This window comes from Pontibacter sp. FD36 (assembly GCF_015686655.1).
GTDB lineage: Bacteria > Bacteroidota > Bacteroidia > Cytophagales > Hymenobacteraceae > Pontibacter.
Map to the genome: position 1 here is coordinate 57,672 of NZ_JADPMP010000001.1, position 57,671 is coordinate 115,342.

Genomic DNA, 57,671 nt, shown 5'->3' on the forward strand with positions numbered 1-57,671 from the left:
GGATCGTCGATGGTCTCTACCTGTATGTCCTTCATTTTGTGGAATACTGCTGCTTTCATAGTTTATTTAGTAAATGTGTTACAAGTGTTGTGTAGCCGTTTGTACTTTACAGTACTCAAGTTTAACGGTTAGCTGTTGCAGTGGGTTTTTTCAGGTATGAGTCTGCTACCTATCTGATGCGTGTGCCGTATAGTCTTGCAAGTTGTATCTTGGGCCAAAAAAATGGAGATGTCTGATCGCTATACCTTCTCGTTTCTGCGTGAGCAGGATATTCCGGTACTGTACGACACGTTTGTGGCGGCCTTTGCCGATTATATTGTGCCGATCAAAATAACACGCAAGGAGTTTGTCATGAAGTTTAAGCGGGAAGGTATAGAAGCAACTTTCTGCGTAGGGGCTTTTTACGATGGGCAGCTGGTGGGCTTTATACTAACGGGACTGGGAGAGTGGCAGGGCAAACCAACCGCCTATAATGCGGGCACTGGCGTTATACCTGCGCACCGGGGGCGTCAGTTAACAAAACAGCTGTATGACTTTCTATTGCCCAAGCTGCGCGAAAGTGGCATAGAACAGTGCCTGCTGGAAGTGATTGACGGGAATGCGGCTGCTTTTAAGGTATACCAATCCATCGGTTTTGATGTAACCCGTGCTCTGGACTGTTTTCGAAGCCCTGTAGGTGAGCTGTTGCTGTCAAGCGAAGAACCAATGCCTGCTGTTGAGATAAAACAGGCATCGAAGCCAAAATGGAGAGCCTATACTGCACTGTATGAAAGCAGGCCGAGCTGGCAAAATACCATGGAGGCTTTCCGCAGAAGTCCTGATGAAAAACTGGTGATAGAAGCTTATTCAGAAGAACTGCTGGTAGGTTATGTGGCTTTCTTCCCCCGCACAGGTGCTATTGCCCAGCTGGCCGTGCAAAAGGGCTGCCGCGATCAAGGAATAGCGAAGGCTCTTGTGAGAGAAACAGTGAAGCGGACTATTGCGCCAGCGCTTTTGTTTCTATACGTAGACAAAACCTGCTCCTCCCTGACTGCTTTTTTGGAGCGGATTCATCTCAAGCGCTTCCTTACACAGCACGAGATGCTGCTGCCTCTGTAATAAGTATGGCTATCCCCTTTAATCTGGCTAATTTGCATCTGATTTTTCACTGATAGGGGTTTCAAAGCTCTTTCAAAACAAAACGATATGAGTACTGCTTGGTTTTACCTGATTCTGGCAGGTATCTGCGAAATTGGATGGGCCTTCGGGCTAAAGTATAGCGAGGGTTTTACAAAGCCTGTGGTGAGCGTTGTGACGGTCATCGTCATGATCCTTAGCTTTGTGCTGTTGGCGCAGGCCATGAAGACGCTGCCGCTCGGTACGGCTTACGCCATCTGGACAGGTATAGGAGCGGCAGGCACAGCCATTCTGGGGATGTTTTTCCTGAACGAGCCCAAAGACCTGATGCGGATACTTTGCCTGTTGATGATCGTGGCGGGTGTAGTCGGGCTAAAATACTTTGCCGAGAGCAACTAACGGCTCATGCGGTACACGTCGGCCTGCTCCTTGGTGAACAGGTATAGCGTATTGTCGCTGATCAGGGTAGAGAGATAGTTTTTGTCGGCTGGGAGTGGGAGCACACGCTCCTGCAGTTTGTAGAGGTCAAAGAAATGCAGGGTGTTGTCTTTCACGAAGTATAACTCGTTCCCCTTGAAGGCGATGTAGGAAACACCCGTAAAAGGCAGTTTCTTTTTGTAATTGCCCAGGTTATCGAACACATACACACCGCCGTTGTAGTCGAGCAGGTATACCATGTTTTGGTACTCGCGGATAAAGCGCACATCGAAACGTGCCTTGTCCAGAATCAGATCAAGCGGAGTTTCAATGATAGGCTTCTGGTAGCGCAGGTCCAGTTTGCTGAGCGTGAAGTCTGACTCATTGAACAACCAGAAGCTATCGTCGGAGGTGAGGGTGGCTGCCTGCACATTGCCCATATAGCCCAAGTCTGTCAGGCGGGTGTTGGCAATAGGACGCATAAAGCGGTCGAGCAGCATCAGTTCCTGTCTGTCTTCATAAAACAGAAAGACCTTCATCGGATTCCAGGCTTCGACGGCTGTGATGCGGCCCCGGCTAGGAGGTGAGAAAGTATTGAAAGGCTTACCGGTTGAGTCAAGCATAAACAGGCTACGACCCGTGTCCATCAGGTATACGCTGCCGTTCCGGTCAATTGACACCGTGGCAGGAGAGGAAATAGGAAAACTATGGCTAAAGCTGAGCGTAACCGACAAGTCAGGTTGCTGCGCTGTGGCAGGTACAGCCAGGACTAGCAGCAGCAGGTATAAGGCTGCGCTCAGGTATAGCCTATTTTTCAAAATACTCCAGTTTAAGGTCCTTGCCGTCATATACGCCGTAAGAGCAAAAATTGACCCATTCTCCGAGGTTCACATACCTGCTGTCGCCGTTGATGGGCATATCGAGTGGCAGGTGGCGATGCCCAAACACGTAAAAATCGTGATGCTGCTTATTTTCGACTTCTTTGCAGTACTGCACCAGCCATTCTTCTTCACCAAAAAACTTTTCATCACCCTTGGTATTGCTGATGCGGCTCCTACGCGACCACATGTTAGCGATGCCTATACCTGCGTTAGGGTGCAGGCGGGCAAACATCCACTGACAGGCTTTGTTATTGAACACCTTCTTGAGCACTTTGTAAGTATGATCGCCTGGCCCAAGACCGTCACCATGCCCGATGTAGAATTTATGTCCACCTAAATTAGTTGAAATAGGCTCCCGGATGATGGGAATGTTGAGCTCTTCCGGAAAGTAGTCGAACATCCACATGTCATGGTTCCCCGTGAAAAAAAGCACCGGTATACCTGCATCGGTCAGTTCGGCTAGTTTGCCTTGTAGCCTGATGAAGCCTTTCGGTATGGCATGCCGATACTCGAACCAAAAGTCGAATATATCGCCTAACAACAGGATAGCCGCCGCGTCATGCTTGACGGAATCGAGCCAGCGTACGATCTTTTTCTCACGCGCACGACTCTGCTCGGCATTGGGCACACCCAGGTGAAAATCAGAGGCGAAGTATACTTTCTGGCCGGGAGCCAGTTCGTCAATGCGGAAGGTCATCTATCAGGAAAAGTACGAGCTGTTTTGGGCCGTGGGCGCCCATTACCAATGTTTTTTCGATATCGGCGGTGCGGCTCGGGCCACTTACCAGCGATACCATGGAGGGAAAGTTTTCCTTATACTTATCGCGCACCCGCTGCAAACCATCTTTGATGTCAGGCACCAGTTGGCTGGCCTTAGCCACGACCATGTGCGTTTCAGGGTATATGCTCAGGCGTCTTCCACCGGCATTACCTGAACTCACCAGAATGCTGCCTGTGCGAGTAATCAATGCCTCGCAGGTGGTCAGGCTGGCCTGGGCTTTTTGTATAAAATCCTCTTCGGAAGAAGTAAAATCTATACCTGCCTGGTAAAGGATGTTCTGTAGATTAGGCTCCCATACGTGCAGGTACTCAATCTGCTGTTCTCTTTTCAAATTGAAAAGCTGATCGAAGAAGTCCTCCTCGTCTTCGCAATACACAAAAAGGCCACTATTAGCGATGAAAGCCTGCGCAAAGGCAATTGAATGGTCTTCTGCCAGTGGCTGGTGCAGCGGTGAGCTGAAGTCTGGGGTAGGAGGCAGAAAAGGCGCCGACTTAGCCAGCGCCTCTCTTACTCTTCTCAATACAATTTCTTTCGATTTTGCTTCGTACATGCCTGTGTTATCAAGCTGTTCTGGAATTGATGTTGTCGTTCGGATCAGCAGAAGCATCGTTTTGGATCGGGGTTCCAGGCACACTTCCCTGTCCGTTCTGTTCAGGGTGCTCTGTCTGTCCTACTTCGATCGGATGCTGCTCCTGGTTCACTTCGCTCTTCGTTTTGCTGCGGTCCGTACCGGCAGTGTGTGCCTGGTAGGTAGTCAGCGCATCAAAAGGACGCTTACCAACCAAACGTTCCAAGTCGCTCTGGAACAGGATCTCTTTCTGCAATAGCTCCTGTGCTACTATTTCCAGTTCTCTTGCCTTATCCGTCAGCAGTTGCTTGGTGCGGATATAAGCTGACTCGATGATGTTGCGCACTTCGTTGTCAATTGTTTCGGCAGTTGCCTCAGAGTATGGTTTGTTGAAAGCCATATCTGTCTGCTTCGAATCGTAGAACGACACGTTGCCTATCTTCGAGTTCATGCCATACATCGTCACGATGCTGTAGGCCATCTTGGTGATACGCTCCAGGTCACTCAGGGCGCCTGTCGAGATCTTGCCAAATACCAGCTCTTCAGCGGCACGTCCACCCAGGGCCATGCACATCTCGTCGATCAACTGTTCAGTGGTATACAGGAACTGCTCTTTTGGCAAGTACTGTGCATATCCCAATGCGGCTACACCACGTGGAACAATACTCACTTTCACCAACGGATCGGCGTGCTCCAGGAACCAGCCTGCAATTGCGTGACCGGCTTCGTGGTAAGCAACAATCTTCTTCTCTTCAGGAGAGATGATTTTGTTCTTCTTCTCCAAACCACCGATCACGCGGTCGATGGCATCGTTGAAGTCTGCCTGGTCAACTGCTTTTTTGTTGCGACGGGCGGCAATCAAAGCAGCCTCGTTACACACGTTGGCAATTTCGGCACCGGCAAAACCAGGTGTCTGGGCTGCCAGCTTACGGGCATCTACATCAGCAGACAGGGTAAGCGGCTTCAAGTGTACATCAAAGATCTCGGTACGGCCGTTGATATCCGGCTTGTCAATGCTGATCTGACGGTCAAAACGTCCCGGACGAAGCAGGGCCGAGTCCAGAGTGTCTGGGCGGTTGGTCGCTGCCAGGATAATTACACCTGAGTCAGTCGCAAAACCATCCATCTCAACCAGCAGGGAGTTCAGCGTATTCTCACGTTCGTCGTTGCCACCTGGTGTAGCGCCACGGCTACGGTGACGGCCAATGGCGTCAATCTCGTCAATGAAGATGATACATGGTGCTTTGGCTTTGGCCTGCTTGAACAGGTCACGCACACGGGCTGCACCCACACCTACGAACATTTCCACAAAGTCAGAACCTGACAGCGAGAAGAACGGCACGTCGGCTTCACCAGCCACCGCCTTCGCAAGCAATGTTTTACCTGTACCAGGAGGGCCTACCAATAGGGCACCTTTCGGGATCTTACCACCCAGGATCGTGAATTTGCTTGGATTCTTAAGGAACTCCACGATCTCTTGAATCTCTTCTTTCGCCTCTTCCAGGCCTGCCACGTCCTTAAACGTGATCTTTACCTTGTTTTCAGCGTCAAACAGCGCGGCTTTGGACTTGCCGATGTTGAAGATCTGACCACCTGCGCCACCCGCTGTTACACGGCGCATCAGGAACCAGAAACCGAACAGCAACAGGATCAGGAAGCCCCATTGGAAGAAGAAGTCGGCAAAGCCGGTACGTGTCTCAATGGTATAAGGCACACGGTTCTCGCGCGGGATGTTAGCCTGCAGCTTTTCGTAATCTTCCTTGAAAGACTCTGCTGTGATGATAGTGAAGTGGTAATGCGGACCCTGGTCCATGCTGCCCAAAGTGCCACGACTGGACAGCTCACGGCTGTACTTTTCGTTCTGCAGGGCATCTTCCTTCAGGTATACCTCTACGACTTTGCCGTTCACGATGGTCAGTTTATTCACATCGTTGCTCAGCAGCATCTCCTCAAAGTTCTGCTGGGTGGTTTCTACAGAGGCGTTGCTCTTGTTGAGCCAGGTGAGTCCGAAAATAAGCAGGATTAGTACCGCCAGCATCCACAGCTGCATTGTAGGCCGTGGAGGGGTTGGAGGTATCATCGGCTTCTTCTTCTTATTGTTATTTCCTTTATTATTCTTTTCAGCCATGAATATGTTGTTTCAGGATACATGAAATACAGAGAGCTGCCCGGTTTTGTTTTAGGGAGCCCCTGCTAAGCTTAGGCATCTTCAATACGGCGGATGCCTGCGTCGCCCCACAGCTCTTCTAAAGCGTAAAACTCACGTTTGTCTTTCAGAAATACATGCACTACCACGTCCACGTAATCAAGCAGGACCCACTCTTTGTTGGTGCGTCCCTCACTTTGCCACGGGTTCTGGCGTGTTGCTTTGTATATTTCTTCTTCGATAGACGATGCAATAGCGTCCAGCTGTGTGTCTGATGAAGCAGATGCGATTACAAAGTAATCAGATACGGCATTTTTGAGTGACTTCAGGTTAAGAACGACGATATCGCTCGCTTTCTTTTCCTGCATGCCTTTTACTACAAGCTCTGCCAATATGTCTGAATTGGCCTCAGCCTTGGTTTCTTTCATTTGTACTACTTAAATTTGATTTACAAAAGTACTAAATTCTGTTTAATCTATGTTGCCTAATACGCTGTTTATGGGCCAGCAGCTGTTTTTTCTGCCGGTTTGTAAATCCACCAACTCAGAGGCCCAGCAGCTACTCCTCAAAAATGAAGCCACAGAGGGTTGTGTGGTGCTTACTGACGAGCAGACGCATGGTCGCGGTCAGCGGGGCAATACCTGGGAGGCAGCTCCCGGTAAAAATATCACACTTTCTGTAATTCTGTCACCTGTTTTTCTGGCTGTCAGGCACCAGTTTTACCTCAATATGGCGGTATCGCTGGCAGTGCTTGACCTGTTGCGCGAACAGGGACTGGGGCATGCCCGTGTCAAGTGGCCCAACGACCTTTATTTTGAGGACAGGAAGCTTGGCGGGATTCTGATTGAAAATACAGTTACTAGTCAATCCATACAACACAGTATTGTCGGGATTGGTTTAAACGTAAATCAGCTTCATTTCGGAATCGGCACGGCCACTTCGCTGGCAGCCGAGGTAGGTACGCAACTTGATGTGAAAAGATTGGTGAACAGGCTGCTCGAGCTGCTCGAAAAACGATACCTGGAGCTTCGTAGTGGCAGAACAGACAAGTTGAAGTATGAGTACTTGCAGGCTTTGTACCGCTACCAGGAAGAGCATGGCTATGTGGTTGGAGCTGAGCAGGTGCAGGGGAGGATCATGGGTGTGGATGAAGATGGTCGTCTGGCCTTGCAGATTGAAGGCGAACTGCGTTACTTCGGTTTCAAAGAAGTCTCTTTCATTATTTGATGCTGAGTTTTTTGGCGGCTGCGATCTGCTGCGGATCAGGAGTAGTGGGCGAGAGGGGCATCTTGAGCGAAACGTTCATGGTGCTGGCGCCATAGCCTGAACTTAGTTTTGGCGCTTGTATGTGATGGTCAGCTAGTTTGACCGGGAAGTCGGTCAGCAGTTGCCAAGTGTTTCCGCTCTGAACGAGTGTGCCTGTGATGGTTCTTTTCTTTGCAACACCATGGATGGTCAGAGTGCCTGTAGCAGTTACTTTCGCTTCCCCCTTGGCTGAAATGGGGCCTTTGTCTATAATTCTTCCTACAAATGTAGCCTTCTGGTAGCGACTGCTCTGCATGTACTTGTCATTGAAGCGCTCCTGCATGAGGGAGTTGAGAAACCTGAAAGAGGTGATGGGAACGTCAAATCTGAATTTGCCTGTCTCAAGATCAATCAGGCCATTGGCGGACTCAGATGTGCCCTTGATCAGGCTAAGTGGTGCACCAGCCTCAAACACGATAGTGCCGATGCCTTTATAGGTCCCTGTCTGGGCTTGTGTCTGTGGGATCATCCCATACAGGATGCATACAAATAGGAGTAGCTTTTTCATACATGTCTTGTCCTCTCTTCGGTTAAGCTTTCCTTATATTTATTTAACTAATCTGAGCAGAGATGGTTGAGCTCATTCACTAAAAATAGTGGTCCATTTCTTAATGTTTTTTCTGTTCAATCTTCCATATATCTCACCGACTTTATTTTTTAAATCAGTGCCATTAGGTGTAGTCGTTCAACCAGATCCAAGGCGCACGTAGCGTCTTCACAAACTATTTTTGTTAAAAATATAGGGCTAGTTAATACCATACTGGGTATGGGGATTAGTCCAAAATATTGTTTGTTTTTAATGTAACGGGGTGGTGGTTGCTGAGTTGCACATTTTATAGCTATATCCATATTGTTCAATCGATTTCCTTTTATCGTTATAAATTCAATTTGGGTTTGTAGGGTTGGTTTTTAGACGTCACTTATCAAGTGATGCCTTATTGAAGGTGGTTGATTAATATAGTATAATTGTAATATCGTCATCGGGGTTTGTAATGGAGCAGGAAGATGTTTATTGTTCAATTCAGGTTATCATAACATAAGGCACTTGGAAGCTAATTGGCAGGATGTGATGCAACCCTTAGCCCTGATGTAGAGTCATGGTTGTGCAAAGAGTATGGTAAGGCATGGTTCTTGATATTGAATGTGCAGAGCCAAAACAGAAAAAAACGGAGGTATAGCTTTTTCTATAGTATGCTGTATTTTTAATTAGATTTTTTCTATTTACTATATTTTGGTATATCTTTGACATCCTGCCAGCTAGTGGCCAGGACCTTTAGAAAAGCGAGGTGTGATATATGAGAACTTTTACAAAAATGATAATAATGGCTGTTTTTGCGGTAACGCATTTAGCAGCATACAGTGTAATGGCCGACGGACGCTTGAAGGAGGCTGGTGTATTGCCCGTGAATACCGGGGGTGCCTCAGCCTGGAAAGCCATACCTGAGAAGAAAGCCGAGGCGAATGTGCGTGCTGAGAATGCCAGGACTGCTTCGTGGGTTAAGAACTATACTGCAAACAAGAATAGGGGTTTATACCTGACTGAAACGGCTTATGCTGGTTCTTCACAGTTTGTGATCAGCTCTTACATGGCTTTTATGCCAGCGCCAGAGCGTCAGACTCCTTCAATCAATGCCTACCCGAACCCTTCGCGTGGCATCACCCGTGTGTCGCTGTCGCAGGTAGGTATGGCTGAAAACTACAAACTGAAGATTTCGAATACGATCGGTAAAGTGATGGAAACGCACGAGCTGCCGGTAACGCACTCCAATGTGTTCATTCTCGATATGACAGGATACCCGGCCGGAGTGTATTTTTACAGCCTGCTCGTGAACGATAAGACGGTGGAAACGAAGCGTTTGATCCTCCAGAAATAAAAGGGAGCTATACCCGTTATAATAGCAAAAGCCAGTTGAGAGACTGGCTTTTTTTTATTGCTGACTTGCCAAAGGTGCGCAGGCACCAATTTATTTAGTATTTTCGACGCTGAATATTTTAGAATTGCTATGACGGATTATCGCAAGATAAACAACCTCGTAGGCTGGCTCGTGTTTTTGATCGCGACGGCCGTTTATGTATTGACGCTGGAACCTACCGCCAGTTTCTGGGATGCGGGCGAATTCATCGCCTGTTCTTACAAGCTCTTAGTGCCGCACCCTCCGGGGGCACCTTTCTACCTGCTGGTAGGCCGCATCTTCTCCATGTTTGCCAGCGACCCAACCCAAGTGGCCTGGTGGGTTAACCTGCTATCCGCTCTGAGTAGCTCATTCACAGTTCTGTTCCTGTTCTGGTCCATCACCATCCTGTCACGCCGGTTGCTGGTGAAGCAGGAGGGAGTAGCGCCTACCAAAGGCCAGACGGTGCTGATCATGGGTGCTGGCGCCGTTGGTGCACTCGCCTATACTTTCACCGATTCAGCCTGGTTCTCAGCAGTTGAGGCAGAGGTATACGCCATGTCGTCATTCTTCACGGCCATTGTGTTCTGGGCTATGTTGCGTTGGGAATCCAAGGTAGGTGAGTCGCTGTCAGACAAGTGGCTGATCCTGATTGCCTACCTGATAGGTCTCTCGATTGGTGCCCACTTGCTAAACCTGGTAGCTATACCTGCGTTGGCCTTCATCTATTATTTCCGTCTGTACAGACCAACCTGGAAGGGTGGCGTGATCGCTTTCCTGATCAGTGCTGTGATTGTGATCGCAATTTTGTGGGGTATCATACCTGGTTTGCCGTCACTTGCCGGCAATGTCGAGGTGTTCTTCGTAAATTCACTGGGCCTGCCTTTCGGTTCAGGCATCATTTTCTTTGTGATCCTGCTAGTAGCAGCCATCATCTATGGTATACGCTACTCTATTAAGCATAATATTCGGGTGCTGAACACAGCCATTCTGTGCTTCACTTTCATCCTGATCGGCTACTCTTCTTACATGATGATTCCGATCCGCTCTTCTTATAACCCAACCATTGACGAAAACGACCCGCAGGATATCCTGAGCTTTGTGTCATACCTGAAGCGTGAGCAGTACGGTGACCGTCCACTGCTTTACGGGCCGCAGTACAATGCGCAGCCGGTTTCACAGGAAGAGGGAGCACCACGTTACGTGAAGGGTAAGGATAAATATGTGGTAACCGGCCGCAAACTGGAGACTGTATATGACAGCAAAGACAAGACACTCCTGCCGCGTATCTACAGTGACAATCCGCAGCACCTGCAGGAGTATAAGAAGTGGGTAGACCTCCGGGAGGGGCAGGCGCCAACATTTGGTCAGAACCTGAGCTTCCTGCTACGCTACCAGTTGGGCCACATGTACTGGCGCTATTTCCTATGGAACTTCGTAGGGCGTGAAAGTGATGTGCAGCAGGCCGGTGTACTATGGTTCGGCAAACCAACTGATGGCGTGCCTGACCGGGTAGCCAATAGCAAGGCGCGTAACACCTTCTATTTGCTGCCACTTGTTTTCGGTATCATCGGTTTGATATTCCAGATACGCAAGAATGAGCGCGATGCCTTTATCGTAGGCTTGCTCTTCTTCTTTACAGGTATAGCCATTGCCCTATACCTGAATCAGCCGCCAATAGAGCCGCGTGAGCGTGACTATACCTTTGCTGGTTCGTTCTACGCCTTCTCGATCTGGATCGGTTTGGGTGTGCTGGGTATAGCCGAGCTGCTAAACCGCGGCCTGCGCAATGTGACGACCAGTGGAGCCATTGCCACCGTCATCGGCCTGGCAGTGCCAGGTATACTGGCCGCTGAAGGCTGGGACGACCATGACCGCTCCAACCGCTACCACTCTGTGGACTCTGCTAAAAACCTGCTGGATTCAGTGGCGCCTAACGGCATCCTGTTTACTAACGGTGACAACGATACCTTCCCGCTGTGGTATGCACAGGAAGTGGAAGGTTACCGTACCGATGTGCGGGTAGCCGTACTGAGCTACCTGAACACCGACTGGTACATCGACCAGATGAAGCGCCAGGCTTACGAGTCGGATCCGTGGCCGCTGTCGCTTGAGAACGAAAACTACCGCCAGGGTACGAATGACTACCTACCTTATGTAGAGCGGCAGCAGGTAGCGGCAGGTATAGACCTGAAGCAGTTTGTGAGCCTGATCCGCCAGAACCACCCGGCACTGCAGGTGCAGGCAGGTAGCGGCAGTACGCTTCTGAGCTTCCCTACCAAAAACTTCTTCCTGAATGTTGATACCGATAAGGTTGCACAGGCAGGTTTTGTGGCAGACGATTACCAGGATCAGATCTCGGACCGGATGCAGTGGACCATCAACAAGTCACTGCTTGAGAAGAAGCACATGATCATACTGGATCTGCTGGCCACAAACGAGTGGAACCGCCCTGTGTACTTCTCCACTACGGTGAACAGCGCTGACTTTATGGGACTTTCCGAATACTTCCAGTTGGAGGGTCTCGCTTATCGTGTGGTGCCTGTGAAAGTGAGCAGCGAGGATATGCCGGGCTTCCTGAACAAGGAGTTGATGTACAAGAATATGATGAACTTCAAATTCCGCAACTTCAACGATCCGAGCATCTTCTATGACGAGAACTACTTCCGCTTCGCAGCCAATGCCCGCGATAAGTTCGGTAAGCTGGCCGCGGAGTATCTGATGAGCGGTGACAATGCCCGTGCCAAAGAGATTGTGGACTACTGCTTTGAGCAGCTGCCGCCAAGCACGATCCCTTACGACTACTATACGCCGCAGTTTGTCTCTATCATGGCCGATCTGGGCGAAGAGGAGCGTGCAAGAAGTCTGTGGGAGGACATGGCCAAAAATTCACGTGAGTCAGTGGATTACTATCTGGAAAAAGGTGCTCTGTTCGACATGGAGATACAAACGAACCTGTTTATCATGCAGCAGCTTATAGGCGAGGCGCAGGCCATCGGCGAAGAGCAGAAGGCAAAAGAACTGCAGGATGTGTTTGTGCAATATTTGCAACGCATGCGCCGTTAAACAAAATAGAGAGTTAAACAGTACAAAAGCCGAACCCGTTTCTGTGTTCGGCTTTTGCTATTTTCGGGTGCCTGCTTTATCTTCAAGCTAATGAAACAGATAAGTCTTCTTACCTGCCTGTCAGTCCTGCTGCTCCTCTCTTCTTGCGGCAGCTCCGACATTGCCTATGCGCCAATGTACCGTGATACCGCACCTGTTGCTCCCAGAGCTGAGCAGCCCGAGGTGGTACTGCAGCACGGCTACTACAGCACTCCCGATAGTTTGCACCTGATCCTTCGGTTTGATGAGCTTCGGCAGCTGCTCGACCTGACACAGGCAGCTGACCGCGTGGACTTCACCATCCGCTCAGGCAGTACCGAACGGGACATGCTCCTGCTGCGCGACACCGTGCAGGTGCTGCCGCAGTACAAGGTGTTGTCGAACGGAACACTGGAGGTGCCGGTTACCATACCTGCCCGTTATGTGGCGGCAGGCAATACGATGCAGGTGCGGCTCTGGATGAAGCTGGCCGGGCAGGAGCGCCTCGGTATATCTCACCGACTGGCACTGCGACCCGACATGCTGCGAAAAGACTTTATGCTGCTGCACGTGCGCACAAACGCTCCGGTATTGCGAGGTTTTGCTACTGCTTCGGACAGCCTATACCTGTGGCAGCACAGCGATACCAGCGGTACGGCCACGTTCACGGTACAACAAACAAACTACACGCTGCAGCCTGCCCTGCCTCCGATGTCGACGCGGGCAGAGAGCTTACCTGAAGTGCCTCAGGTGACGGGAGGTGCGAAGCCATTGGCTGTGTTGGATACCTTTCAATTAGAACAGGAAGGGCTATACCTGTTGCGCACTGCGTCAGGTGCTACACAGGGGCTAGTGGTGCAGGGAGGTACTTACCCGCTGGTCACCCGGGTGCAGGACATGATCACCCCGCTGATTTACCTGACCACATCAACTGAGCGGGAAGCGCTTTACAGCGCCCAGGATCAGAAAGCCGCCGTGGATGGCTTCTGGTTGAAAATAGCCAAAGACAAGAAACTGGCCCGTGAACTGATCCGGGCCTACTATACCCGCGTCGAGACAGCCAACAAGCTCTATACCTCCTTTAAGCCTGGTTGGGCAACTGACCGTGGTATGATCTACATCATTTATGGCAAGCCTCATAACGTGAGCACCAGCCCCGATGCAGAAACCTGGATCTACCGTGAATCAGAGGCGACACCATACGTCAAGTTCGTATTTACGAAAAAAGAGAATAACTTTACCGAAAATCACTTTGAGCTGGTACGGAATCGTGAATACGAGGAGAACTGGTACAGCACTGTAGCAAGATGGAGAGCAGGAATAATAAATTTGTAGGTGGCAACCGCTATAGCGGCCCCAGAACTCCGAAGGAGGATAAAATGGAAATGATCTTTGGTCTCAGACCTATCATCGAGGCCATGCTGGCTGGAAAGGTGCTGGAGAAGATCTTTGTACAGAAGGGCGCCCGCAATGCCAATGTGGATGAACTGCTTGACCTGGCCAAGAAGCAAGACATACCTGTCGCCAGCGTACCGATTGAGAAGCTAAACAACCTGACCCGCAAAAATCACCAGGGAGCAGTTGCCTTAATCTCTGCGATCACCTACATGCCGCTGGATGAGATCGTGACCTCGCTTTTCGAGAAAGGAAAGAGCCCGCTGCTGCTTATACTTGACCGTATCACAGACGTGCGTAACTTCGGGTCTATTGCCCGTAACGCGGAATGTATGGGAGTAGATGCGATCGTTATACCTAGCAGGGGAGGCGCCCAGATCAATGCCGATGCGATCAAAACCTCGGCCGGAGCCCTGCACCTGGTGCCTGTCTGCCGTGAGCAGAATCTGAAGAATACGATCGATTATCTGAAAAACTACGGGGTGCAGATTGTAGCCTGCACAGAAAAGACCGAGCATAACCTGAACGATAATACAGTTGACTTTGTAGGCCCGACCGCCATTATCATGGGCAGCGAGGAAGACGGTATATCGCCGGAATACCTCAAGCGTGCTGATGCCAAGCTGCGCATTCCATTACTAGGGCAGATCGGATCGCTGAACGTATCTGTGGCAACAGGCATTATTCTGTACGAAGCCATGAGCCAGCGCCTGCGCGATACAGGCTACTCTAACCTGAATACCTTTGAGCCGAGATAAGGTGTCTTAGCAGAAGTCAATAAAGAAGGGGAACGCTATTGCAGCGTTCCCCTTTTTGTTACTATATCCATACCTGAGCAGGTATAAAATTTTAGTCTGTTAGATATACTCAGCGCCTTTTTTGGATTTGGCATCCGACATAAACTCCTTTACTTTCTGCTCTTCGTCCAGGCGGCAGATCATCAGCACATTGTCGTGCTCGGCCACAATGTAGCCTTCCAGCCCCTGTAGCACCACCAGGCGTTCCTTAGGTGTTTTGATGATGCAGTTTTTAGTGTCGTAGAGCATCACATCGCCATCCACTACGTTACCGGTCTCATCTTTCTCGTTAATGGTATAGAGCGAGTTCCAGGTGCCCAGGTCCGACCAGCCAATATCGGCCAGCACCACATACACATTGTCCACCTTCTCCATGATGCCATAGTCGATCGAGATGTTACGGCAATGGGAGTAAGCTTTCACGATGAAGTTAGGTTCTTCCGGCGTATGCATATAAGAAGCGCCTTCTTCAAACACTTCGCTTATTTCAGGCAGGTATTGTTTGAAGGCCCTCATGATACTCTGCACATTCCAGATAAAAATACCGGAGTTCCATACAAAGTCGCCGCTGTTGAGGAACATCTGTGCCAGCTCCAGGTTCGGCTTTTCTGTAAAGGTTTTTACCTTTTTGATACCCTGTGACTCACCGTCGATGTACTGGATATAGCCGTAGCCTGTGTCAGGGCGGCTTGGGGTGATGCCAAGTGTGATGAGCACGTCATCGCTGTCGGCGGCTTCCACAGCCTCTTTAATGACCTTGGTAAAGGCGTCCTGCTTCAGTACCACGTGGTCCGAAGGCGTCACGATGAGGTTAGCATTCGGGTTGATCTGCGCTATTTTGTACGAAGCGTAAGCGATACAGGGAGCAGTGTTGCGACCGATCGGCTCGAGCAGGATCTGGTTGTCGCTCAGCTGCGGCAGCTGCTCTTTTACCAGGTTTTCGTAGTCGCGGTTCGTCACCACGTATACGTTTTCGGGTGGGCAGATGTCCTTGAAACGGTTCATGGTCATCTGGAGCATGCTTTCGCCTACGCCAAGTACATCATGAAACTGCTTTGGGAAATCGGTACGACTGAATGGCCAGAAGCGGCTACCGATGCCGCCTGCCATGATAACCACATAAGTGTTTTCGTTCATGTCTATATAAGTCCTTCTTTCAGCAAATCGTGGAGGTGCACAAAGCCCTCGAATTTGCCTGATTTAGTGACAATAAGTTGCGTGATGTTTTTTTGCTGCATGATAGCCAACGCTTCAGCCGCATAGGTTTCGGGCTCTATGGAGAGGGGAGATGCCGTCATGATATCTGAAGCGCGTATACCGTCTATTGAATCATATTTGTTCAGCATACGGCGTAAATCGCCATCAGTTATAATTCCCACCAATTCTTCTGTTCCTTCTTTTACCACAGCAGTGGCACCCAGCCTTTTAGAGGAAATTTCGATGATGATATCCTTCAGCGCGGCGTTTTCCAAAACCTGTGGCGCCATGTTCTGGCGGAAGATATCATCTACCTTCAGGTAGAGGCGCTTGCCCAGTGAGCCGCCCGGATGCAACGTGGCAAAGTCGGCGCTGCTGAAGCCGCGGGCCTCCAGCAGGCTCACCGCCAGGGCATCGCCGAGCGCCAGCGCAGCCGTTGTGCTGGTTGTAGGGGCCAGGTTGTGTGGGCAGGCTTCGCGCTCTACAGAGGCGTTCAGCACGAAGTCAGCGCTCTGGGCCAGGTATGAATCTGTGCTCGAAACAAGTGCCGCCAATTGGGCACCTTTGCGTTTGAGCAAAGGAACAAGTACCTTTATCTCAGGCGTGTTACCGCTCTTGGAGATACAGATTACAAAATCGTCGGGCTGGATCATGCCCAGGTCACCGTGGATGGCGTCGGCAGCATGCATAAAGAGAGCCGGGGTTCCGGTGGAGTTGAGGGTAGCAACGATCTTGCCGGCGATGTTGGCACTCTTGCCTATACCTGTCACTACGACACGCCCTTTGATGTTCAGAATGGCTTTGACGCAATTTTCAAAGCCTTCGTCGATAAAATCCGCCAGTCTGGCGATAGCTTCAGCCTCATCGGCCAATACTTTTTTTGCTGTAAGGGCTATATTATTAAGAAGATTCAATTTAAATTTGTGTTAAAGGTATCCTAAGGGGATACGTTGCTTTACAGTTAAATTTCTGATTTATTACATGTCTACCAAACAGGAGATCAATCTCAAAAACAAATTAAAGGAAGTTTTTGGGTATAATCAATTTAGGGGGAATCAGGAGTTGATAATAAACAATATTATCAACGGAAAGAACACCTTTGTGATTATGCCGACCGGTGCTGGCAAGTCGTTGTGCTACCAACTGCCTGCCCTATCGCTGCCGGGAACTGCCATCGTTATTTCGCCGCTGATCGCCCTGATGAAAAATCAGGTGGATCAACTGAACGCTTTCGGGGTGAATGCCCATTTCCTGAACTCCACACTTTCAAAGTCGGAGATCAACAAAGTGAAGAAGGAAACCCTGGCCGGTGAAGTGAAGCTGCTCTATGTAGCGCCGGAATCACTGACCAAAGAAGAAACAGTTGAGTTTCTGCGTGCATCTAATATCTCCTTTGTAGCCATAGACGAGGCCCACTGTATTTCAGAGTGGGGACACGACTTCCGTCCGGAGTACCGTCGCATCCGGGGCATCATCGACCAGATCGGCAACCTGCCGATCATCGCCCTGACGGCAACGGCCACTCCTAAGGTACAACTCGACATCCAGCGCAACCTGCAAATGGACGAGGCCTCGGTGTTCAAATCGTCATTTAACCGTACGAACCTGTACTACGAGGTGCGCCCCAAGCACAACACCAAGAAGCAGGTTATCCAGTACGTGAAGAAGAATAAAGGCAAAAGCGGTGTGATTTACTGCCTGAGCCGTAAGAAAGTAGAAGAGATCGCGGAACTGCTTCGCGTGAATGATATCAAAGCACTGCCTTACCATGCCGGTCTGGACTCCCATATACGCATGGCCAACCAGGATGCCTTCCTGAACGAGGAAGCCGACGTGATTGTGGCAACCATCGCCTTCGGTATGGGCATCGACAAGCCGGATGTGCGTTTTGTCATCCACTACGACACGCCAAAATCCATTGAAGGCTACTACCAGGAGACAGGCCGCGCCGGCCGTGACGGTCTGGAAGGTAACTGCATCATGTTCTATAGCTACGATGACATCATCAAGCTGGAGAAGTTCAACAAAGACAAGCCGGTAACAGAGCGCGACAACTCCAAGCTATTGCTGCAGGAAATGGCCGCCTATGCCGACTCAGCCGTGTGCCGCCGTAAGCAATTGCTGCACTACTTTGGAGAGGCCTACGAAAAAGACTGTGGCTTCTGCGACAACTGTCTGCATCCGAAAGAACGCTTTGAGGCACAGAACGAAGTGTTGCTGGCCCTTAAGACGATACAGCAGACAGGAGAGCGCTTCAGCATCGATCACAACACAGCCGTACTGACAGGCTTGCGCAACCAACACGTAACAAGCTACGAGCACGATCAACTAGAAGTGTTTGGTGCCGGCAAGGAGCACGACGCCCAGTTCTGGAGCTCAGTGCTGCGCCAAGTGTTGCTGTCAGAGTACCTCGAGAAAGACATCGAGCAGTTTGGTATTGTAAAGCTTACGCAAAAGGGCTTGAACTTTATCTCGAATCCGCACCCGATCCAGCTGACCAAAGACCATGATTATGAGCAGGAGGTAAAAGCAGACGAGGAGAAAGAGGAAACGCAAGCCTCAGCCGGGCACGATGAAGTGCTGTTCGATATGCTGAAGAACCTGCGCAAGAAGCTGGCAAAAGAGAAAGGATTGCCGCCGTACGTGCTGTTCCAGGACCCATCCATTAAAGAGATGGCGACCGTGTACCCAACCACCAAAGAGGACCTGGCGCACATTGCCGGCGTAGGTATGGGCAAGGTACAGAAGTTCGGCAAGCCGTTCTTGGACATGATCACCAAGTATGTAGAGGATAACGATATTGTGACGGCTGCTGACGTAGTGGTGAAAACCACTGTGAACAAGTCGAAGATCAAGATCTATATCATCCAGCAGATAGACAAGAAGGTGGATCTGGAAGAGATTGCTTCTTCCAAAGACCTGACCATGCAGGAGCTGATCGAAGAGATTGAGCACATTTGCTATTCAGGTACGAAGCTCAACCTGAATTACTACATCGACAATATTCTGGATGATGAGCGTCAGGATGAAATATACGACTACTTTATGAACGCCAGCACCGACAATATCGCGGTGGCTCTCAAGGAGCTTGGTACAGACGATTACAGCGAAGAGGATGTACGCCTGATGCGCATCAAGTTCCTGTCGGAGTATGCTAACTAAATTGTTGATTGCCTAGTGTGGCGATCAGCAAGAAGAATATTTAGTGTGGAGAGACCGTTGTATTTTACAGCGGTCTTTTCGTTTTAATAGTGCATATACAGTCGAGAAAAGTAAAAACGATGAATTGTGCTGCACTGCGCATTATAAATTTATAACTTCGCAACAATGCTTTTGGTAACGCTGAGAGCAGCAATTAATAACCAGCAACTAGCAATTAGACTATGAACGTATTGATTATAGGATCTGGCGCAAGAGAACATGCACTTGCCTGGAAACTAAGCCAGAGCCCATACGCCGAGCAGATATTTGTTGCACCCGGAAACGCGGGCACGGACGAGTTTCACACCAGCTGCGCTATCGATATTCACAACTTCGATGAGGTGGCTAAGTTTGTGACGGACTTCAACATCATGATGGTAGTAGTTGGTCCGGAAAATACCCTGGTAGAAGGCATACATGATTACTTTCAGGAGAAGGATTTTCTGCGCGATGTGCTGGTGGTGGGCCCTAAGAAGCTGGGTGCCATGCTGGAGGGCAGCAAAGATTTCTGCAAGGCCTTTCTGCAGAAGAACAACATCCCGACAGCACGTTACGAGACCTTTACGGAAGCAAATTACCGCGATGCCGTGGAGTATCTGCGTACGCACAGCTACCCTGTGGTGCTTAAGGCCGATGGTCTGGCGGCTGGAAAAGGTGTGATTATCGCACAAACTTTCGAAGAAGCCATCGATAGCCTGGAGGCCATGCTGCGTAACCACAAGTTCGGTAAGGCAGGCAGCAAAGTGGTGATCGAGGAATACCTGAAAGGTATAGAGGTATCGGTATTTATCCTGACCGATGGCAAAGAGTATGTACTGCTCCCAGAGGCGAAAGACTATAAGCGCATAGGGGAAGGCGATGCAGGTCTGAACACAGGAGGTATGGGTGCTATTTCACCTGTGCCGTTTGCCGACGAAACTTTCATGCAGAAAGTACGCGACCGTGTGATCGAACCAACTATCCGCGGTATGCAAGCCGATAACCTGGATTATACCGGCTTCCTGTTCATCGGTCTGATGAACGTGAACGGAGAGCCTTACGTGATCGAGTACAACGTGCGCCTGGGCGACCCGGAAACAGAGGCTATTCTGCCGCGCATTAAGTCAGACCTGTTTGAGCTGTTCCTGGCCCTGCACGATCATAAACTAGGTAACTTTAAACTGGAAATAGATCCACGCACTGCTGCCACTGTATTCCTGGTATCTGGCGGTTATCCGGAAGGCTTCGACAAAGGGAAAGAGATCTCAGGTCTGGGACAGGTAGATTCCGACACCCTGGTGTTCCACGCCGGCACCAAGCGGGTAGATGATAAGATCGTGAACAATGGTGGCCGTGTGATTGCGGTAACTGGATTAGGCAACACCATGGAAGAAGCGCTGGCGAAAGCCAACAAGGCAGCTGAAGCGATCAACTGGACTGACCGCTATTATCGCCGTGATATAGGATTCGATTTGGCAAAGCAGCCTATGCACTAGGCTGACTATACCTGATAAAAACAAAGGCCGGTGTTTCGAGAAACACCGGCCTTTTTGTTGAGGTAATCTTGGAGAGCTTAGCAGTAAGCCTCGAAAGCGCCCTGCAGGTTGTCTACAATGCGGTTAAGCTCATTACCTTCAATGTGGTAGCGCTCGATCATGTGCACCAGTTCGCCGTCTTTGAACAGAGCGATAGAAGGAGAGGAGGGTGGGTACGGCAGCATAAACTCACGTGCCTTGGCCACAGCGTCCTGTTCCATACCTGCAAATACAGTGATCATTTTAGTAGGGCGTTTCTCAGAAGAGGCAACAGCCATTTTAAGGGCAGGGCGCGCTTTAGAAGCAGCACAGCCACATACTGAGTTCACAGCAACCAGCACAGTGCCTTCTTTTGACGAAAGCACCTGCTCTACTTCTTCTGCGGTCATCAGTTGTTCGAAGCCTGCAGAGGTCAGGTCTTCGCGGATCGGGGCGACCATATATTCAGGATACATTCCCATGGTTATCGGCTTTAAAATTAAAAGATAATTGATACTGCAAAATTAATCATAATTCTGCAGAAAGGCTACAGATCAGAAGTATAGCCTGAATAGGGAACTTAAAATATATCTTATTGTATAGTTTTGAGAATATGCGTTTTAGCTAAACAGAAGGCAAAGAAGTAGGGTATACACTGATATTCCGGTGTGCTTTGTGTAAAGTTATATTCGTCGTGTATGGCTGTCCGGGATATTGCGCGACCATTGGCTTAAGACCTAACTATGTACCCACACCCTTACCCACATACCTCTGGCATAAATAAACTCCATCAGGTAGCCTACTTCTATATGCCTGCAAACGATGAGCGACCTGCCGAACTTATCCAAATTCTGAACTGTGATCGCACCTTTATTCACGTGCCCATGCGTGAAGAAGATGTAACGCTGGATGCTTTTTTTGTGCGTGATATGACGGAGGCTGAAATACAGAATTTTAGCGATAGTCAGACTTGGCAGATATTTGTGCACTGGGATGAGCTCTATGAAGACCATGTACGCTTTAAAGTAAGCCGAAAAGTAATGAGCGAGCTAGAGCAGTTAAAGCAGAAGTTTCCGTTGCCTGAGGGTATGGCCGCTTAAAGAACTTATTGGTAGAAAGACCTGAGAACAGAAAAGAAGCAACCTGTACCTGCTACGGTACAGCACAAAAGAAAAAGGCCTCTCAGATTTCTCTGAGAGGCCTTTTCGGTGGTCGCGAAGGGAGTCGAACCCCTAACCTTCTGATTCGTAGTCATGACGATAGCCTTTATTGCTAGTATTATATATTAGTAAAAACCGTCTTTTTAGCCAAATTAAGCAATTTTTGTTTCTCCTTGTTTAGTAATATTACTTGACTTTTTGACGGTTTGTGTGCAAATTGTGTGTACAGGAAATAATTTGCACACACATGATACCCGTACTTACTTCCGTCATGCTGGATACCAGAAGGGCTCTGAAAGATGGCTCATTCCCGGTAAGGTTGAGGCTCACCTTCCAAAGACAGCGCAAATACTATAATACGAGCTACTCTTTGAGCGAGGCAGAATTCTTTAAGGTTCAAGCGGAAAAGCCGAAAGGAAAGTACAAAGAGCTTCAGATAGCTTTTCAGGCAATAGAGCAGAAGGCTATAGGCATCATCCGTAACCTTGAAACCTTCACTTTTGAGCAGTTCGAGAAGAAGTACCTGAACACTGCAGTTAAGAACGATGTCTTTACAGCATTTGAGCAGCAAGTCACAAGACTGGTTGAGGAAGGCAGGGTAGGCACGGCCAGCAGCTACGAGAGCGCCAGCCTCTCCTTGCTATCCTTTATTCAGAAAGAACCCCTTACCAGAAATAAGGGCTTATCTAGAGCTAAAGCAACCGAGAAGAGGGAAAACCTGCTGAAGAAACGCAAGCCTCTGGCTTATGCCGCTATAACTGTTGATTTCCTGATGGGGTACGAGAAATGGATGCTTCAGCACGGCCACTCGATCACCACCATAGGCATCTACCTGCGGGCGCTTCGCGCCATCTACAACAACGCCATCGCGGCAGGGGAGGTGAACGCCGACCTCTACCCGTTCGGCAAGAGAAAGTACCAGATACCCTCCGGCCGGAATGTGAAGAAAGCCCTGACGCTGGCAGACATTGAAAAGATATTCTCCTATAAGCCTGCCACCGAGAACGAAGGGCGTGCGCGGGACCTGTGGATCTTCTCCTACCTGTGCAACGGGATAAACGTGAAGGACATCGCCCGTCTGAAGTACAAGCAGCTTGACCAGGAGAGGATCACCTTTGTCAGGGCCAAGACGGAGCGGACCAGCCGCCAGAATATCAAGGTCATTACGGCCATGCGGACGCAGGAAATTGATGAGATCATCGAGAGATGGGGTAATAAACCCGCTTACAGTGAAGATTATGTGTTCCCCTTGCTTGAACCAGGGTTGTCTGCGGAAAGAGAACGGGCAAAGATTCAGCATGCCACCAAGACTATAAACAAGTACATCAAGCGTGTTGCCTCCGCGGTTGGCATTGAAAAGAATATAAGCACGTACACGGCCCGGCATTCCTTCTCTACAGTCCTCAAGCGAGCAGGGGCACCGATAGAGCTTATATCTGAATCCCTTGGGCACTCTAACCTGAAGACGACCGAAAGCTACTTGGATAGCTTTGAAAACGACGTGAAGAAGCAGTACGCTGCACGGTTAACAGCATTTAATATGATTAGCGAGTGAGGTTTAATTAATAGTTAATACGATTCTGCTGTGGAAATAAACAAGGGACCATAATACACTATGCGCCTATAATAATAGATAGCGATGAATATTGGAGGGAAGGTTGTCATGTATTTGACTGGCCTTGACAATAAGCTGACTACTATTGTAGAGTACAGGGCAAAGGCGGTTCAAATACTCTAAATTTAGGTACATTAAGTCTCATAATGAGTAGGAGTCTAGTTCAATTTCAGGTAATCTAGCTTTAGGATCAGCTTCTTTTGAGTAAGGTCGTCAGGTGACTTTTTTTATTTCCTTACATTTTTATGTAAGGAAGAGATCATCTTCATGGTAGCAGCCCAATTTACATACAGCGTAATTGAGATTGGCCTTTAATCCTCTATTATCGTCACGAGGTGTTTATGCCTTTAACTTGTAGTGTAGGTCCATAGTCCTGGAAAATTTTCTATGATTGTCGCGACAACTGAATATACCGGAGAGGCATGTGAGGTATATACCCATATTGGCAAGGCCAATATTTTGCGCATTCTAACTTAAGAGCCCCGCATTAAAAGTTTTTGTGAAGCAGTTCCAGTAATGGAGTAGAAGCCTTGAGCATTAGACTCTTCCTAACAATGGCGCCCTGCAGCCCAAGCATTAGTATATTCCTGCAAATATACCCTATAAATATAATTATTAAAACACTGTATTGCTCAGGCAACCAACAAGGGGTATTCATAATTATATAAAAATCAGCTGGGAATGTATAAAACTATCACGGTAAGGGATGGGTATAACTAAGGACTTATAACCAAACAAAACAAACTATGAACATAACGATGAATAGAGAACTAGTTTCAGTGTTGGCAGAATGTGCCGCAGCCTGTAACTACTGTGCTGTCTCCTGTCTGCAGGAAGACGATGTGAAAATGATGGAGCGCTGTATCCGCCTCGATCTGGACTGTGCCGCTATCTGTAAAATGGCGCTGGATTATGTATCCCGTGATTCGACTATGAAGCGAGACGTGCTGGACCTGTGCGCCAGAGTGTGTCGCGAGTGCGGTGCGGAATGTGAAAAGCATTCGCACATGGAGCACTGCCGTATGTGCGCTGAGGCTTGCCGTCGTTGCGAGCAGGCTTGCCAGCAGGCGTAGTTGTTATTACAAGTTGGTCAAATGCAAGACCTAAGAAACACCCTGATTGTTCTATACCTGCTAGAGCGGTCAGGGTGTTTTTTGGCGTGGACGTGAATTACAGTGCACCGATAGAAGTCCCCATAAAATTAAGAGGCTTAGTAAGTGAATTTTGGTCACATTTTTTAACCACATAATCTATGAAAAAAATTTTATCAGTATCAGAAGCTTTGCTCTTATGCTAATTGCCGTCTTTGTGTTCAGCAGCTGCGAAAATGACCAAGATGTTGTTAGCCCGTTAAGTACCAGCGCAGAGAAAGCGACGAAAGGTCCTTACTGGGGGGCGACAAAGCATTTGACAAGGAAATGCAGCAGATCATCAACTCCATGATGAAGATGATGAACCAGATGGAGATGACCTGCGACCCCGACATTGATTTTGCCAACATGATGATCATGCACCACGAAATGGGTATTAAAATGGCCGACCTGGAACTCCAGTATGGGCATGAGCCCGAGGCACTGGAACTGGCCGAGAAAACGAAGATAGGCAACATGGAAAGTAAAGTACGTCTTGAAGCATTGCTGGCATCGCATCCAGGGGCGGAACCACTCTCGAAGGAGGAGTGCAAGATGTTTATGATGGAGATGCGAGAGGACATGATGGCTATGATGCACTGCATGCGTTCTGTAATGGACACACCTGATCCGGATGTTGATTTTGCCCAGCTGATGATCTGTCATCACGAAGGAGCCCTTGCCATGTCAAACACAGAATTGAAGTGGGGGGATGATGAAATGGCCTTGGAGGAGGCTGAAATGATCATTGAAGAGCAAGCGCAGGAAATAATGGAGCTAGCCGCATTCTTAAATGAGCACGGTATACCGACCAAGCACCATAACATGTAGTAAGTCAGCATGATCTGACTTAAGATTTACAAGCCCGGCTACTGGAAACGTCAGCCGGGCTCTTTAGTTAAATGCCGTTTCATCCGGAGTATAAAATTTGTAGTTTTAGCCTTCATTTACATCAAACAATAGGTATTGCTTACCTTGTCAAAGCCGGTTTAATACCCATACTACAACCCTTACACCATGAACCCCAAAATTACAAACAGCTTTTTTGCTCTTATATTTTGCGCCTCCCTGTCCTATTGCAATCAAACCGCTAAAGAACTGGAAGTACCAGCAGAAGAAACACAGCACGCCAATCATACCCCTAAAATGAGCGAAGGCGCTGTCATTATACAGGATCAACCGGAACCTGATACATTAAGAGGCAGTCTGAAAGCAGAAGCCCATGGTATGGTAGGCAATGCGCACCTGACCATCAATTACCATTCACCAGCCGTGCGCGGACGCAACATCTGGGGCGGCCTGGTAGCTTACGACCAGGTATGGGTGACAGGAGCGCACTCAGCCACCAGCCTGACAACGGATAAAGATATCACCATAGAAGAAAAGCTACTGCCAGCAGGCAAGTATGCCTTGTTCACCATTCCTGGAAAGGAGGAGTGGACTATCATCATCAACAAAAACTGGGAGCAGCACCTGACCGACGATTACACGGAGAAGGAAGACGTATTGCGCGTTACCGTAAAACCTGAAGCAGCAGCGCAGCCACAGGAGCGACTACGTTACCAGATCGTGTCAGAGGCTGATAGCAAAGGAGCCATTAACATAAGCTGGGACAAGTTGAAAGTAACAGTACCCGTTGCTATTTAGGTGTAGCCAAGAAGCATATTTTTATTCATAAAGCCACTCCGACAGCTGTTGGAGTGGCTTTATGAATTTATAGATGAACCTGAGTATAGCCATATGGATATACCTGAACAAGAAGCAACGTTGCTTACTTGAAAAGACTTATAGGCAAACAATTATACTTTAACAGTTAAAAAAAATGGAAAAGGGAAATTATATGAAGTTTTTGTTGATGCTAGCCGTATCGTTTGTGATCATGTACGGGGTGATGTATTTGAATGCCGATAAGTTTGATCATGTGTACCTGAACCTGAACAGGCTGTACATGGCCCTATTGATGGTGGCGCCTATGGCGCTTGTTATGTTAGGGTTTATGTCGGGAATGTATACAAATAAGAAGCTGAAGTATCATTGTAGCTGTTGGTGTAGTAGCTTTTGCCGGCTCACTGTTCATGCTAAGGAAACAGGCCTTAGTGGATGATAAACAGTTTCTAAAATCCATGATTCCGCATCACTCTTCAGCCATTCTGGTAAGCCAGGAAGCAAACATAAAAGATCCCGAAGTGAAGAGGCTAACGGAGCAGATCATAGAATCTCAGGAAAAAGAAATAGCAGAAATGAAGGCAATCCTAACCAGAATGAGGTAAATCTTATACTGTATCCATGGCCGGATCTTATTCTTGGTGATGCATGTATAAAAACGAAGCCGCCTCTTTACCGAGGGGCGGCTTCGTTTGATAATAAGGTGGACTATTTTACAACCAAAGAATAGTTTAGACCTGTTAAGTTTTTACTGTTATATTTTCCTGAAATGGATCTTGTTTTCATCTTCCCAGACACAAAGCGTTTTTTTATCCGGCATTTCAGCAGTTTCAATATAGCTGCCTTTCCCTACCACAGTTTCCGTATCTGCATTCAGGAATTTTAGTTTTAGATCTGAACCATCTTTCCAGGCAATAACCGGATTTGTTTTTCCGCTGATGCGGCAGTTCCGGCCTCTGCCAATTTGCACTTCCTGTTGGCCAGGCTTTGCATAGAAGATATTCCCTTCCCGTTGCCAGGAAGTGTGAATCGTATTCTTACTATCCAGTAGAATGCCCCCGCCGTCCATGGGACATCCTTCCAGTTCCCAGGTGCCATTCCCTAGTTTCTGTGGCTGAGAAAAGTGTTGTCCGTTGTCAGTTGATTTGGTCAGGTAAAAATCTCTGGAGCCATCTACCCAGTTTCTGAACATCAGGATTACCTGTTTGCCTTCCACATCTATACTTGGCTTACAGCATTCGCACACGGTGCTGTCTGGCGATACGTATACTATCTTGTTTTCTGACCATGCGGCGGCGTTTCCTGTAGTGGAGGCAAACACGATCTTGTTTTGTTTGGTGTTTCTTACATCCAGCCACACAGCATAGAAGGTGTCTTGTTCATCGGAGGCGATACTCATCAGGCCTTCTGGCACTGAGCCCGGTATGTCATTCACACCAGCTGCCTTTATCCACTTATTTGTATCATGGTCCAGACTGTAGGTATGGATATTACCCTGCTTATCTATGGCGGTTACCACCGAGTAATTCATGGAGCTGGCAATCTGAGGCCCCATGGACATGCCCAGGTACAAGCCCTTCAGCTGCCCCACCAGTAGAGGTTCTGAGAAGGTTTGTCCGTTATCTTTGGACGTGACGCAATAAATTCTGTCTTCCAAGCCATACACTACCCTGGTATTCCCTTTTGTATCTACTGCGATCTGTGGCTGACGACCTGCCAGGAGCAGGGTGTTTGTCGTTTCTTGTTCTGTTTTGCTACAGGAGGTATTTAAAATCAGAAACAAGACAAACGTTAGAAGCTGTAATGGTGCCCTCATTCTTTACAAGTTTAAGACAAAGTATACTGTAAGATAAGAGAATTTTTGGAAAGATTCCGCTTGAAGGCAGGTAAGCGAACATGCCTGATGAATACATACAGGCCGTAAAGCGTAGCCGTTGCACAACCTGGTGTAAACTGTCGCGTTCATTTTAAGCAAAAACACATGTTGCTATGGAAGTAATCAAGTTCAAAACCAATGTGGAGAATGAGGAAGCTATATCCAGGGTAGCGCCTTACCCGGACAAAGAAGAAAGTATCAGCAGGTGGAAGCTGGAAACTGGAAGCACAGAAAATATTTTAAGTGTCTCCGGTACAGATCTTGATCCCCAAAGGATTGAAAATGTGGAGCAGGAAGCAGGATTCAAAGCTGAAATCATCCGGGTTATAGGCATCGGTGGCAAGGACTTGTAAAGCCGATAGCAGAAACTGTTAGGAGTGCTTACCATTTAAAACCAGGCATACACTAAAATGATTTTAGTAAAACCCCAGCTGATAGAAAGAGATACTAGTGTTAAATTAATCCGGGAACCTAAATTCAGCCAAGCAGAGATAAATAATAGTGCACCTCCATCTAAAATCTAAAATCTTACACAAGGTTGTGAAAGTGCTCGACTTACGATTGATACACTTCCTTCCAGGGCCAGCCGTCCATTTCCAAAAGGGAAGATAGCAGTCTCCGGCGGTCCTTCAGGGTCTGTTTGAAAGTTAGTTCAACTTCTTCCCTCTTTTTAAGCGGAACTCCTTTCTCCTCCAGTTGCCAAAGATCAGGTGTAGGGGCATCTTCCTGGGGTGAAGTGTTCTTGAGGAAACCTTCTTTTACCATTTCCAGATAAGAATCCAGAGCCGTTTGGAGCATCACCATTTTCACTTCACTCCTTTTAACATCCTGCGAAACGGCTTGCTCCAGGAGCTGATATGCCTCATCCAGCAGCACAACGGCGGGCGCAACAGACAACTGTGCTTGGCTGTTATGAAAGTAATGAATTACAGGAAAGGAGTGGTGGTTCACCGTATGCTGCATTAGCATCTGGCATATGTCTGACACATTATCGAAAAAGGAGGAAAAGTCTTTCCCATTCCAACTGTTTGCCAGTATCTGCTGTGGCGTTTTACCCATGCTGTTAATGTAAAGACTGAGCTTGCTCTGCAAGCCTACGGCAGATAACACCTGTACAAAATAGGTGAGGGAAGCAGTTATGAAAGCTAAGCCAGAGAAAGCTGTGACACTCGTAATGATCCGCCACACATCATTTGATGCCTTATAATCTCCTACTCCCAAAGTGGAAAGTGTAAAACCGGCATAGTAGAGCTTCTCTAAGGGGCTGGCACTGGATAAAGTAGTGCTGTTTACAACAGAGTCTGGATCAGAAAGTAACAGCAGGAACAGACCTGCCCAAAGACCAAGAACCCAAGTCATAAGCGTGCAGGTAAGTATAGACGGCCCCGCATACTCAAGTAATTTGGATTTCCCATTCTTACCCGAAACTAAGAAGAAAATCTTCCATACCGCTCTGGATACCAATTCCGTAATCCGGCCGCCTCCGCTTGAAGAAAAGGTGGTCTTGATGATGTCCAGTGCGATTAAAGTATAAAAAAGAGCTCCCAGGAAGGGATACAGAATGTTCATAAAGTACATAGAATTGTTAGCACGTTCTTCTAAACGCAATAACAAATAGGGAGTTAAAAACATAGGGGTGGCAGATTCATGAAGCCCGGTAAGTTTAGGCTTGGAATCACTGTCAGGGCAGATGTTGCCTGTTTTAGAAGTCCTTGAGCTTTTGATAAAAGCCACATTATGTAAAAACAACTCATGAATATATAAAACAGATGGGTTTACGGAAAGGTATAACCAAGCACGCTTTCATAAGACTTATGGAAGCATTAAGTATGGACACAGTGCCTTGATAAAGGCTTAAGCAGTATGTGCAGCAGCTTGTAACTAGTAGGCTGCATCAAGCCGGCCTGCACACGGTATATCCTTCCATATTGGAGAGGTATGTGGTCACTTATGTAGCGTATAGCTCTGAGGCTGTAGTGGATCTATGAATTCCTCTAGGGCACAAGGCATAACAATTAAATAACTTAATTGATGTTTGACGTTTTAATAAGCTCTCAGCCTTCCGCTATAAGCGCACAGGAAAAGGTTAAACTACTTCTCACACCTGTTAACCAGGAGGCCGCCGGTGTTCCCCTTGTACTGGAAGAAGTACATACCAAAGACATTCACCTCATCATAGTATCAGAAGACCTTTCTTTCTTTGCCCACGAGCACCCGGAAAAGGCAGGCAAGGAATACTCTGTTGACTTCATATTTCCCTTTGGGGGCAAATTCCTGCTTTACTGCGATGTAAAGCCCCTGAATACGGCACCGGCTGTTATCCGAAAATCGGTGGAGGTTGCCGGTGACAGCAGGAACGTGCAGCGCTACCAGCAGGATGTGCTCAGTAAAACGGTTGACAATGTGAGCGTTCAACTGGATGTGCGGGAGCTAAATGCCATACGCGTTACTATGAAACAGGGGGAGGCTGCCATAGCAGCCTCTTCATTAGGTGATTTTCTGGGTGCTAAGGCACATGTGGTCATGATCAATGTGGATACAAAAGAATACCTGCATGTCCATCCCATGGTGCACGAGGATGTGCTGGTGCTGCACTCCGCTTTTACAGCCAGTGGGCTATACCGGGTGTGGATTCAATTCCTGCTGAACGGGCTACTATATACCCTGGACTATGTCGTGCAAGTAGCTGAGCTTCCGAGCCAAGGACATCATGGGCACCATCACTAAAAGCAGCACACCGCAATATTACCAATGGAAGTTAATAAAGAGCGTGTAGATATACCAATTGCTGTCACTCTTCGTGATAAAATGAAGATTGTCCTGCTCCTTGCTTTTCCAGCAGTAGTAGAGAACTTCTTTCAGACATTTATTGGCTTTGTGGATGTCTATTTTGTCTCAAAGATAGGCTTAGCCGAAGTTTCTGCCATAGGGGCCACCAACGCCATACTGGCTATCTATTTTGCCGTCTTTATGGCTATCGGGGTGGCAGCAAACGTAAGGGTGGCAAATGCCCTGGGAGCGAAACAGGTAGAAAGGGCTCGGCATATAGCGCAGCAGGCCATCATACTCTCCATCCTTTTCGGCATTCTGACAGGTATCGTAACATTGTTTTTTGCACGCCCCCTGCTCACGCTCATGGGGCTGGAAGAGCAGGTGCTGGATATTGGAGAGAACTATTTCCGGGTTGTGGGTATTCCTTCCGTGTTCATGTCGCTCATGTTTGCGCTTAGTGCCAATTTACGGGGCTCGGGTAACACACGGGCACCCATGAAAGTCAGCATTCTCATCAACATCTTCCATGCGCTCTTGGGGTATGCTCTTATTTTTGGTTTCTGGATTTTTCCTGAAATGGGAGTGACAGGTGCTGCTTTGGCTACAGTTGCTTCCCGTGTACTTGGGACCTTACTGCTGGTCTACTACATCCAGCGGTCGGAGGTGCTGGCCTTCCGGAAGGACTTCTGGTCGGTAGACTGGGGCCATCAGAAGGAGCTTGCTACATTAGGCAGCCCTGCGGCCGGGGAGGTGCTCATCATGCGGGCAGGGCAGATCGTCTACTTCGGGTTCATCGTTTCGCTGGGAACCAACGTCTTCGCCGCCCATCAGATTGCCGGTAATGTGGAGGTAATCTCCTATATGGCAGGTTATGGCTTTGCCACAGCAGTTACTATACTGGCAGGACAGCAGATAGGTGCAGGAAGAATAGAGGAGGCGATTTCCTTCACAAAAATAGGGGCCTGGATGGCTGTAGGCATCATGGGTGTGCTGGGCTTACTGCTCTTTTTCCTGGGAGAGTGGGCTGGCAGTCTGTTCTCCGAAGACCCGGAGGTAATCTCTAAGATAGGGGACGCCCTGAAGGTTTCGGGTGCGTTTCAGCCTTTCCTGGCAGCCCTTTTAACGCTTACAGGCGCGTACCAAGCCGCTAATAATACGAAGTTCCCCATGTACCTGACGGCGGCTGGTATGTGGGCCATCCGCACCGTTCTGGTCTACTATCTTGGAATCACCCTGGGCTGGGGCCTTATTGGTGTCTGGATCGCCATTGGTATTGACATTGTGACCCGTGCAGGGGTCTTGGCCTATAAGTTTGCTAAGGGTACATGGATGAATCTGGAAAAGGAAGCAGAGGTGGAGTCACAATGTCACCCGCAGTCCATTAAAGAGACCATGTCTGACTGCGTTAACAATTACTAAATATGTACTAAATGACAATGCCACCGGGATATGTTAGCAAGAAGAAACTCAGCTAAATCTGTTGGTCAGCCACCACCAATTATCCAGGTACTAAAAGAGGCTAATCCAACCTATGAAGCTGTTTCATGTAAACAGAGATATAAATTAGCAGCACTAGCTTAGAAGTGGATAAAAGACCTTTAAGCATTGCGTGTCGCAGGTATAGTATAGAACGCTTTAATTACCTTACCAGCTTAAAATGTATAAACTTTTGATACTAGTATTATTGCTCGGGACTGGGCAGTATACTTTCGCACAGCACGAACAGCATAAGCCAACCCAGCAACAGCAGACTGAGATCTACACCTGCCCGATGCACCCCGAAGTGCAAACCTCAAAACCCGGTACATGCCCCAAGTGCGGTATGACGCTGGTAAAGAAAAAGCCACAAGCCCCTGCAAAACAACAGCAGCAACAGGCTCCACAAAAAAAAGCTGTTAAAGCCAAGCCTGCTGCCCCAGCAAAGCAACGTGTACAGCAGAAACAAGCACAGCCTGCTCAGAAACAAGCTCAACCTGCTCATCAACATGCACAGCCGACACAGCAAAAGCCAGTCACACCTGTACAGAACCCGGAGGAAAAAGAGAAGCCCATCCACAAAGCAGGACACAAGCCAGAAAGCCCGGGACAGACCTATACTCCTCGCACCGTTCGGTATGACCTGTATGTACGGGATACCTTGGTCAACTTCACAGGAAAAACCAGAAGAGCCGTGGCTATAAACGGGAGCATTCCGGCACCTGCCTTAACCTTTACCCAGGGTGATACAGCCGAGATCTATGTGCATAATGAGATGGATGTGGAAACTTCTATCCATTGGCACGGCGTGTTTTTGCCCAACCGGTTCGATGGTGTTCCCTGGCTTACCCAGCAGCCGATCAAGCCCCATTCCACTTACCTCTACAAATTCCCGATCATCCAGAGTGGTACTTACTGGTATCACAGCCACAGCGCCTTTCAGGAACAAAGCGGCATGTACGGTGCCCTGATCTTTAACAAGGTGAATGAACCGGATATGCCGGCTATACCGATCGTGCTTAGCGACTGGACCGATATGAACCCCAAAGAGGTATACCGTTCCTTGCGGAGCGCCAACGACTGGTTTGCGATCCGGAAAGGTGCTACCCAAGGCTATGCAGAGGCTATAAAGAAAGGCTACTTTGGCACCAAACTTAAAAATGAGTGGAAGCGGATGACGGCAATGGATGTGAGCGATGTGGCCTATGAGAAGTTTTTAACCAATGGGCAGGATATTGCAGAGCAAACCCATTTCACGGCAGGGGATGTAGTCAAACTCAGAGTAGTGAATGGCGGTGCTTCCACCTACTTCTGGCTGACCTACTCTGGTAGTAAGATTACGGTGGTGGGCAACGATGGCAACGATGTGGAGCCAGTGGAGGTGGATCGCCTGATCATTGCGCCTGCCGAAACCTACGATTTGCTGGTCACCATACCCGAGAGCATGCAGTACGAATTCCTGGCTACTGCCGAAGACCGCTCCAATACCACTTCGCTGTGGCTGGGCAGGGGCATGAAAATGAAGGCACAGCGTCTAGGCAAGCTGAACTACTTTGAAGGCATGAAGATGATGAACGACATGATGAAGATGAACGGGGACATGGAGCCGATGGGCATGGAAATGAGCAACCAGCAGATGGATATGAACCGCGTGATGTACCCGGAATCAGCAGCCCAGGACCACAGCATGCACGGAGAAGGGGCGACAAAACCTGCTGCTGATACAAGCATGCAGATGAAGCAGCAGGTTGACACCACCGCACACCAGGGCCATGATATGAAAGGATACGATATGCAGAACATGAACATGAGTGGCAGCAAGGACGAGATGGTCACCCTGAACTATGGCATGTTGCGCGCTCCTGAAGAAACAACCCTGAAGCCCGGCCCGGAGAAAGTATTGCGCTTTGAGCTTACCGGCAACATGAACCGCTATGTATGGACGATGGACAACAAGACGGTGTCAGAGTCGGACAGGATCCTGATCAAAAAAGGGGAGAATGTGAAGATCATCATGTTCAACAACTCCATGATGCGCCACCCCATGCACCTGCACGGGCACGATTTCCGGGTACTGAACAAACACGGAAAACATGCACCTCTAAAAAATGTACTGGACATACTTCCGATGGAGACAGACACGATTGAGTTTGCAGCTTCGGAGAGTGGTGACTGGTTTTTCCACTGCCACATACTCTACCACATGATTGCCGGCATGGGCCGTGTATTCACCTACCAAAACTCACCACCCAATCCTGAGATTCCGGATCCTGAGCGGGCCCAAAAGATGTTTAACCGCGAAGACAAGATTTTTCTGCCTTCAGCGATGGTAGGGCTGGAGAGCAATGGCAGCGACGGAGAGTTTGTACTTGGTAGCTCCCGGTACCAGATCTCCACTGAATGGAGGATTGGTTTTAAGAAGGAGTATGGTATTGAAAGCGAGACCTACTTTGGCCGTTATTTTGGAAAAATGCAATGGCTCTTTCCCTTCGTCGGCTTTGACTATCACTACAATAGTATAGAGAATGAGCCCGAGGAAAACATGTTCGGGCAGCTAAGCAACCAAGATAACCGGAAGGTGGCCGTGGCCGGGGTGCAGTATACCTTGCCTATGCTGATCGTGTCAGAAGCGAGGATAGACTCCAAGGGTAAGCTGCGGTTCCAGTTGCGGCGCGAAGATGTCCCACTAACAAGCCGCCTGCGCCTGAACCTGATGGGGAACACCGATAAAGAATACATGGCCGGCCTGCGATACATTGTAACCAAGTATATATCCCTATCAACGCATTACGACAGCGACATGAAGTATGGCGCTGGGCTTACATTTATTTATTAGGCTGTGTTAGCACAGGAAACAAATGTGCGTTTCTATTCTGGTTCGACATCTAAGGTATAATTAAAACGCTCTGTGGACCACTGCTCCTGGATCTTAATCATTTCAACAGTACTAACCTTTGTACTATCACAGCCAGGCTTTTTTACCTGAATGCTAGTATCATCAGGTGCATAAAATTTGTAGCTTTAAAGATTCATTCAGAACAAGAATTAAAATCGCTCTATACCTTAAAGCCACCTATACCGCTAAACAGCATGAACAGAAATCTTACAAAAACCCTTTATGCCCTTATACTTTGTGGCGCACTTACTTACTGCAACCAGCCAGCGCAGGAGCAGGAAGCTCCTGCCGAGCAGGAACAGGAGGCAGTACATGCCGAACATACGCCGAAAGTGAGCGAGGGAGCAGTCGTGATACAGGACCAGCCAGCGGCGGACACGCTGAAAGGCAGCCTGAAAGCAGAGGTGCACGGGCAGATCGGGAACGCACACATTATGATCAACTACCATTCTCCTGCTGTGCGCGGACGTACTATCTGGGGTGGTCTGGTAGCGTATGATCAGGTATGGGTGACAGGTGCGCACTCTGCCACCAGCCTGACCACGGATAAAGACATTACCATAGGAGGGAAGACATTACCGGCAGGAAAGTATGCCCTGTTCACCATTCCGGGTAAGGACGAGTGGACGGTGATCATCAACAAAAACTGGGAACAGCACTTGGCCGATGACTATTCCGAAGCAGAGGATGTGCTGCGGATCAAAGTAAAGCCGGAAGCAACAGCACAGCCACAGGAGCGTCTGCGCTACCAGATTGTATCGGAGACTGACGAAGAAGGGGCCATCGTCATCACCTGGGATAAGCTAAAAGTAAGCATTCCGGTTGCTGTATAAACAAAAAAGAAAGTCATCTCAAAAAGCCGCTCTGACGACTGTCAGAGCGGCTTTTTGACTTTTAATAATAACCAAAATACATAAATACCTGTATTTCTATACTACTAAAAGCCGCCCTTTCAGCGAGCATTAGCTTCGAGTACTAAACTAAAAACCAATAAAATGGAAAAAGGAAATTATAAGAAATTCTTCCTCATGCTGGGTGTCTCATTTGTCATCATGTACGGGGTAATGTTTCTGAATGCAGACAAGTTCGACCATGTATACCTGAACCTGAACCGCCTTTATATGGCCTTGCTCATGATAGCTCCCATGGCGCTTGTCATGCTGGGGTTTATGTCCTCTATGTACAAAGATAAAAAGCTGAATGGCATCATAGTAGGGGTAAGCCTGGCCGTAATGGCAGGAACCTTTCTACTGCTCAGAAGTCAATCGCTGGTAGGTGACAAGCAGTTCCTGAAGTCTATGATCCCGCATCATTCCTCTGCCATTCTGGTCAGTCAGGAATCCAATATAAAAGACCCGGAAGTGAAGAAACTAACGGAGCAAATCATCGAGTCGCAGGAAAAGGAAATTGCTGAAATGAAGGCGATCCTGAAGAGAATGGAGTAGGTACTTTGCTCACTTTTTCTGCTGGTTTTGTGAGCCATCTCTTTCATTTTCTTGTCTACGCTATTGGCTAGTTATTCATCGGCCATCCGGACTGCTCCTTGAAAGGGGTGGGCTCACATACTGCATGTGCTGATGCAGAAGGCCTATCAGTTCTATCTTATTCTTATCCTACAAAATAATCAGTATTTTAATTGCCGGCGCAGCAACTGCGCATTGATCGCCACGATTACCGTACTCAGGCTCATCAGGGCGGCGCCCACGGCAGGCGATATCATGATGCCTTGGTTATAAAGTACACCAGCCGCCAGGGGTAGTGCGATGACGTTATAACCTGTGGCCCAGATCAGGTTCTGGATCATTTTGCGGTAAGTGGCTTTGCCAAACAGGATAAGCGAGGCGATGTCCTGCGGGTTGCTGTTGACCAGAATAATGTCGGCTGTTTCGGCGGCTACGTCAGTGCCGGAGCCCACGGCTATACCTACATCGGCCTGGGCCAGCGCAGGGGCGTCGTTCACACCGTCGCCGGTCATGGCCACAAACTCGCCCTGGTTTTGCAGTTCTTTCACTTTCTCCTGTTTCTGGTGCGGCAGCACATTGGCCAGGTAACCATCCATTTGCAGTTTGTCGCTCACGCTTTTGGCTACCCGTTCGTTATCACCGGTGAGCAGCAGGTTCCTGATGCCGTTCGCTTTTAGCACGCGGATGGCCTCTGCCGATTCCTCCCGTATCTGGTCGCGCATGGTGATGTACCCGACAGGCCGCTCGTCTATTAACACATACACCACCGTTTCCACACCTTCTTCGGCCTCGCTGGCCGGTACCTGTATGTTGAATTCCTTCAGGTAGTTGGGGCCCACCACCTTCACATCCCGGCCCTCCACCATACCTTCCAGCCCTTTGCCGGGCAGGTAGTTGAAAGACTGGGAGGGAGGCACGGCTATACCTTCTTCTTTCACTCTTCGGAGGATGCCCTGCGCAATAAAGTGCTCGGAGTTCTGCTCCACACCGGCTGCCAGACGCAGCATTTCCCGCTCGTCCACGGACTTGTCAAAGGTCACGACAGCGGCGATTTCGTGTGAGCCCTGGGTGAGGGTGCCGGTCTTGTCGAAGATGACAGTGGTGATGAGGCGGGAGTTTTCGAAAGCGGTGCGGTTGCGGATAAGCAGGCCGTTATTGGCGGAAACAGCGGTGGAGATCGCCACCACCAGCGGCACGGCCAGTCCCAATGCGTGCGGGCAGGAAATCACCATAACCGTCACCATGCGCTCTAGGGCAAAGGCAAATTCCTGCCCCAGTAGGAGCCAGACGGCAAGCGTGCCAAAGCCGGCGAAAAGGGCAATGTAGGTGAGCCACTTGGCGGCACGGTCGGCCAGGCGCTGCGTATCCGATTTCGTCTTCTGGGCATCCTGCACCAGCTTGATCACCTTGTTCAGGTAACTCTCTTTGCCGGTAAACTCCACCCGCACCCGCAGGGCCCCGTTTCCGTTGATAGAGCCTCCGATCACTTTGTCATCTATCGTCTTTTTAACCGGTTTGCTCTCGCCGGTGAGCATGCTTTCGTTCAGGTGACTCTCACCCTCTTCCACCACGCCATCGGCGGGCACTTTCTCGCCAGGCTTCACCAGAATTAAGTCGCCCTTCTGCAGGTCCTCGATTCGCACGCGCACCGTTTCCCCATCCTTGATCAGCATCGCCTCGGCGGGCATCATGCTTACTAGCAGTTCCAATGCCTTGGAAGCGCCCAGCACCGACTTCATTTCGATCCAGTGCCCGAGCAGCATGATCACAATCAGGGTGGCCAGCTCCCAGAAAAAGTCCATTCCTTCTAGCCCGAACACGATGGCAGTGCTGTAGAGGTAGGCTACGGTGATGGCCACCCCGATCAACGTCATCATACCCGGTGCGCCTTTCTTCACTTCCTCAACCAGACCCGTCAGGAAAGGCCAGCCACCATAAAAGTAGATGATGGAGGAAAGCACAAAAGCAATGTACATGCCGTAGGGCACATCCAGCGTAAAGCCCAGAATGTGCTGCACCATGGGGCTCAGGATGATGACAGGTACAGACAGCGCGAGCGAAAACCAGAAGCGCTTTTTGAAGTCCACGATCATCATGCGGTGATGGTCGTGGCCGTGCTCGCCGTGGCCGCTGTGGTCATGCCCGTCGTGCGGCGGGTGGCCGCCGGTGTCTTCGTGCATGGCGTGCTCGTGGCCGTGCAGCATTTTTTTCCCCAAGTGTTCTTTGGCTGCTTCTACGTGATTTTCAGCTTGTTTTTTGGGCCCATGGTGATGATGGTGATGCTCAGGATTGTTCTTCATAACTATCTGATCTGATGTTTAGTACTCTCGCCTTAATTTGCGGGCCAAATCAGGCGTAACAGCATCAGCATATACGCCATATGCATCCACCAAAACTCCCTTCACTCCTTTATCAGAGGAAACAGCATACACGACAGAATTATCATCCGGATTGCTGGCACCTTCAAACCGGTAAACTTCATCAATCTCAAATTCTTCAGGTTTTAACTCCAGGTGTAGCTGCGGGCATTCCAGACAGGTGGGCTGCAAATTAAAGTCTACTGCGTAGCCGCGCTCCCGTAAGTTGTTCAGCGTCTCGACCATCGTATCATACTTGTACTGTTTCATCTATTTAGCTTTAGTAAATATAATGATTTTGTTTGATTCTTTCTTGAAAATTAGTAAATGGAAAAGGCGCAGCTAGGGTGACTGCGCCTTCGGACTTAATGGTGGTGACCAGTCTCCAGGTATTTGCCTTGTGGGCCGACACCCTCTATATGTACGAGCTGAGCGCCATAATGTCCGGCCATGGCCACACAGTAGGCAGCACTGGTAAGAACAAGGGCAACAACCAGCACGCTCCAACGCTTCCCTTTAAACAAGAACTGATTTAACAATTGGGCTATCAGGCCTATTCCTCCTAGGTAGATGGTCCAGTCAGCGTAGAAGTCATGCTGTTCAAGCACCAGCTTGGCATGCGCTGTAAGGCCAGTTGTATGCGGGTGGTCGATTTCAGTTACATAGTAGGCCGTACTAAAGCTGATCAGAGTGGCTACGGTGGTGATCCAATCGAGCTCCTTGCGCAGAAACAGGATGTTGCACAGCTGGACGGCAGCAGCCACTAAAAGCAGCACGATGGGGAAATGCACGATCAAAGGGTGCTTATTTGGAAAATCATCCGGCCTGGCGTGGGCGGAAGCGGGGTCCTGCACGTGGGCTGCGTGCTCTTCGGGTGCTATCTGCTGCGGCGTGAGGGTATCTGGCACCTGCGAAATAGCCTCTGTCCGGGCGGTGCTGCCATGTTTCTCGCCTCCATGTGCGTAAAGCGGGGCTGTATGCATCAGACACAAAAGCAGGATGAATAGCATTGATAAAAGGGTATTTTTCATGATTTGTAAAAATTTAGCATTTATTGGGGTGTGATTAAACAGGATGTAAACTCTGGAAAGTACCTGTCCATGAGAGCTGGCAACACACCAGCTCGTAATATGCTAGCAAAGCGCTGCTGTCAGCCAGGCATTAGAAGCAAGGCAGCACATTAGGCTACACTTCCAGTACTATGCCGGCCCTCGGGCAGCTTTTTAATTTATAAAGCTGTAATCTCTTTGTCCATGGGTACGCATATGTCAATACAGGTTATCAATGGGTTGACGATCCGCTCCGCCCTGCTTCTTGTATATACTGGGGCTTATGCCGGTTACCTCTTTGAACTGCCCAGACAGGTGTTGCAGGCTTCTATAGCCTAACTTGGCCGCAATGGTACCAAGAGGGAGCTCTCCATAGGTTAGCAGTTCTTTAATGCGTTCCACCTTCTGCAGTATGATGTATCTGTTCAGGGCAATTCCCTCAGATGCTTTAAAGGCCGTACTGATTGTAGCGTAATCCTTCCCAAGCTCCATGGCCAGGTGCGTGGACAGATTTGTAGATAGGGTGGCAAGCCTGTCTGCAGAGATCAGGTCAATAACAATTACCTTGATGCTTTCCACAAGCTTTTCTCGCTTGCTGTGAAGCAGTTCAAACCCTTTGCTAACCAGTGCCGCTTCTATAGCGGTTTCATCCAACCGGTCACTCTGCTCGATTAGGGCCGTGCCAAGCTTTACTTCCAGTACATGCAGGCCGAGGTTTTCAAGTTCCTGGCGCACTACCATGATGCAGCGGGGACACACCATGTTTTTAATGTGTAGCACCTTGAGGTGCCGACTCTCTTCACTCATTTTCACGAATTGAATATGAAGCGAAATCCTTGCTTCACTTGTTGGACAAACTAATTTAACACGACGCTGAAAGCCTTTCTGCATACCAGGAATTTGGTATAGGGCAGGGGACAGAAGGTCGTCTGCATCGGTGCTTGAAAGCATAGGCTTTCAAGCACCGATGCAGAACAAGTACAGTTTGTGCATCAAATAATAAGAGAGTGCAGGAATACCCTGATATCGGGTATTTTAGGTACAGGGGCATCGGGGGGAGTATACGTTACATCTGTAATATGGCTCTTGTACAGGAAACCCAGCACTGCCTGATAGAAGGTGTCCATGAAGGCAATAGGTGCTTTTACAAGCTGGGAAAGCTCCACGGATGGGGAGGCTTTGAGAAAAGGAGCGTACTCTTGTTCTACGCAACAGCCAGTGTCTTCCGTTGACGAAGCAGGATGCTCACCGCTTTGGTGTGCACTCCTGTCACCGTGATGCGCGGATGTAGGGGTTCCATGTCCAGGAGAGTGACTGTGTTCTCCATGCCCCGTGCTATGGTGGTGTGCTGTAGAAGCGACAGGTTGAAGCCGCTGTACCAGGTGCGGCAGGTTGCAAGCCAGCTGAACAAGGTACAAGTGTACGAAGACCGTTAGGAGAAACAGTCCCGTAAAACTTATATTCTTGTTATGCCTGGTTCTTTTCATGAAGCAAAGCTGCAATCGGACAGGGTACTGCCCGATGCGCATGATAAATATAAAGAAAAAGTATTACCTAAACCTACTCTTAGGCAGGGCACGACTGGCTACTTGCTGCATCGCCTCCGTTCGGACTCACTCGCCAAATACTTCGTACCGACCTTGGCAGGCGCACAGGTATAATAAGTTAAGTCATGCGTGAGCCACAGTTTGACCCACGCATGAATGGTTTTAGTTGAACACTTCCTCGATGCTACCGCATTCTAGCATGCTCTCGCCAAAGTATGGGTTACGGATTTCCCCATCAGCGCTCAGCCAGTAGGCGCCTTGGTTGTTGTTGGCCATGGGGCAGTGCTGGTAGAATAAAGTAGCGGTGGAAGCACCAAAGGCTTTGGTCAGGGCAAAACTAGCTTCAGAAAGCAACTCTAACTGGCCACGCTGCACCGCCAGATCAGCTGCCTCTGCCATTTTGGAAGCGCTTTGTTTGACCTCTGCTATTCTTTCTTCCACAAAGGCTTTTTGTTCTCCTGCCAGTCCTGCCGCATCTACTTTTTCAGCTGCAGCCAGCAGCGTTTTGGCTTCATCCTGCGCTTGCTGAGCATCAGAAGCAACCAGGTTGTCTTTCAGCTTCAGGAAGCTGTCCAACACTGCAGCAATTTGCTCTTTTACAGGTGCTGCTACAGCTGTGTAGTCCGGAGCCTCTACTACTAGTGAGTTACTGGCAGGCATTTCATCACCATGTGCCATGCCTTCATGGTGTTCGTGGCTTTCTGTTTCGGTTGCAGAGGTTTCTTGTTTAGCCTCTGAACAGGAGGTAAACAGAAATGCTGCCAGGGCGGCGGCGATTAGGGGTTGTTTCATCGTTGGTTTGGTTAATTGTTTATGTAAGGATTTAATTTAAATTCAACTGGACTTAAAGAAAGCAGTGAGACAAACAGTGAGCAGAACGTTACAACCTGTTCCGGTATTCTCCTTTTACTTCCATGTTACTGCATGTACTTCCGGTAATTTTCTTCAGAGGCAAAGTAGAGCACATCGCCGTTGGCACCGCCGGGTTTCAGGGCGATGAAGGCCAGCGACTTGTCCACCTCCTCCCCGGTTACCGGATCAACGGCATGGCGTACTTTCCGCTGCTGCTGGATGGTGTTTACGCACATTTCGCAACAGCCGTAGTACATTTTGTTTTCGAATGGTACAGGGAACTGCTTTTTACCCATATAGGCGTTGTTGACCATACAAACCAGGTCTTTAGGCAGGCCCTCCCTGGTCATCAGGTCTTCCGCGGAAGGATCAGCCTGTGTTTGGGGAGTGGCAATCGCCATGTGGTTTGCGTGGGGGACGGGTGCCGCTGCAGTTGTTTGGGCCGCGGCGGCAGCCTGGGTCTCGGCGGTCTTTTCTGAAGTGCACGATGCCAGTAGGATTGCTGACAAGGCTGCGGTATACAGCAGGTTCTTTTTCATGGACAAGGAAATAAATTAAGTTGTAAACTGTTCAAATAACACCAGCCCGAGGGCCAGCAGTAGAGCCAGGTAGAGCAGCCGCTTCGGCCAGCTGTTCTTTTTTTCAGGCGCTTGCTCATCGCCGGTTCTGCAACATTCCTTCATCGTATACTTAGTGCTGATGGCCGGCCATCGGGTCAGCCCCTTGCTTCAAAACAAACTCGCTGTACAGAAGGTAGGCCCCGCTCACCACGACCCTGTCGTTTTCCTTTAAGCCGGAAAGAATGGCCACGCTGTCGGCGCTCGCTGCTCCCAGTTTTACCATTTGAGCTTTGAAGGTATCCTTGCCCGACTGCACCCACACATGGCTGCCTTTGCTGTCCCGGAGCACCGCATCGGTTGGCAGGGTAAGGGACTTGCCGTTCGGGTTGCGCAGGATAACGCTTGCCTGCATGCCCGGCAGGTATTGCTGGTTGGGGTTAGGGAGTTCGGCGCGAAGGGTGGCCACCTGGCTACCTGCCTTGAACTCCGGACTGATGAAGGTCACTGTTGCGGAGACGGGCGTTTGACTGAAGCCTTCGACCGCGACTTTCAATGCATCGCCTTCATTTACACGGGCAAGCTCCTGGGGATACACTTCGGCTTCTACCCAGATTTTGTCGAGCCTGCCCAGGCGGTACAGAATCCCTCCCTCAGCCACGTACTGGCCTTCGGCTGCTGCGACTTCGGTCACCACACCGCTAACGGGGGCGACAAACGTGATACGCGGGCTCACCTGCCCGGAACTAGCCAGACGTTGAATTTGCGCCTCTGTCAGTCCGTATAGCAGGAGCTTCTTTTTGGCAGCTTCCAGAAAGGAAGTGAAACGCGGGTTTTCTTGCCCCAGCTCCTGGTTTTGCCGGAGCGCCAGCAGGTATTCGCGTTGCAGCGTCAGCAGCTCTTCCGAGTACAGCTCGTAAAGCGGCTGTCCTTTTTTTATAGGCTGGCCGCTTTCTTTCAGGTATAGCTTCTCGATGCGGCCGGCGGCGCGGCTGCTCACCACATCGGTCTGCGTTTCGTCGAGCACCAGTTTGCCGGTAAGGATCGCGTTGCTCCCCACGGAGCCAAACTTGATGCGTTTGGTTTTGATGTTGCCCAGGGCAATCTGGCTTTGGCTCAGCATCAGTTCCCCGTTTTCCTTACCCGTCTGTGACACCGGCACCAGGTCCATGAAGCAGATAGGGCAGGTACCGGGCTCGTTCTGAACGATCTGCGGGTGCATCGGGCAGGTATAGGTTGCTGATTCGCCATCAGCATGCGTTTTTTCCTCCACCGAACAGGCAGCTACAAGTATAGCTGTCAGCAGGAAGAGTATGTTCAAATATCGTCTCATGGGTCTCTTTAATTATTAACCTTGATAAAGCTTTCACTGTCGACCAGGAACTGGGCGTTGGTGGCGATCACATCGGTTTGCTCCAAGCCAGCCGTGATCTGGATCTCATGGCCTGCGCGAGCGCCGGTGGTCACTGTAACCGGTTCGAAGACACCGTTCATTTTCCGGAAGGCCACCGTTTTGGTGCCGATGTCCAGCACCGCCGCCTGAGGTACCCAGAGAGCAGGGGCCGTGTCGACACGGGCTGTTGCGGTCACCAGTTGCCCTGCCATTGCCAGTTTTGCATTACCGGGCAGGTATACCCGCACTTTGGCAAAGCTTTCCCCCTCGTCGAAGAACGGCTGAAAGAAATCCACCTTGCCATCAAGCTGCTCACCTGGGATTTGTGGGAAAGAGATCTTCACCGGCGTACCTTTTGACAGGGCTTGTAGCTCGCCGGCAGGCACATTAAACTCGGCCCACAGTTGCTCGGCATTCACCACCTGCACCAGCGGCTGCCCTACGCTCACATACATACCTTCGCGCAACTGGATAGCCTGTCCGGCTGGATTAGTTGAAGCCCCGGAAGGAGGTGTTGGGGTTGCAGCGCCGCCTCCGCCCATGGCGTCCATGCCGCCACCGGAGCCGGCTGCAGGAGTAGCTGCGGCCATACCGGTAGAAGCGGCCGGAGAAGCGGTATTGAGATCAATTACGTAACCGTCATAGGGGCTGTAGAGCGTGAAGGTATAGCTCTCTTCGCCGTTGCGGATAAGGCGGTTTATCTGCTCGTCGGTGGCCCCGAGGTACTGCAGTTTTTGCCGGGCGGATGAAATCAACTGCTGATCTTCAGGTGAAGCCTTCACCAGGTAGAGCAGTTCGCGCTGCGCCGTGATCAGGTCCGGGCTGTACACCTCCATCAGCTTCTGCCCCTTGCGGATCGGCTGGAAATTGTATTTGACAAACAGCTTTTCGATGCGGCCGGCCACGCGGGCAGGGACTGTGTAAACGCGCCGCGGATCATAGGTGATGATGCCGTCCAGCTGCACGGTGGTCTGTGTCGCCTTTTGCGCGGGCTTTGTCGTGGTGATACTGGCTACCACCGTGCCAGTCGTCGGTTTCAGCAGAAACGCCAGGTCTTCGGTAATTTCAACGCCTTCGCCATGTACGGTTTTGGGGACTAAATCCATACCGCAGACAGGGCAGGTGCCGGGCTTGTTCTGCACAATCTGCGGGTGCATCGGGCAGGTATACTCCGTTTCGCCCTGTGCATGTGTTTTTTCCTCCACCGAGCAGGCAGCTACCAGCAGCGCTGTCAACAGGAAGAGTATGTTCAAATATCGTCTCATGTTTGATTTTGAGTGAGTGATCGAGTGGCTGTGTGTCAAGGTTTGAATCAAATCCTTTGCCCAGTCACTCGACCGCAATTTATTTCTCTATTTCTTTTTCATAGCTTACCGACATCTGGTAGAGCGACTGCAGCAGCTTGAGAGACTCCATCTGCGCCATGTTGAGGGCTTCCCAGGCATCGATCACCAAGGGCAGCTCCTCACTGTTCTGCTCATAGGCCAGCAGGGTCACATCGTAGTTCTTCTTCAGCGCCGGGAGGATCCTGCTGTTGTAATTTTCAACCTGCTCCCGCATCGTATTCAGCTCCAGGGCCATGGTTCGCGCCATCCCTTGCGCCTCGTTGAGCATGGCTTCCCGCTCACGCTGCATGGCCTGTATTTCCAGGTTCATGGCCTTGGTGTTGGCCTTGTACATCTTCGACGACCAGGGGGCGATCGGGATCGAGACCATGCCCATGGCCGTGTACTGCTGCGGCATCATGTTGTCGCGCGGGTACATGTGGTCGAAGCGCAGGCTGAAATCCGGCAGGCGTTCTTTCTTTTCCATCTCCACGTTCAGTTGCATCGACTGGATGGTTCGGTCGAGCTGGCGGATGTCGCTGCGGGCGCCGCTCAGGTAGCTCGTATCAATGGCGGGGACAGCCGGTGCAGGTACGGCTACGGTGGTATCGATTTTATACTTCTGGTCTTTGGGCAAGTTCATCAGGATGTTGAGCTGCACGTTCTGCTGCTCGATCTGCGAAGCCGTCATTACCTGCATGTTCTTTACCTCGTGCAGCCTGGCTTCGGCTTTGTAAACACCACCCAGCTTGCCCTGGCTGTAGGGGTAGCGGATACGGGCCAGCTTCAGCATGTATTCCATGATCCGCTCGTTGTCTTTGAGAACATCCAGCTGTTTTTCCAGCACCACCCAGTTGTAGTAAGCCGTTTTGGCCTGCGCCCGGAGCTCGTTGAAGGTCACATCCTTCGCCGCCTGCTCGACGCCTGCTCTTGACTTCATGTATTTCTCCTTGGCGCGAAGCTTTACCGGGTTGGGTATGTCCTGCTCTGCCGATATCATCCAGGCGCCTTTATCACGCTCATCCATGATCTCGGCCCCTGGGTAGGGGGCCATGAACACACCACCGCCTACCATGGGCGCCATCCAGCTCTTTGCGCCTTCAGCGTAGGCATCCATCGCTTTTGCCTTATAGTTGTACTGTTGCAGCATCGGATTATTGTTGCTGATGCGCTGCAGTACGCTGTCTAAGTTGATGGTGTGTTGCTGCTGGGCCAGCACCGGGGTGCCAGCCAGCAACACAAACACAAACAACCAATTTATTTTATTAATGCTTAACATCGTATATCTCTAATTTGCCGTGTTTCTTTAACTCATACTCTTTCGTCATTTCAAACACCACCGGGGTTACCAGCAGGATGTGGATAGAAGAGGTAAGAACCCCTCCGATCAGCGGCAGCACGATCGGGAGCATGACGTCAGTGCCCACACCAGTTGCCCAAAGTACCGGTATCAGGCCAAACAGTGATACCGACACGGTCATGATCTTGGGACGAAGGCGCTTTACCGCTCCTTTGAACACGTAGTCCCGGATGTCCTGCTTGGTAATCGTCTCGCTGCTGTTGCCTTTCAGTGCCACCAGCTCATGCATCGCCTCGTTCAGGTACACCACCATCAGCATACCCGTTTCAATGGCCATACCAAACAAGGCGATAAAGCCTACTGCCACTGCTACCGATAAGTTCACACCGTAGAAGTAGACAATGAATACCCCGCCGATCAGGGCAAACGGGATGGTGATCAGGCTGAAAAAGGCTTCTTTCAAGGAGTTGAAAGAGAAGTATAAAATAAAGAAGATGATAAGAACCACCAGCGGAAGTATGATTTGCAGGGTCTGGTTGGCGCGCACCTGGTTTTCCCACTGCCCGCTCCACTCCAGGTAATAGCCGTTGGGCAGACCGGTCACTTCTGTATTTAACTTCTCAATGGCTTCCTTCACAGTGCTGCCCAGGTCGCGGTCGCGCACGTTGAAGAGCACGGCCCCGCGCAGCTGCGCATTCTCGGAATTGATCATAGGAGGCCCTTCGGTGAAACGCACCGTGGCAACCGAAGAAAGCGGAATGGAACCTGCCGAAGCCGTCTGGATGGGGATGCGCTCAATCCGCTCCACGCTGTTGCGGTACTCCTGTGCCAGGCGCACGTTAATGGAGAAGCGCTTGCGCCCTTCAATGGTATTATCTATTGGTGCGCCACCCAAGGCAGACTCCACGATCATGTTCACATCGTCTACGGTCAGGCCATAGCGGCTGAGGGCTTCCCGATTGATGTCTATTTCCAGGTATTTGCCGCCTGTGATCGGCTCTACGAACAGGTCACTTACGCCTTCGACATCACGCAAGGCAGCCCGCACTTTTTCCGAAACCGAAGCGATGGAGTCCAGGTTCTGGCCATACACTTTCACGCCCACGTCGGTACGGATGCCGGTAGCCAGCATGTTGATGCGGTTAATAATGGGCATGGTCCACCCATTCACCACACCCGGGATCTGTAGCTTGCTGTCGAGTTCCCGTATGATATCCTGTTTGGTGATGCCTTCGCGCCATTCCGACCGTGGTTTGAGCATAATGATCGTTTCAATCATGCTGATCGGGGAGTTGTCGGTGGCCGTACTGGCGCGGCCCGCTTTGCCCAACACACTCTCCACTTCAGGCACCGATTTGATGATCTTGTCCTGCACCTGCAGGATGCGCTTGGCCTCAGCGTTGGAAATGTCAGGCAGTGTTACCGGCATGAACAGGATAGAGCCTTCGTCCAGCGGCGGCATAAACTCGGTGCCCAGGCTCATGAGCATGGGGATGGAAACCAACAAGGCCAGGATGTTGACCCCGATGGTGGTTTTACGCCACTTCAGGCACCACTTCAGCACCGGTCCGTACACCCATTCCAACGCCCTGTTGATCGGGTTGGCGCTTTCTTCTTTAAACTTCCCTTTCAGGAAAAAGGAGATGAGCACTGGTGTCAGCGTGATGGCTATGATGGCGTCCACGATGAGGATAAATGTTTTTGTCCAGGCCAGCGGGCCGAACAGCTTGCCTTCCTGGCCGGTGAGCAGGAATACCGGCAGGAAAGAGGTGATGACGATTACGGTACTCCAGAACACGCTGGGCCCCACCTGCTTGGCAGCCTTCTCGATGATCCGGATTCTATCTTCTTTTGATAATTTCATGTTGAGTTTCTTCTTGAAAGACTACAGTTAATCCTCCCATGGTTTGCCCTTGCTCGCGTCAGCCAGATGGCGGTAGGAGTTTTCTACCATCACAATCGCATCGTCCACGATCACACCGATGGAAAGGGCAATGCCGGTAAGCGACATGATATTGGAAGAGATACCGAAGGCGTTGAGCAGTATAAAGCCAATGGCGACTGACAGGGGCAGCTGAATCATGATGACCAGTGCACTGCGCCAGTGGAAGAGGAACAGAAACACAATCACGGAGGCTACCAGCATCTCTTCGATCAGGGTCTTTTTGATAGAGTCCACCGATTCGTTGATCAGGCCGCTGCGGTCGTAAACGATGTTGAACTTCACGCCCTCGGGGAGGCCTTTGGCGACCTCTTCCATCTTCACTTTCACGAGGTCGATCACTTCTTCGGCATTTTCGCCGTAGCGCATCACCACAATGCCGCCCACCGCTTCGCCCTCGCCGTTCACGTCGAAAATGCCCAGGCGGCTTTCCCCCGTCATCTGCACCGAGGCCACATCACGCACCCGCACCGGTATAGAGTTGTTGGTGGCGATGGCAAGGTTCTGGATCTCTTCTGTAGATTGTAAATAGCCTGTGGTTTTGATGATATAGCCGATGTCGGATAGTTCGAACTTACGGCCACCGGCTTCGTTATTATTGGCGCGGATGGCCTGGATAACCTGCGGCACCGAGAGTTTATAGTAGGTAAGTTTATTAGGATCCAGCGTGATCTGGTATTGCCTCTGGAAACCACCAAAGGAGGCCACCTCGCTGACGCCTTTCACATTCTGCAGCGCAAACTTCACATACCAATCCTGTACGGCGCGTTGCTCCCCCAGGTCCATGCCCGGGGCGTCCAGGGTGTACCACAGGATATGGCCCACGCCGGTACCGTCCGGGCCCAGAGTAGGGGTGACGTCTTCCGGCAGCATGTTGCCAACAGAGTTAAGGCGTTCCAGCACGCGGGTCCTTGCCCAGTACACATCTGTTTCGTCTTCAAAGATGACGTAAATAAAGCTCATGCCGAACATGGAGCTGCCCCGTACATACTTTACCTGGGGCAAACCCTGCAGGTTGGTAACAAGCGGGTAGGTGATCTGGTCTTCGATGATCTGTGGGCTACGGCCCATCCATTCGGTAAAAACGATCACCTGGTTTTCAGACAAATCGGGGATGGCATCCACCTTGTTTGTCTGCACGGAATACAAGCCCCATCCGAATAGTACCGCTGAAATGAGCAGGACGATATAGCGGTTACGGAGCGAAAGAGATATTAATTTCGCAATCATGTAAGTAGAAAATAAACCTTAACAGGAATTTGAGCAGCCACCGGGTTGTGGCAAGTAGGAGGTGAGGCCAAAGCACATAGGAAGACCAGTCCGGTCCTTCATGAGAAGACACGGCTGCGCCAGCCAAAGCGTGGCATCACAGGAGCCTGAAAGGTTATAGCAGGAAAGATTGCACCAGCACCGGGATGTCGCGGGCAATCGGGGGGGATTTATACAGCGCGTAGGTAGACGCTTGTTCTGCTTCAGGAGCAAATAGCTGAAGTATAACCACTTTAAAAGCGGCTACAAATTTCAGGTCTAAGGCTTTGGTAAGCAGCTGTGCGTTGGAATCTGAGGCGGCATCAGCTTGCTCCAGGTGGAGCGTGTGGTCATCGCAGCAGGCGGATGCAGAATCGTCTGAGCCAGGCACGTTATGGCAGGATGGCAGTTTTTGTTGCTGCTGTTCCATCGGGCAATCTGCCTTGGCTCCGAAAAAGGAAAGATCCTCTAACTCACCCTCACACAAATGCATGCCCACCGAGATGCCGGTCGAAGAGACAAGCACCACGAAGGTCAGGACAAGTAGGATCAGGTGACGGATCAGCTTCATAGTGTGACTTAAACTTTTGCAAAGATAAAGCATATGTAACAGAGTTTGTTACATAAATAGCGGAATGTTTTATAAATTCTTTGCGAAACAACCCATCAGGCGTATGATGGTGCCAACGGATCACAATTTAAATAAGAACCAGTGTGAGGTTTCAAAAAACAGAAAAATGCTTAGCTTCTCCCTTTTGTTTAATACTGCTTGAAGATTATGTACTCTACTGTGTGTTGTATCTCTATGATACGTTGGTAGATGGAATCCTTCTGGCTTATTGTGGGAAAACTCATTCCGACTGAAACCAAACCTTTAACAACCATCCTGTAAAACTTGCAGCACTCAGCTTAAATTGCATAACAGCCTGGGAAGGACGAAGATACAATTTCCCGGAGTGCAGAATCTTTCTTGGAGGCATACAGTGCGGATGATCAGGCAGAACCTGTTCCGGGCCTTCATCCACAATCTAATAGGCATTTCCATCAGGGCTGGGGTACTCACCCGCTACAAGGCTTCCTGCTAAATCCGATGGTAGTAGGAGTAGCCATGATATTGAGGTCTGCGTCAGTGATGACCAACAGTTTGCAGCTAAAGGCGCAGAAAATATAGAGGTGCAAGATAAATATGTTAAAAATAAGAAGGATTGTGTAACAGACCACCCTCAGGCAGGTGCTGTTTTTGTAGTGATAAAAATAAAGTAAGAAAGCTAGCTATACAAAAGGATGAAGCAGCTACAGTTTAAATCCAATATCAATTGCGGAGGCTGTGTTTCAAAAATAACCCCTGTGCTCAAAGACAACGAGTGGAGCGTGGATAATAAAGTGTTAACCGTGAAAACGGATTCTCTCTGCCAGTCAAATCATTGTTACGGTAGAGGAGGCCGGTTTTAAGGCACAAGCTCTTTAGTGTTGTAGTCCAGAAGTGGACCAAAGAAAAACAATGCCAGCGATCGTAAGTATTAGAGACAACTCTTGTAATGAACATGAGATTGTAAGTAACGCTAACATTCAAGAAGAAGCTACTTATGCAGTAGCTTCTTCTTGAATGTTATAAAGACAACACTACGGTTTAAGTTTTAAAGCTCACCGGTAAAGACTACAACACAAACAGTAAACTACACCATGGTGGCTGCAGGTATATGCCTTATCTTTGTCCCAAGAATGGGCAATGCCAGGCTCAGCCTGGAGATTTATGACAGTTGTGAACGGTTGATTGGAGTCTATTGTCGAGTTCTTTCCCTATAAATTGTGAATAGCTTTTTAACCATATTGTTTAGTATCCTCTACGTCACGGCTTCCAGCGGGGCGGCCTTCCAATTGCAGTTCTGCAAGGGGCAAGTGGTAGATGTCAACGTATGGTCGGAGAAAGAAAGCTGTGCCACAGAGTGCCCTACTGGCAAGCCTGAGAAAGAATGCTGTAAGTATTCCCAGCAGCAGCTGAAGGCCGACAGCCAGCACGACGACTTAGTTACAAGTATTTCAAAGCCTGTTTATCTGGCTGCTATTCTCTCGTATCCAACACAGGATGTTCCCTCTTCCGTATCATCGATAGTAGTAGAGTACCCCAAAAGCAACGGACCACCTCTGGCAGGTAAGGTTGCACTCTACATCAAAAACTGCGTTTTCAGAATTTAGATCATTCCCCTTCTTAAACCAAAGCCTCGATTCTGCAGGCTTAGCCATTACCGATACACTTTGAAAGCTACCATAGCTTAAAAACCTGTGCCCATACTTGCTCTAGTTTGTGCACTAGGACTATCGTTAATGGCCATTAACCGGCTGCTCTTCTCATGCCCATGTGTGCCAGGGTGAAGCAGTAAATCCAACCTTATTTTTTTAACCAATGCGAGTAGAACGTATGACGCTCTTACTCTGCCTCCTGCTGTCCGTTCCGGCGTTTTCCCAGACGCTGACGCTGCAGGATGCAGTCGATAGGGCATTGAATAACTATGGCTCGATAAAAGCCAAAGAAAAATACCAGCAAGCATCAGAGGCAACCGTCCAGGAGCGGAAAAAGGATTACCTGCCCGATGTCAGGCTCTCGGGCCAGCAAAGCTACGGAACAATAAATGGCCAGCATGGTCCCTTATATGGGTTTGGTGGACTAGGCGTTGCTTCCACCGCGCTGCCGCTCCCCGAGCAGGATTGGAACGCCGCCTTCGGCGCGCTATACCTGGCAAACGTCAACTGGGATTTCTTCAGTTTCGGGCGGGTAAAAAGCTCAATCAAAGTAGCGCAGTCTGAAGCGGCTGTAAGCCAGCAGGCGTTGGAACAGGAGCAGTTTGAGCATCAAGTGAAAGTAGCTGCTGCTTACCTCAACCTGCTCACGGCCCAAAGGATAGCCTATACCAAAGCGGAGAACCTCAAGCGGGCGCAGGTATTTAAATCCACTGCGGCTGTATTAGCCAGGAGCGGATTGATCGCAGGCGTCGATTCTTCCCTGGCCAACGCGGAAGTCTCCAATGCCCGGATTGAGCAGCTGAAAGCACGGGATATGGAACTGGAAAAGTCCAAAACCCTGGCTGTGCTGATGGGCGTGCCTTATGCCGAGTTTACGCTGGATTCGACGTTCGTTACTAGCATTCCTGTCGCACTACTCACAGAACCTTCTCCAGTTGAGGAAACGCATCCGGCGCTACAGTTCCAGTTAAGCCGCATCGCCAGGAGCGATGCCGAAGCAAAGCTGTACCGCAAAATGGCCTACCCGACCTTTTCCTTGTTCGGTATTGTGCAGGGCAGAGGCACCGGGTTCCAATCCATTTATCCGCAAGATCAGTCCGCCTTCTCAAGCAACTATTTCGACGGAGTTGGCATTGGTCGTGGCAATTACCTGGCCGGTGTCGGTTTGCACTGGAACCTGACCTCCATCTCCCGCCTCAACTCCAGAATCAAGTCACAGGAGCTGCGGTCCCAGGCCCTGAAGGACGAATATGAGGTGGCTTACCAGGAACTGGAGGCACAGGCCAGGCTGGCTGATGCCAAGATAGCCAATGCCCTGGAAAGTTACCGGGAGGCACCGGTGCAGGTAAAAGCCGCTTCTGACGCTTACCGACAGCACACTGCCCTCTATAAGAATGGCCTGACAACTATTGTAGACGTGACACAATCCCTCTACACGCTTAGCCGGGCAGAGGCAGAAAACGAGATTGCCTATGCCAATGTCTGGCAGTCTCTTTTGCTGAAAGCTGCCGCTACCGGTGATTTTAATCTTTTCATGGACGAAGTTAAAGCTGAATAAGAAATGAATTTAATACGAAGCGCCTTACGTAAACCCATCTCCGTGCTGGTGATGGTGGTGGGCCTGCTTTTCTTCGGGGTACAGGCTACCCGCGATGTGAAAGTGGACCTGCTGCCGGAAATGAAGATGCCTGTGGTTTACATCGCCCATTCCTTTTATGGGTATACGCCCAAACAGATGGAGTCCTACTTCACAAAAATGTACGTGAACATGCTCCTGTTCACCAACGGCATCAAGGACATCCAATCAAAGAACTCGCAGGGCCTGACCCTGATGAAGGTTACCTTTCATGAGAATACGAACATGGCCTCTGCCGTTGCCGAGATAAATGCCCTCTCCAACAGGTCGCAGGTGTTCCTGCCGCCGGGTGCGCCGCCGCCCTTCATCATCCGTTTCGATGCCTCTTCGCAGCCGGTGGGGCAGCTGGTCTTCACCAGTCCGGTCAAGAACAACAACCAGTTGCAGGATGTGGCCAACTTTGCGGCCCGGCCATTTCTAATTTCTATCCCGGGTATCCAAACGGCACCGCCATTCGGAGGAAGCCCGCGCACGATAGAGATCAACATCGACCCGGAGCTGATCCGCGCCCATAACCTGACGCCTGACCAGATTGTGGAGGCGATCAGCAACAACAACATCACGGCTCCTTCAGGCAACGCCACCATCGGCGACATCAACTACCTGACCCCGACTAACAATGTCATCAAGACACTGGAGGAGTTTGGCGAGATCCCGTTGTTTAAGGGCAGCGTGGAGAACCTATACTTGCGGGATGTGGCTACCATCAAGGACGGCGCCGATATCACGACGAGCTACGCCCTTATCAATGGGGAGCGGTCCGTGTACATCAACATCGCCAAATCCGGGGATGCCTCCACCTGGGAGGTGGTGAAGAACCTAAAGCAAAAGCTTCCTGAGATTCAGAGGAACCTGCCCGAGGATGTAAAGATATCCTATGAGTTTGACCAGTCGGTTTATGTGATCAACGCCGTGAAGAGCCTGATAACGGAAGGGGTGCTGGGAGCCGTACTCACGGGCCTGATGGTGCTGCTGTTCCTGGGAGACCGTCGGGCAGCCCTTATCGTAGTCCTGACCATTCCGATTTCCATTATCTCAGGGGTGCTGTTTCTGAAGCTCTTCGGGCAGACCATCAACATCATGTCGTTGAGCGGATTGGCGCTGGCTGTTGGTATTCTGGTGGACGAGAGTACGGTAACGATTGAAAACATTCACCGGCACCTGGCCATGCGCAAAACCAAGGCCCAGGCCATCTGGGAAGCCTGTAAGGAGATCGCTTTCCCGAAGCTGATGATTCTATTGGTTATATTGGCTGTGTTCGCGCCTGCGTTCATGATGGCCGGTATACCGGGTGCGCTGTTTAAGCCTTTGGCCCTGGCAATTGGTTTCTCCATGATCATCTCGTTCCTGCTCTCCCAGACCTTTGTGCCTGTCATGGCTAACTGGCTGATGAAAGGACATAACCATGATGCAGAAGCTAAAAAAGAAGGCAGGTTTGAGAGGTTCCGCGATGGCTTTACGAACTTCCTGAACCGAATCCTGCCGCACCGCAAACCTATCGTCGCAGCTTACCTGGTAATTGCCTCCGGCTTGGTCGTGCTGTTTTTCGCCAATATAGGGAGCGATGTACTGCCAGCCGTTAATTCGAGCCAGTTCCAGATCCGGCTTCGCGCTCCGGATGGCACGCGCATTGACCGGACAGAAGACAGGGTAAAAACAGTGTTAAGTGAGATTGAGGGAATCGTAGGAAAAGAGAAGGTTGCCATATCGTCCGTGTTCATCGGGCAGCACCCCTCTACCTTTGCCGTGAGCCCGATTTACCTCTATAACTCCGGCCCGCACGAAGCCCTGATGCAAGTGGCGTTGAATGACTTTAATGGCAACATAGCAGATGTGAAGGATCAGATACGCGGCCGTATCAAGGAGGTGATGCCGGATGTAAGACTCTCCTTTGAACCCATTGAGCTGATTGACAAAGTGCTGAGCCAGGGATCGCCCACACCGATAGAGGTTCGCTTTTCGGGGATGAATAAGATGCAGAACGCCATGTATGCGAAGAAGCTGCTCGCTAAGCTCAACGAAATCGATTACCTGCGTGACCAGCAAATCGCACAGTCTCAAAAGTACCCGACGCTCAATATTGAGATTGACCGCCAGCGGGCAGCGCAGCTTGGCGTGGATGTGCGTGATATTTCCAGGTCGCTCATCGCCTCAACGGCATCGTCGCGGTATACCAGCAAAAACATGTGGATCGATAACGGCATGATGGGTATCGCCTATGACGTGCAGGTACAGACGCCGCTCAACAAGATGAACAGCAAGGAGGACCTGGAGAACATTCCGGTGCTGAAAAATTCCTCGCGACCTGTTCTGAGTGATGTGGCTACCATTACGCCTGACACAACCTATGGCGAAAGCGCCAACCTGGGCACGATGGGTTTTATTACGGTGACGGCCAACCTGCACAAAATGGACCTGGGCACGGCTACCAAAGACGTGCAGGCGGCCATCGCAGCGCTGGGAGAACTGCCGAGGGGTCTGACGGTAAGCCTGATCGGGACATCCAACGTCCTGACGGAAACGACCAACAGCCTGCAGAACGGCTTGCTCGTCGCGATTGTGGTCGTGTTCCTGCTACTGGCGGCCAACTTCCAGTCCCTCAAAGTGCCTTTGGTTATCCTGACGAGTGTGCCTACCGTGCTATTCGGGGCGCTGGGGCTTCTGCTGCTGACAGGCTCTACGCTTAACCTGCAGTCCTACATGGGGATCATCATGTCCATTGGGGTTTCCCTGGCGAATGCCCTGCTGCTGGTGAGTAATGCGGAAGAGCTTCGCAAGTCTAACGGCGGAGATGCCCTGGCAGCAGCGAAAGAAGCCGCTTTCCTACGCTTAAGGCCCATCATCATGACCAGCCTGGCCATGGTGGCCGGTATGCTGCCGATAGCCATCGGGTATGGAGAAGGCGGTGACCTGATAGCTCCACTGGGCAGAGCAGTTATCGGAGGGCTTGTCGCTTCCACTTTTGCGGTGCTGATTTTCCTTCCATTGGTTTTTGCCTGGGTACAGGGGAACTCTTCAACAGATTCCGTGTCGCTGGATCCGGAGGATGAAGAGAGCAAGCAGTATGTGCTTCAAACGGTTTAGTTTCTAACTCACAGATTTTAAGAAAATGAAAAATATTCGGTTTATTTCATCCCTTGCGTTCTACAGCACTTCCTTGGTGCTGTTGATCAGCAGCTGTACGCCCACAGAGGTAGCAGAGAAAAAGTCAGAGGAGCCCATGATGGCTCCCAAGATGGAAACCTTCGCGGTGACAAAAGATAAATTGACAACTACCCTGTCGGTGCCGGGAGAACTTGTTGCCAACCAGGAGGTAGATATCTATGCGAAGGTGAACAGTTTTGTAAAAGTTTTGAAGGTAGACATAGGCTCTGAAGTGAAAGCGGGAGAAGTACTGATGATACTGGAAGCACCCGAGATCAGCTCCCAGCTAGCCGCTGCCAGATCCAAAATAAAATCTTTAGAGGCCAACTATATTGCCACCAGGGCAAGCTATGACCGGATAGTGGAGGCAAGTAAAACAGAAGGCGCCGTTGCCCAGGACGCACTCGACCAGATCACGGCCCGGAAAAATTCGGACCTGGCACAGCTGGAAGCTGCCAAAGCTTCGCTGGAGGAGGTGAAGGTGATGGCGGGATATTTGGAACTGCGTGCGCCGTTCAGTGGCGTCATCACTGCCCGCCATGTGGATGTGGGCGCTTATGTGGGGCCATCCGGCAAGGGGTCAGCACTGCCCTTGGTTACGCTGCAGGAGCAAAAAAAACTACGCCTGATCGTATCAGTTCCCGAAGCCCATCTGCCATACCTAAATACTACAAATCCGGTAAGCTTTACTGTTAGGTCGCAACCACAAGCCTCCTATAGCGGCGTAATCAAACGGCAGGCGGGAGCCCTAGAT

At 49.9% G+C, this 57,671-nt stretch carries 49 protein-coding genes and 1 pseudogene (2 of these 50 cut by a window edge); 26 read left to right on the forward strand and 24 right to left on the reverse strand.

All coding sequences use genetic code 11. The features are described from left to right. On the reverse strand, nt 1-59 hold the start of the coding sequence (locus I0P70_RS00255; RefSeq protein ID WP_076420735.1) for a zinc-dependent alcohol dehydrogenase. Its footprint begins 1,105 nt before the window's first position; 59 of the gene's 1,164 nt are visible here — the first part of the coding sequence; it begins with the start codon at nt 57-59; the stop codon falls past the left edge of the window. A gap of 163 nt (nt 60-222) precedes the next feature. Between I0P70_RS00255 and I0P70_RS00260 the strand changes: the two genes are divergently transcribed. Continuing rightward, on the forward strand, nt 223-1,098 hold the full coding sequence (locus I0P70_RS00260; protein ID WP_230391904.1) for a GNAT family N-acetyltransferase: 876 nt from the start codon (nt 223-225) through the stop codon (nt 1,096-1,098). An 87-nt stretch (nt 1,099-1,185) separates the two neighbouring features. Then, nucleotides 1,186-1,515 (forward strand): multidrug efflux SMR transporter, encoded by a 330-nt coding sequence (locus I0P70_RS00265; RefSeq protein ID WP_196114253.1) that lies wholly within the window; start codon nt 1,186-1,188, stop codon nt 1,513-1,515. Here I0P70_RS00265 and I0P70_RS00270 read toward each other — a convergent pair. The 5 genes from I0P70_RS00270 to rsfS all read right to left on the reverse strand — a co-directional run bounded on the left by I0P70_RS00270 (nt 1,512) and on the right by rsfS (nt 6,337). Next, complete coding sequence (locus I0P70_RS00270) at nt 1,512-2,351, reverse strand: hypothetical protein (protein ID WP_196114254.1); 840 nt, start codon at nt 2,349-2,351, stop codon at nt 1,512-1,514. The genes I0P70_RS00265 and I0P70_RS00270 overlap by 4 nt on opposite strands. Next, on the reverse strand, nt 2,341-3,111 hold the full coding sequence (locus I0P70_RS00275) for a UDP-2,3-diacylglucosamine diphosphatase (RefSeq protein ID WP_196114255.1): 771 nt from the start codon (nt 3,109-3,111) through the stop codon (nt 2,341-2,343). The genes I0P70_RS00270 and I0P70_RS00275 overlap by 11 nt, the downstream gene beginning before the upstream one ends. Next, on the reverse strand, nt 3,095-3,802 hold the full coding sequence (locus tag I0P70_RS00280; RefSeq protein WP_230391905.1) for an LUD domain-containing protein: 708 nt from the start codon (nt 3,800-3,802) through the stop codon (nt 3,095-3,097). Before I0P70_RS00280 ends, I0P70_RS00275 begins: the two co-directional genes overlap by 17 nt. Further along, nucleotides 3,756-5,891, reverse strand: coding sequence for an ATP-dependent zinc metalloprotease FtsH (gene ftsH, locus I0P70_RS00285; RefSeq protein WP_196114256.1), 2,136 nt, complete (start codon nt 5,889-5,891; stop codon nt 3,756-3,758). The genes I0P70_RS00280 and ftsH overlap by 47 nt, the downstream gene beginning before the upstream one ends. Nucleotides 5,892-5,962: 71 nt before the next feature. Beyond that, the gene (gene rsfS / locus I0P70_RS00290; protein ID WP_076420729.1) at nt 5,963-6,337 is read right to left on the reverse strand and encodes a ribosome silencing factor; all 375 of its coding nucleotides are present in this window, start codon (nt 6,335-6,337) and stop codon (nt 5,963-5,965) included. Nucleotides 6,338-6,386: 49 nt separating this feature from the next. Here rsfS and I0P70_RS00295 point away from each other — a divergent pair, with 49 nt between their 5' ends. Next, nucleotides 6,387-7,136, forward strand: a complete 750-nt coding sequence (locus I0P70_RS00295) for a biotin--[acetyl-CoA-carboxylase] ligase (protein WP_196114257.1) — start codon at nt 6,387-6,389, stop codon at nt 7,134-7,136. On the opposite strand, the gene I0P70_RS00300 is transcribed toward I0P70_RS00295, so the two are convergent. Continuing rightward, complete coding sequence (locus I0P70_RS00300; RefSeq protein WP_196114258.1) at nt 7,129-7,722, reverse strand: YceI family protein; 594 nt, start codon at nt 7,720-7,722, stop codon at nt 7,129-7,131. The two genes, I0P70_RS00295 and I0P70_RS00300, sit on opposite strands and share 8 nt — an antisense overlap. 787 nt (nt 7,723-8,509) lie before the next feature. Between I0P70_RS00300 and I0P70_RS00305 the strand changes: the two genes are divergently transcribed. From I0P70_RS00305 to rlmB, 4 genes are all read left to right on the forward strand, one after another. Then, nucleotides 8,510-9,088, forward strand: coding sequence for a T9SS type A sorting domain-containing protein (locus I0P70_RS00305; RefSeq protein WP_196114259.1), 579 nt, complete (start codon nt 8,510-8,512; stop codon nt 9,086-9,088). A 129-nt stretch (nt 9,089-9,217) separates the two neighbouring features. After that, complete coding sequence (locus tag I0P70_RS00310) at nt 9,218-12,172, forward strand: DUF2723 domain-containing protein (protein ID WP_196114260.1); 2,955 nt, start codon at nt 9,218-9,220, stop codon at nt 12,170-12,172. A gap of 90 nt (nt 12,173-12,262) precedes the next feature. Then, nucleotides 12,263-13,525 carry a GWxTD domain-containing protein gene (locus tag I0P70_RS00315; RefSeq protein WP_230391906.1) on the forward strand — a complete coding sequence of 421 codons (1,263 nt, stop codon included), beginning with the start codon at nt 12,263-12,265 and terminating at the stop codon, nt 13,523-13,525. After that, nucleotides 13,498-14,343, forward strand: coding sequence for a 23S rRNA (guanosine(2251)-2'-O)-methyltransferase RlmB (gene rlmB, locus I0P70_RS00320; RefSeq protein WP_196114261.1), 846 nt, complete (start codon nt 13,498-13,500; stop codon nt 14,341-14,343). The genes I0P70_RS00315 and rlmB overlap by 28 nt, the downstream gene beginning before the upstream one ends. Nucleotides 14,344-14,442: 99 nt before the next feature. Here the strand turns inward: rlmB and I0P70_RS00325 are convergent, their stop codons facing one another. Both I0P70_RS00325 and I0P70_RS00330 read right to left on the reverse strand, forming a co-directional pair. Beyond that, nucleotides 14,443-15,519, reverse strand: a complete 1,077-nt coding sequence (locus I0P70_RS00325; protein WP_007654362.1) for a mannose-1-phosphate guanylyltransferase — start codon at nt 15,517-15,519, stop codon at nt 14,443-14,445. A 2-nt stretch (nt 15,520-15,521) separates the two neighbouring features. Then, the gene (locus I0P70_RS00330) at nt 15,522-16,493 is read right to left on the reverse strand and encodes an SIS domain-containing protein (RefSeq protein ID WP_196114262.1); all 972 of its coding nucleotides are present in this window, start codon (nt 16,491-16,493) and stop codon (nt 15,522-15,524) included. Nucleotides 16,494-16,560: 67 nt separating this feature from the next. Between I0P70_RS00330 and recQ the strand changes: the two genes are divergently transcribed. Both recQ and purD read left to right on the forward strand, forming a co-directional pair. After that, nucleotides 16,561-18,741: a DNA helicase RecQ gene (gene recQ / locus I0P70_RS00335; protein WP_196114263.1), complete on the forward strand. Its 2,181-nt coding sequence runs from the start codon at nt 16,561-16,563 to the stop codon at nt 18,739-18,741. A gap of 221 nt (nt 18,742-18,962) precedes the next feature. After that, nucleotides 18,963-20,255 (forward strand): phosphoribosylamine--glycine ligase, encoded by a 1,293-nt coding sequence (gene purD, locus I0P70_RS00340; RefSeq protein WP_196114264.1) that lies wholly within the window; start codon nt 18,963-18,965, stop codon nt 20,253-20,255. A gap of 77 nt (nt 20,256-20,332) precedes the next feature. Here purD and I0P70_RS00345 read toward each other — a convergent pair whose 3' ends face one another. Further along, a complete protein-coding gene (locus I0P70_RS00345) occupies nt 20,333-20,749 on the reverse strand; it encodes a BrxA/BrxB family bacilliredoxin (protein ID WP_007654354.1) in 417 nt (138 codons plus the stop codon). Between the two features lie 267 nt (nt 20,750-21,016). Here I0P70_RS00345 and I0P70_RS00350 point away from each other — a divergent pair, with 267 nt between their 5' ends. From I0P70_RS00350 to I0P70_RS21540, 6 genes are all read left to right on the forward strand, one after another. Next, nucleotides 21,017-21,373, forward strand: a complete 357-nt coding sequence (locus I0P70_RS00350) for a hypothetical protein (protein WP_196114265.1) — start codon at nt 21,017-21,019, stop codon at nt 21,371-21,373. A 331-nt stretch (nt 21,374-21,704) separates the two neighbouring features. Next, entirely contained in the window at nt 21,705-22,988 is a 1,284-nt protein-coding gene (locus I0P70_RS00355) for a site-specific integrase (protein WP_229733912.1), read from the forward strand. A gap of 818 nt (nt 22,989-23,806) precedes the next feature. After that, nucleotides 23,807-24,121 (forward strand): four-helix bundle copper-binding protein, encoded by a 315-nt coding sequence (locus tag I0P70_RS00360; protein ID WP_229733913.1) that lies wholly within the window; start codon nt 23,807-23,809, stop codon nt 24,119-24,121. A gap of 315 nt (nt 24,122-24,436) precedes the next feature. After that, nucleotides 24,437-25,009 carry a DUF305 domain-containing protein gene (locus tag I0P70_RS00365; RefSeq protein WP_366915786.1) on the forward strand — a complete coding sequence of 191 codons (573 nt, stop codon included), beginning with the start codon at nt 24,437-24,439 and terminating at the stop codon, nt 25,007-25,009. A 186-nt stretch (nt 25,010-25,195) separates the two neighbouring features. Further along, nucleotides 25,196-25,825 (forward strand): DUF2911 domain-containing protein, encoded by a 630-nt coding sequence (locus I0P70_RS00370; RefSeq protein WP_116541394.1) that lies wholly within the window; start codon nt 25,196-25,198, stop codon nt 25,823-25,825. Nucleotides 25,826-26,301: 476 nt separating this feature from the next. Next, a complete protein-coding gene (locus I0P70_RS21540) occupies nt 26,302-26,448 on the forward strand; it encodes a DUF305 domain-containing protein (RefSeq protein WP_366915787.1) in 147 nt (48 codons plus the stop codon). A gap of 149 nt (nt 26,449-26,597) precedes the next feature. Here the strand turns inward: I0P70_RS21540 and I0P70_RS00380 are convergent, their stop codons facing one another. Next, nucleotides 26,598-27,626 (reverse strand): hypothetical protein, encoded by a 1,029-nt coding sequence (locus tag I0P70_RS00380; protein ID WP_230391907.1) that lies wholly within the window; start codon nt 27,624-27,626, stop codon nt 26,598-26,600. A gap of 206 nt (nt 27,627-27,832) precedes the next feature. Between I0P70_RS00380 and I0P70_RS00385 the strand changes: the two genes are divergently transcribed. Then, nucleotides 27,833-28,072: a copper chaperone gene (locus I0P70_RS00385; RefSeq protein ID WP_116541393.1), complete on the forward strand. Its 240-nt coding sequence runs from the start codon at nt 27,833-27,835 to the stop codon at nt 28,070-28,072. A gap of 202 nt (nt 28,073-28,274) precedes the next feature. On the opposite strand, the gene I0P70_RS00390 is transcribed toward I0P70_RS00385, so the two are convergent. Beyond that, complete coding sequence (locus tag I0P70_RS00390) at nt 28,275-29,453, reverse strand: potassium channel family protein (RefSeq protein ID WP_299984931.1); 1,179 nt, start codon at nt 29,451-29,453, stop codon at nt 28,275-28,277. Between the two features lie 297 nt (nt 29,454-29,750). Between I0P70_RS00390 and I0P70_RS00395 the strand changes: the two genes are divergently transcribed. The 5 genes from I0P70_RS00395 (at nt 29,751) to I0P70_RS00415 (ending at nt 36,308) form a co-directional block, all read left to right on the forward strand. Then, complete coding sequence (locus I0P70_RS00395) at nt 29,751-30,446, forward strand: hypothetical protein (protein ID WP_137761703.1); 696 nt, start codon at nt 29,751-29,753, stop codon at nt 30,444-30,446. 24 nt (nt 30,447-30,470) lie between these two features. Further along, nucleotides 30,471-31,910 carry an MATE family efflux transporter gene (locus I0P70_RS00400; RefSeq protein WP_188501695.1) on the forward strand — a complete coding sequence of 480 codons (1,440 nt, stop codon included), beginning with the start codon at nt 30,471-30,473 and terminating at the stop codon, nt 31,908-31,910. Nucleotides 31,911-32,160: 250 nt separating this feature from the next. Then, nucleotides 32,161-34,803, forward strand: a complete 2,643-nt coding sequence (locus I0P70_RS00405; protein ID WP_230391908.1) for a multicopper oxidase domain-containing protein — start codon at nt 32,161-32,163, stop codon at nt 34,801-34,803. A gap of 254 nt (nt 34,804-35,057) precedes the next feature. Then, nucleotides 35,058-35,696, forward strand: coding sequence for a DUF2911 domain-containing protein (locus I0P70_RS00410; RefSeq protein ID WP_188501696.1), 639 nt, complete (start codon nt 35,058-35,060; stop codon nt 35,694-35,696). A gap of 162 nt (nt 35,697-35,858) precedes the next feature. Continuing rightward, nucleotides 35,859-36,308, forward strand: a complete 450-nt coding sequence (locus tag I0P70_RS00415) for a DUF305 domain-containing protein (protein WP_188501697.1) — start codon at nt 35,859-35,861, stop codon at nt 36,306-36,308. Between the two features lie 179 nt (nt 36,309-36,487). Here the strand turns inward: I0P70_RS00415 and I0P70_RS00420 are convergent, their stop codons facing one another. The 5 genes from I0P70_RS00420 to I0P70_RS00440 all read right to left on the reverse strand — a co-directional run bounded on the left by I0P70_RS00420 (nt 36,488) and on the right by I0P70_RS00440 (nt 41,143). Beyond that, on the reverse strand, nt 36,488-38,626 hold the full coding sequence (locus I0P70_RS00420) for a copper-translocating P-type ATPase (RefSeq protein ID WP_196114266.1): 2,139 nt from the start codon (nt 38,624-38,626) through the stop codon (nt 36,488-36,490). Nucleotides 38,627-38,644: 18 nt separating this feature from the next. Next, complete coding sequence (locus I0P70_RS00425; protein ID WP_168194102.1) at nt 38,645-38,953, reverse strand: phosphoribosylpyrophosphate synthetase; 309 nt, start codon at nt 38,951-38,953, stop codon at nt 38,645-38,647. Nucleotides 38,954-39,048: 95 nt separating this feature from the next. After that, entirely contained in the window at nt 39,049-39,693 is a 645-nt protein-coding gene (locus I0P70_RS00430) for a hypothetical protein (protein ID WP_230391909.1), read from the reverse strand. A gap of 258 nt (nt 39,694-39,951) precedes the next feature. Continuing rightward, nucleotides 39,952-40,539, reverse strand: coding sequence for an AraC family transcriptional regulator (locus I0P70_RS00435; RefSeq protein ID WP_188501699.1), 588 nt, complete (start codon nt 40,537-40,539; stop codon nt 39,952-39,954). Between the two features lie 397 nt (nt 40,540-40,936). Next, complete coding sequence (locus I0P70_RS00440; protein WP_196114267.1) at nt 40,937-41,143, reverse strand: hypothetical protein; 207 nt, start codon at nt 41,141-41,143, stop codon at nt 40,937-40,939. Between the two features lie 58 nt (nt 41,144-41,201). Here I0P70_RS00440 and I0P70_RS00445 point away from each other — a divergent pair, with 58 nt between their 5' ends. After that, nucleotides 41,202-41,393: a hypothetical protein gene (locus I0P70_RS00445; protein ID WP_196114268.1), complete on the forward strand. Its 192-nt coding sequence runs from the start codon at nt 41,202-41,204 to the stop codon at nt 41,391-41,393. A 48-nt stretch (nt 41,394-41,441) separates the two neighbouring features. Here the strand turns inward: I0P70_RS00445 and I0P70_RS00450 are convergent, their stop codons facing one another. From I0P70_RS00450 to I0P70_RS00485, 7 genes and pseudogenes are all read right to left on the reverse strand, one after another. Beyond that, complete coding sequence (locus I0P70_RS00450) at nt 41,442-42,071, reverse strand: DUF3347 domain-containing protein (RefSeq protein ID WP_188501701.1); 630 nt, start codon at nt 42,069-42,071, stop codon at nt 41,442-41,444. 125 nt (nt 42,072-42,196) lie between these two features. Beyond that, nucleotides 42,197-42,670, reverse strand: a complete 474-nt coding sequence (locus I0P70_RS00455; protein ID WP_196114269.1) for a hypothetical protein — start codon at nt 42,668-42,670, stop codon at nt 42,197-42,199. Between the two features lie 151 nt (nt 42,671-42,821). Next, complete coding sequence (locus I0P70_RS00460; protein ID WP_196114270.1) at nt 42,822-44,021, reverse strand: efflux RND transporter periplasmic adaptor subunit; 1,200 nt, start codon at nt 44,019-44,021, stop codon at nt 42,822-42,824. Between the two features lie 8 nt (nt 44,022-44,029). Continuing rightward, nucleotides 44,030-45,346, reverse strand: coding sequence for an efflux RND transporter periplasmic adaptor subunit (locus tag I0P70_RS00465; RefSeq protein WP_196114271.1), 1,317 nt, complete (start codon nt 45,344-45,346; stop codon nt 44,030-44,032). Between the two features lie 79 nt (nt 45,347-45,425). Next, nucleotides 45,426-46,685, reverse strand: coding sequence for a TolC family protein (locus I0P70_RS00470; RefSeq protein ID WP_196114272.1), 1,260 nt, complete (start codon nt 46,683-46,685; stop codon nt 45,426-45,428). Further along, nucleotides 46,672-49,878: pseudogene (locus tag I0P70_RS21545) on the reverse strand (efflux RND transporter permease subunit). Before I0P70_RS21545 ends, I0P70_RS00470 begins: the two are co-directional and overlap by 14 nt. A gap of 154 nt (nt 49,879-50,032) precedes the next feature. Beyond that, nucleotides 50,033-50,467, reverse strand: coding sequence for a hypothetical protein (locus I0P70_RS00485; RefSeq protein ID WP_196114274.1), 435 nt, complete (start codon nt 50,465-50,467; stop codon nt 50,033-50,035). 1,259 nt (nt 50,468-51,726) lie between these two features. On the opposite strand from I0P70_RS00485, the gene I0P70_RS00490 reads away from it, so the two are divergent. The 4 genes from I0P70_RS00490 to I0P70_RS00505 all read left to right on the forward strand — a co-directional run. After that, nucleotides 51,727-52,092, forward strand: a complete 366-nt coding sequence (locus I0P70_RS00490) for a hypothetical protein (RefSeq protein ID WP_196114275.1) — start codon at nt 51,727-51,729, stop codon at nt 52,090-52,092. A gap of 208 nt (nt 52,093-52,300) precedes the next feature. Next, nucleotides 52,301-53,695, forward strand: coding sequence for a TolC family protein (locus I0P70_RS00495; RefSeq protein WP_196114276.1), 1,395 nt, complete (start codon nt 52,301-52,303; stop codon nt 53,693-53,695). A 3-nt stretch (nt 53,696-53,698) separates the two neighbouring features. After that, nucleotides 53,699-56,857 (forward strand): efflux RND transporter permease subunit, encoded by a 3,159-nt coding sequence (locus I0P70_RS00500; protein WP_196114277.1) that lies wholly within the window; start codon nt 53,699-53,701, stop codon nt 56,855-56,857. Between the two features lie 25 nt (nt 56,858-56,882). Beyond that, nucleotides 56,883-57,671 carry the 5' portion of an efflux RND transporter periplasmic adaptor subunit gene (locus tag I0P70_RS00505; RefSeq protein ID WP_196114278.1) on the forward strand. It continues 318 nt past the right edge of the window, so the window shows 789 of its 1,107 coding nt (coding positions 1-789); its start codon is at nt 56,883-56,885; the stop codon falls past the right edge of the window.

Bases quoted from the DNA above. Each gene is read 5' to 3' on its own strand.
- I0P70_RS00495 (WP_196114276.1), top strand. From the start codon at position 52,301: ATGCGAGTAGAACGTATGACGCTCTTACTCTGCCTCCTGCTGTCCGTT.
- I0P70_RS00315 (WP_230391906.1), top strand. From the start codon at position 12,263: ATGAAACAGATAAGTCTTCTTACCTGCCTGTCAGTCCTGCTGCTCCTC.
- I0P70_RS00305 (WP_196114259.1), top strand. From the start codon at position 8,510: ATGAGAACTTTTACAAAAATGATAATAATGGCTGTTTTTGCGGTAACG.
- ftsH (WP_196114256.1), bottom strand. From the start codon at position 5,891: ATGGCTGAAAAGAATAATAAAGGAAATAACAATAAGAAGAAGAAGCCG.
- I0P70_RS00265 (WP_196114253.1), top strand. From the start codon at position 1,186: ATGAGTACTGCTTGGTTTTACCTGATTCTGGCAGGTATCTGCGAAATT.
- I0P70_RS00430 (WP_230391909.1), bottom strand. From the start codon at position 39,693: ATGCTATTCATCCTGCTTTTGTGTCTGATGCATACAGCCCCGCTTTAC.
- recQ (WP_196114263.1), top strand. From the start codon at position 16,561: ATGTCTACCAAACAGGAGATCAATCTCAAAAACAAATTAAAGGAAGTT.
- I0P70_RS00280 (WP_230391905.1), bottom strand. From the start codon at position 3,802: ATGCTTCTGCTGATCCGAACGACAACATCAATTCCAGAACAGCTTGAT.
- I0P70_RS00325 (WP_007654362.1), bottom strand. From the start codon at position 15,519: ATGAACGAAAACACTTATGTGGTTATCATGGCAGGCGGCATCGGTAGC.
- I0P70_RS00395 (WP_137761703.1), top strand. From the start codon at position 29,751: ATGTTTGACGTTTTAATAAGCTCTCAGCCTTCCGCTATAAGCGCACAG.
- I0P70_RS00415 (WP_188501697.1), top strand. From the start codon at position 35,859: ATGGAAAAAGGAAATTATAAGAAATTCTTCCTCATGCTGGGTGTCTCA.
- I0P70_RS00355 (WP_229733912.1), top strand. From the start codon at position 21,705: ATGCTGGATACCAGAAGGGCTCTGAAAGATGGCTCATTCCCGGTAAGG.
- I0P70_RS00410 (WP_188501696.1), top strand. From the start codon at position 35,058: ATGAACAGAAATCTTACAAAAACCCTTTATGCCCTTATACTTTGTGGC.
- I0P70_RS00500 (WP_196114277.1), top strand. From the start codon at position 53,699: ATGAATTTAATACGAAGCGCCTTACGTAAACCCATCTCCGTGCTGGTG.
- I0P70_RS00450 (WP_188501701.1), bottom strand. From the start codon at position 42,071: ATGAAACAACCCCTAATCGCCGCCGCCCTGGCAGCATTTCTGTTTACC.
- I0P70_RS00470 (WP_196114272.1), bottom strand. From the start codon at position 46,685: ATGTTAAGCATTAATAAAATAAATTGGTTGTTTGTGTTTGTGTTGCTG.
- I0P70_RS00425 (WP_168194102.1), bottom strand. From the start codon at position 38,953: ATGAAACAGTACAAGTATGATACGATGGTCGAGACGCTGAACAACTTA.
- I0P70_RS00360 (WP_229733913.1), top strand. From the start codon at position 23,807: ATGAATAGAGAACTAGTTTCAGTGTTGGCAGAATGTGCCGCAGCCTGT.
- I0P70_RS00275 (WP_196114255.1), bottom strand. From the start codon at position 3,111: ATGACCTTCCGCATTGACGAACTGGCTCCCGGCCAGAAAGTATACTTC.
- I0P70_RS00485 (WP_196114274.1), bottom strand. From the start codon at position 50,467: ATGAAGCTGATCCGTCACCTGATCCTACTTGTCCTGACCTTCGTGGTG.
- I0P70_RS00445 (WP_196114268.1), top strand. From the start codon at position 41,202: ATGCCTGGTTCTTTTCATGAAGCAAAGCTGCAATCGGACAGGGTACTG.
- I0P70_RS00260 (WP_230391904.1), top strand. From the start codon at position 223: ATGGAGATGTCTGATCGCTATACCTTCTCGTTTCTGCGTGAGCAGGAT.
- I0P70_RS00295 (WP_196114257.1), top strand. From the start codon at position 6,387: ATGTTGCCTAATACGCTGTTTATGGGCCAGCAGCTGTTTTTTCTGCCG.
- purD (WP_196114264.1), top strand. From the start codon at position 18,963: ATGAACGTATTGATTATAGGATCTGGCGCAAGAGAACATGCACTTGCC.
- rlmB (WP_196114261.1), top strand. From the start codon at position 13,498: ATGGAGAGCAGGAATAATAAATTTGTAGGTGGCAACCGCTATAGCGGC.
- I0P70_RS00460 (WP_196114270.1), bottom strand. From the start codon at position 44,021: ATGAGACGATATTTGAACATACTCTTCCTGCTGACAGCTATACTTGTA.
- I0P70_RS00310 (WP_196114260.1), top strand. From the start codon at position 9,218: ATGACGGATTATCGCAAGATAAACAACCTCGTAGGCTGGCTCGTGTTT.
- I0P70_RS00350 (WP_196114265.1), top strand. From the start codon at position 21,017: ATGTACCCACACCCTTACCCACATACCTCTGGCATAAATAAACTCCAT.
- I0P70_RS00420 (WP_196114266.1), bottom strand. From the start codon at position 38,626: ATGAAGAACAATCCTGAGCATCACCATCATCACCATGGGCCCAAAAAA.
- I0P70_RS00345 (WP_007654354.1), bottom strand. From the start codon at position 20,749: ATGTATCCTGAATATATGGTCGCCCCGATCCGCGAAGACCTGACCTCT.
- I0P70_RS00435 (WP_188501699.1), bottom strand. From the start codon at position 40,539: ATGAGTGAAGAGAGTCGGCACCTCAAGGTGCTACACATTAAAAACATG.
- I0P70_RS00300 (WP_196114258.1), bottom strand. From the start codon at position 7,722: ATGAAAAAGCTACTCCTATTTGTATGCATCCTGTATGGGATGATCCCA.
- I0P70_RS00400 (WP_188501695.1), top strand. From the start codon at position 30,471: ATGGAAGTTAATAAAGAGCGTGTAGATATACCAATTGCTGTCACTCTT.
- I0P70_RS00385 (WP_116541393.1), top strand. From the start codon at position 27,833: ATGGAAGTAATCAAGTTCAAAACCAATGTGGAGAATGAGGAAGCTATA.
- I0P70_RS00455 (WP_196114269.1), bottom strand. From the start codon at position 42,670: ATGAAAAAGAACCTGCTGTATACCGCAGCCTTGTCAGCAATCCTACTG.
- I0P70_RS00465 (WP_196114271.1), bottom strand. From the start codon at position 45,346: ATGAGACGATATTTGAACATACTCTTCCTGTTGACAGCGCTGCTGGTA.
- I0P70_RS21540 (WP_366915787.1), top strand. From the start codon at position 26,302: ATGATTCCGCATCACTCTTCAGCCATTCTGGTAAGCCAGGAAGCAAAC.
- I0P70_RS00370 (WP_116541394.1), top strand. From the start codon at position 25,196: ATGAACCCCAAAATTACAAACAGCTTTTTTGCTCTTATATTTTGCGCC.
- rsfS (WP_076420729.1), bottom strand. From the start codon at position 6,337: ATGAAAGAAACCAAGGCTGAGGCCAATTCAGACATATTGGCAGAGCTT.